The 57671-nt window shown below is 69.6% G+C and carries 53 protein-coding genes (2 of these 53 running past the window's edge); 27 read left to right on the top strand and 26 right to left on the bottom strand.

Annotated features, from left to right (window positions below; translation table 11 throughout):
- Positions 1-1468, bottom strand: partial view of a GAF domain-containing sensor histidine kinase gene (locus IT306_20325; GenBank protein MCC7370779.1) — the 5' portion only. Its footprint begins 947 nt before the window's first position; only the first 1468 of its 2415 coding nucleotides appear in the window; the start codon lies at positions 1466-1468; the stop codon falls past the left edge of the window.
- Between the two features lie 290 nt (positions 1469-1758).
- Complete coding sequence (locus IT306_20320) at positions 1759-2214, bottom strand: MarR family transcriptional regulator (GenBank protein ID MCC7370778.1); 456 nt, start codon at positions 2212-2214, stop codon at positions 1759-1761.
- 415 nt (positions 2215-2629) lie between these two features.
- Here IT306_20320 and IT306_20315 point away from each other — a divergent pair, with 415 nt between their 5' ends.
- Entirely contained in the window at positions 2630-3325 is a 696-nt protein-coding gene (locus IT306_20315; protein MCC7370777.1) for a hypothetical protein, read from the top strand.
- 76 nt (positions 3326-3401) lie between these two features.
- Here IT306_20315 and IT306_20310 read toward each other — a convergent pair whose 3' ends face one another.
- Positions 3402-4913, bottom strand: coding sequence for a GAF domain-containing protein (locus IT306_20310; protein ID MCC7370776.1), 1512 nt, complete (start codon positions 4911-4913; stop codon positions 3402-3404).
- 770 nt (positions 4914-5683) lie between these two features.
- Between IT306_20310 and IT306_20305 the strand changes: the two genes are divergently transcribed.
- A complete protein-coding gene (locus IT306_20305) occupies positions 5684-6553 on the top strand; it encodes a hypothetical protein (protein MCC7370775.1) in 870 nt (289 codons plus the stop codon).
- A 66-nt stretch (positions 6554-6619) separates the two neighbouring features.
- Here the strand turns inward: IT306_20305 and IT306_20300 are convergent, their stop codons facing one another.
- On the bottom strand, positions 6620-7045 hold the full coding sequence (locus tag IT306_20300; protein ID MCC7370774.1) for a TraR/DksA C4-type zinc finger protein: 426 nt from the start codon (positions 7043-7045) through the stop codon (positions 6620-6622).
- Between the two features lie 253 nt (positions 7046-7298).
- Between IT306_20300 and IT306_20295 the strand changes: the two genes are divergently transcribed.
- Positions 7299-7607 (top strand): hypothetical protein, encoded by a 309-nt coding sequence (locus tag IT306_20295; protein ID MCC7370773.1) that lies wholly within the window; start codon positions 7299-7301, stop codon positions 7605-7607.
- A 613-nt stretch (positions 7608-8220) separates the two neighbouring features.
- Here the strand turns inward: IT306_20295 and IT306_20290 are convergent.
- Complete coding sequence (locus tag IT306_20290) at positions 8221-8532, bottom strand: hypothetical protein (protein ID MCC7370772.1); 312 nt, start codon at positions 8530-8532, stop codon at positions 8221-8223.
- Between the two features lie 98 nt (positions 8533-8630).
- On the opposite strand from IT306_20290, the gene IT306_20285 reads away from it, so the two are divergent.
- From IT306_20285 to IT306_20265, 5 genes are all read left to right on the top strand, one after another.
- Entirely contained in the window at positions 8631-10343 is a 1713-nt protein-coding gene (locus IT306_20285; GenBank protein ID MCC7370771.1) for a hypothetical protein, read from the top strand.
- 488 nt (positions 10344-10831) lie between these two features.
- Positions 10832-11392, top strand: coding sequence for a hypothetical protein (locus IT306_20280; GenBank protein MCC7370770.1), 561 nt, complete (start codon positions 10832-10834; stop codon positions 11390-11392).
- Positions 11393-11398: 6 nt separating this feature from the next.
- Positions 11399-11863 (top strand): hypothetical protein, encoded by a 465-nt coding sequence (locus tag IT306_20275; protein ID MCC7370769.1) that lies wholly within the window; start codon positions 11399-11401, stop codon positions 11861-11863.
- A 380-nt stretch (positions 11864-12243) separates the two neighbouring features.
- The gene (locus IT306_20270) at positions 12244-12978 is read left to right on the top strand and encodes a substrate-binding domain-containing protein (protein MCC7370768.1); all 735 of its coding nucleotides are present in this window, start codon (positions 12244-12246) and stop codon (positions 12976-12978) included.
- Positions 12979-12982: 4 nt separating this feature from the next.
- Entirely contained in the window at positions 12983-15391 is a 2409-nt protein-coding gene (locus IT306_20265; protein MCC7370767.1) for an EAL domain-containing protein, read from the top strand.
- A 281-nt stretch (positions 15392-15672) separates the two neighbouring features.
- Here IT306_20265 and IT306_20260 read toward each other — a convergent pair whose 3' ends face one another.
- Positions 15673-16968, bottom strand: a complete 1296-nt coding sequence (locus IT306_20260) for a hypothetical protein (GenBank protein MCC7370766.1) — start codon at positions 16966-16968, stop codon at positions 15673-15675.
- Positions 16969-16987: 19 nt separating this feature from the next.
- On the bottom strand, positions 16988-17257 hold the full coding sequence (locus tag IT306_20255; protein ID MCC7370765.1) for an acyltransferase: 270 nt from the start codon (positions 17255-17257) through the stop codon (positions 16988-16990).
- A 702-nt stretch (positions 17258-17959) separates the two neighbouring features.
- Between IT306_20255 and IT306_20250 the strand changes: the two genes are divergently transcribed.
- Positions 17960-18754, top strand: a complete 795-nt coding sequence (locus tag IT306_20250) for a L,D-transpeptidase (protein ID MCC7370764.1) — start codon at positions 17960-17962, stop codon at positions 18752-18754.
- 182 nt (positions 18755-18936) lie between these two features.
- Positions 18937-19143 carry a hypothetical protein gene (locus IT306_20245; GenBank protein ID MCC7370763.1) on the top strand — a complete coding sequence of 69 codons (207 nt, stop codon included), beginning with the start codon at positions 18937-18939 and terminating at the stop codon, positions 19141-19143.
- 87 nt (positions 19144-19230) lie between these two features.
- On the opposite strand, the gene IT306_20240 is transcribed toward IT306_20245, so the two are convergent.
- Positions 19231-20058, bottom strand: a complete 828-nt coding sequence (locus IT306_20240) for a response regulator transcription factor (protein ID MCC7370762.1) — start codon at positions 20056-20058, stop codon at positions 19231-19233.
- A gap of 196 nt (positions 20059-20254) precedes the next feature.
- Between IT306_20240 and IT306_20235 the strand changes: the two genes are divergently transcribed.
- Complete coding sequence (locus IT306_20235) at positions 20255-20842, top strand: DUF4126 domain-containing protein (GenBank protein MCC7370761.1); 588 nt, start codon at positions 20255-20257, stop codon at positions 20840-20842.
- 78 nt (positions 20843-20920) lie between these two features.
- Here the strand turns inward: IT306_20235 and IT306_20230 are convergent, their stop codons facing one another.
- The gene (locus IT306_20230; GenBank protein ID MCC7370760.1) at positions 20921-21451 is read right to left on the bottom strand and encodes a DUF4870 domain-containing protein; all 531 of its coding nucleotides are present in this window, start codon (positions 21449-21451) and stop codon (positions 20921-20923) included.
- Between the two features lie 218 nt (positions 21452-21669).
- Here IT306_20230 and dinB point away from each other — a divergent pair, with 218 nt between their 5' ends.
- Positions 21670-22773, top strand: a complete 1104-nt coding sequence (dinB, locus tag IT306_20225) for a DNA polymerase IV (protein MCC7370759.1) — start codon at positions 21670-21672, stop codon at positions 22771-22773.
- Positions 22774-22836: 63 nt separating this feature from the next.
- Here dinB and IT306_20220 read toward each other — a convergent pair whose 3' ends face one another.
- The 3 genes from IT306_20220 to IT306_20210 form a co-directional block, all read right to left on the bottom strand.
- On the bottom strand, positions 22837-23829 hold the full coding sequence (locus tag IT306_20220) for a WYL domain-containing protein (GenBank protein ID MCC7370758.1): 993 nt from the start codon (positions 23827-23829) through the stop codon (positions 22837-22839).
- Between the two features lie 566 nt (positions 23830-24395).
- A complete protein-coding gene (locus IT306_20215) occupies positions 24396-26048 on the bottom strand; it encodes an O-antigen ligase family protein (GenBank protein ID MCC7370757.1) in 1653 nt (550 codons plus the stop codon).
- Between the two features lie 127 nt (positions 26049-26175).
- Entirely contained in the window at positions 26176-27435 is a 1260-nt protein-coding gene (locus tag IT306_20210; GenBank protein MCC7370756.1) for a glycosyltransferase family 4 protein, read from the bottom strand.
- A gap of 572 nt (positions 27436-28007) precedes the next feature.
- Between IT306_20210 and IT306_20205 the strand changes: the two genes are divergently transcribed.
- From IT306_20205 to IT306_20190, 4 genes are all read left to right on the top strand, one after another.
- Positions 28008-28610: a fasciclin domain-containing protein gene (locus tag IT306_20205; protein MCC7370755.1), complete on the top strand. Its 603-nt coding sequence runs from the start codon at positions 28008-28010 to the stop codon at positions 28608-28610.
- Between the two features lie 396 nt (positions 28611-29006).
- Complete coding sequence (locus tag IT306_20200; GenBank protein ID MCC7370754.1) at positions 29007-30008, top strand: DUF3500 domain-containing protein; 1002 nt, start codon at positions 29007-29009, stop codon at positions 30006-30008.
- A 294-nt stretch (positions 30009-30302) separates the two neighbouring features.
- Positions 30303-30881: an NUDIX domain-containing protein gene (locus tag IT306_20195; protein MCC7370753.1), complete on the top strand. Its 579-nt coding sequence runs from the start codon at positions 30303-30305 to the stop codon at positions 30879-30881.
- 384 nt (positions 30882-31265) lie between these two features.
- On the top strand, positions 31266-31712 hold the full coding sequence (locus tag IT306_20190; protein MCC7370752.1) for an NUDIX domain-containing protein: 447 nt from the start codon (positions 31266-31268) through the stop codon (positions 31710-31712).
- Between the two features lie 108 nt (positions 31713-31820).
- Here the strand turns inward: IT306_20190 and IT306_20185 are convergent, their stop codons facing one another.
- The 3 genes from IT306_20185 to IT306_20175 form a co-directional block, all read right to left on the bottom strand.
- Positions 31821-32522, bottom strand: a complete 702-nt coding sequence (locus IT306_20185) for a histidine phosphatase family protein (GenBank protein ID MCC7370751.1) — start codon at positions 32520-32522, stop codon at positions 31821-31823.
- A gap of 145 nt (positions 32523-32667) precedes the next feature.
- Positions 32668-32985, bottom strand: coding sequence for a GNAT family N-acetyltransferase (locus IT306_20180; GenBank protein MCC7370750.1), 318 nt, complete (start codon positions 32983-32985; stop codon positions 32668-32670).
- 208 nt (positions 32986-33193) lie between these two features.
- Positions 33194-33967, bottom strand: coding sequence for an SDR family oxidoreductase (locus tag IT306_20175; GenBank protein ID MCC7370749.1), 774 nt, complete (start codon positions 33965-33967; stop codon positions 33194-33196).
- Between the two features lie 91 nt (positions 33968-34058).
- Here IT306_20175 and IT306_20170 point away from each other — a divergent pair, with 91 nt between their 5' ends.
- Positions 34059-35450, top strand: coding sequence for a sulfatase-like hydrolase/transferase (locus IT306_20170; protein ID MCC7370748.1), 1392 nt, complete (start codon positions 34059-34061; stop codon positions 35448-35450).
- A 111-nt stretch (positions 35451-35561) separates the two neighbouring features.
- On the opposite strand, the gene IT306_20165 is transcribed toward IT306_20170, so the two are convergent.
- The 4 genes from IT306_20165 to IT306_20150 form a co-directional block, all read right to left on the bottom strand.
- Positions 35562-36944, bottom strand: a complete 1383-nt coding sequence (locus IT306_20165; protein MCC7370747.1) for an amidase — start codon at positions 36942-36944, stop codon at positions 35562-35564.
- A gap of 88 nt (positions 36945-37032) precedes the next feature.
- Positions 37033-37728 carry a hypothetical protein gene (locus tag IT306_20160; GenBank protein ID MCC7370746.1) on the bottom strand — a complete coding sequence of 232 codons (696 nt, stop codon included), beginning with the start codon at positions 37726-37728 and terminating at the stop codon, positions 37033-37035.
- A 352-nt stretch (positions 37729-38080) separates the two neighbouring features.
- Positions 38081-38953, bottom strand: coding sequence for a ParB/RepB/Spo0J family partition protein (locus IT306_20155; protein ID MCC7370745.1), 873 nt, complete (start codon positions 38951-38953; stop codon positions 38081-38083).
- A 1-nt stretch (position 38954) separates the two neighbouring features.
- On the bottom strand, positions 38955-39890 hold the full coding sequence (locus tag IT306_20150; protein ID MCC7370744.1) for an AAA family ATPase: 936 nt from the start codon (positions 39888-39890) through the stop codon (positions 38955-38957).
- A 227-nt stretch (positions 39891-40117) separates the two neighbouring features.
- Here IT306_20150 and IT306_20145 point away from each other — a divergent pair, with 227 nt between their 5' ends.
- Positions 40118-41674 (top strand): hypothetical protein, encoded by a 1557-nt coding sequence (locus IT306_20145; protein ID MCC7370743.1) that lies wholly within the window; start codon positions 40118-40120, stop codon positions 41672-41674.
- A 376-nt stretch (positions 41675-42050) separates the two neighbouring features.
- Here the strand turns inward: IT306_20145 and IT306_20140 are convergent, their stop codons facing one another.
- A complete protein-coding gene (locus tag IT306_20140) occupies positions 42051-42455 on the bottom strand; it encodes a hypothetical protein (GenBank protein MCC7370742.1) in 405 nt (134 codons plus the stop codon).
- Positions 42456-42729: 274 nt separating this feature from the next.
- Between IT306_20140 and IT306_20135 the strand changes: the two genes are divergently transcribed.
- On the top strand, positions 42730-44343 hold the full coding sequence (locus IT306_20135; GenBank protein MCC7370741.1) for a cellulase family glycosylhydrolase: 1614 nt from the start codon (positions 42730-42732) through the stop codon (positions 44341-44343).
- Between the two features lie 203 nt (positions 44344-44546).
- On the opposite strand, the gene IT306_20130 is transcribed toward IT306_20135, so the two are convergent.
- From IT306_20130 to IT306_20110, 5 genes are all read right to left on the bottom strand, one after another.
- Entirely contained in the window at positions 44547-44864 is a 318-nt protein-coding gene (locus IT306_20130; GenBank protein ID MCC7370740.1) for a hypothetical protein, read from the bottom strand.
- 105 nt (positions 44865-44969) lie between these two features.
- Positions 44970-46187 carry a hypothetical protein gene (locus IT306_20125; GenBank protein MCC7370739.1) on the bottom strand — a complete coding sequence of 406 codons (1218 nt, stop codon included), beginning with the start codon at positions 46185-46187 and terminating at the stop codon, positions 44970-44972.
- A gap of 48 nt (positions 46188-46235) precedes the next feature.
- Positions 46236-46991 carry a transaldolase gene (locus IT306_20120; protein MCC7370738.1) on the bottom strand — a complete coding sequence of 252 codons (756 nt, stop codon included), beginning with the start codon at positions 46989-46991 and terminating at the stop codon, positions 46236-46238.
- A gap of 229 nt (positions 46992-47220) precedes the next feature.
- Complete coding sequence (locus IT306_20115; protein MCC7370737.1) at positions 47221-47520, bottom strand: hypothetical protein; 300 nt, start codon at positions 47518-47520, stop codon at positions 47221-47223.
- A 187-nt stretch (positions 47521-47707) separates the two neighbouring features.
- Positions 47708-48022: a DUF962 domain-containing protein gene (locus IT306_20110; GenBank protein ID MCC7370736.1), complete on the bottom strand. Its 315-nt coding sequence runs from the start codon at positions 48020-48022 to the stop codon at positions 47708-47710.
- 711 nt (positions 48023-48733) lie between these two features.
- On the opposite strand from IT306_20110, the gene IT306_20105 reads away from it, so the two are divergent.
- Positions 48734-49072: a CBS domain-containing protein gene (locus IT306_20105; protein ID MCC7370735.1), complete on the top strand. Its 339-nt coding sequence runs from the start codon at positions 48734-48736 to the stop codon at positions 49070-49072.
- A 356-nt stretch (positions 49073-49428) separates the two neighbouring features.
- Here IT306_20105 and IT306_20100 read toward each other — a convergent pair whose 3' ends face one another.
- A complete protein-coding gene (locus tag IT306_20100; protein ID MCC7370734.1) occupies positions 49429-49770 on the bottom strand; it encodes a hypothetical protein in 342 nt (113 codons plus the stop codon).
- A 265-nt stretch (positions 49771-50035) separates the two neighbouring features.
- On the opposite strand from IT306_20100, the gene IT306_20095 reads away from it, so the two are divergent.
- From IT306_20095 to urtD, 7 genes are all read left to right on the top strand, one after another.
- Positions 50036-51010, top strand: a complete 975-nt coding sequence (locus IT306_20095) for a phosphoglycerate dehydrogenase (GenBank protein ID MCC7370733.1) — start codon at positions 50036-50038, stop codon at positions 51008-51010.
- A gap of 133 nt (positions 51011-51143) precedes the next feature.
- Positions 51144-52229, top strand: coding sequence for a DNA-protecting protein DprA (dprA, locus tag IT306_20090; protein ID MCC7370732.1), 1086 nt, complete (start codon positions 51144-51146; stop codon positions 52227-52229).
- A gap of 367 nt (positions 52230-52596) precedes the next feature.
- Positions 52597-53529, top strand: a complete 933-nt coding sequence (locus IT306_20085; GenBank protein ID MCC7370731.1) for a TIGR03621 family F420-dependent LLM class oxidoreductase — start codon at positions 52597-52599, stop codon at positions 53527-53529.
- A 455-nt stretch (positions 53530-53984) separates the two neighbouring features.
- Positions 53985-55286: an urea ABC transporter substrate-binding protein gene (gene urtA, locus IT306_20080; GenBank protein ID MCC7370730.1), complete on the top strand. Its 1302-nt coding sequence runs from the start codon at positions 53985-53987 to the stop codon at positions 55284-55286.
- A gap of 146 nt (positions 55287-55432) precedes the next feature.
- The gene (urtB, locus tag IT306_20075) at positions 55433-56374 is read left to right on the top strand and encodes an urea ABC transporter permease subunit UrtB (protein MCC7370729.1); all 942 of its coding nucleotides are present in this window, start codon (positions 55433-55435) and stop codon (positions 56372-56374) included.
- Between the two features lie 43 nt (positions 56375-56417).
- Positions 56418-57545 carry an urea ABC transporter permease subunit UrtC gene (gene urtC / locus IT306_20070; GenBank protein MCC7370728.1) on the top strand — a complete coding sequence of 376 codons (1128 nt, stop codon included), beginning with the start codon at positions 56418-56420 and terminating at the stop codon, positions 57543-57545.
- On the top strand, positions 57542-57671 hold the 5' portion of the coding sequence (gene urtD / locus IT306_20065; protein ID MCC7370727.1) for an urea ABC transporter ATP-binding protein UrtD. Its footprint extends 770 nt past the window's final position; only the first 130 of its 900 coding nucleotides appear in the window; it begins with the start codon at positions 57542-57544; its stop codon lies beyond the right edge, outside the window. The genes urtC and urtD overlap by 4 nt, the downstream gene beginning before the upstream one ends.

Below are 57671 nucleotides of genomic sequence, written 5' to 3'. Positions count from 1 at the left end.
TGATCGGCGCGGCGATCGCGGCCTCGATCGAGGTTTGCTCCAGCAGCACTCGGGACCGCTCGCGGGCGGTCGGGTAGTTGTTGACGATGACGCCACGTTGCAGCTCGATGGCGCGTCCGACAGCCCCTTCACCGCTGGCAAAGTGGATGTCGGCAAACCAGTCGTCCAGACCGTGCCACGCCCGTGGGATCAGCCGCTCGGCGTGTGCTTCCCAGAGGAGCACCGTGCCGATGGGCGCATCGACAAGGCCTGCCGTGCGCCGGGTAATCAGCGAGAGCAAGGCCGTCAGATCGAGCTCGCGCGTCAGCTCGGTGGTCACGTCGCGGATCGCTTCGAGCTGCTGGCGACGCTGCTGCTCGCGCCGGAACGAGCTGGCGTGCCCGACGCGGAGCCGGCGCTCGCGCTGCTGGCGGTCCGTTGCCCGCTGCAGGCCGAGCAGCACCCGGAGGAACAGGAGGAGCCACGCGAGCGCTAGGAACAGCACCGGCAGGCCGATGGCGGCCGTCCCACGCTGGAGCGACGCCATCGCCACGACGATGCTCGCCAGCATCACCAGGACCGTTGGGAGGGCCAGTCGCCAGAGCGGCCCCTTCCGAGCGGCGAACGGGCCGGGCGTGCGTACTGACGGCAGGCGCGGCCCGAGGCGGCGTCGGCGCGACGTGTGGCGGATGGCGTCGGAGATGTCACGGCTCTCGCACGAGGCTGCCAGCGCGAACAGTGCCAGCGCGGCGAACCAGACCACGTCTACGGGGTGGCCCGTGACATACGCGCCGCGTACCACCAGGACGGCGTAGAGCAAGTCGCCAGCCGTCAGGACGGCCAGGGCCAACGCCAGCGGGATCGTGGCCGGGCCGCCCTCTGGCTCGCGCAGGATCGCGATGACGAGGCAGCCCAGGATGACAAGGTCGGCGACAGGGTACCCGAAGGTGACGAGTTGGATGCCGCTGCCCAGACTGGCCCACGCCAGCAGCGGGCCGACGACCAGTGCCCAGCAGACGGCCAGGAGGGCGGCAGCGGCAATGCCCATATCCGCCAGCATCGTCCGGCGCGAGAGCAGGCTCGGCTGGAGCGACGGCCGCAGCAAGGTGCCAGCTATCGCGAGGGGCAGGGTCGCGAGATACGCCAGATCCTCCAGGCCCGGGCCGCCCGGCGTCCGGCCGTAGACCAGCTCGGTGACGGCCCAGAGCACGTCGCCGAGGCTCCAGGCGGCGAAGGCCCCCGCGAAACAGAGCCACGAGAGGCGCAAGGTCCGCAACGTCTGTGCGCGAGCGGCACGGAGCGCCAGCCCTGCCGCGACCAGCCCGGCCAGCACACTGCCGAGGTCGTTGGCGACGATACGCACGTGCCGGCTGCCGATGTCGCCGAGCACCACCGACGCGAACAGGACAACAGCGCCCAGGGCGATCAGGATGGCCCAGGTCGGACGCTCGTTGGACTGCGGTGAGGCCGGAAAGACCGCGCGGCTCACACTACCTCTTGGAAAAAGCTGGCCGGGCGCCATTGGCCGGGGGATGTAGCCCACTTTGTGGCGAAATCAGGTGCATCATAGCCCATCTGTGGGGTGTATTTCACAAAGAGATGCAAAAAAGTGGTTGTGAAATAGTTGGACCATGGGCGATTCATACGCAGGCAGTGAACAGCCGAGCATCGCCGCGTGGAACGTGTCGCAACAGTGTACTCTCGCAGACCGAGGAAGCGCGGTCTGCCCGAGGCGTACGGGTGGGGCAGACACGCGCTACGGGCTGTGGCTGGCGGGCCTCAGCGTGAGCCGGCCGTATGACCGGCCAGGCGGGTCAGCAGGTCGCGCAGGGTCTGGATCTCCCCTGCGCTGAAGCTGGCCAGCAGCCGGCTCTCGGCGGCGGCCACCGCGCCCGTCGCGCGGACCAGCCGGCCGCGACCGCGCCCGGTCAGCTCGACGCGGTTGGCACGGCGGTCGTCGGGGTGTGGCTTGCGGGCGACGTAGCCCTGCCGCTCCAGCTCGTCGACGGCGGCCACCATGGTGGTCCGGTCGATGTCGAGGCGTCGCCCCAGGCTGCTCTGTGAGGACGGCCCCTGCTCGGCCAACGTGAGCAGGATGCCGTAGTGGCGGGTGTGCAGCTTGAGGGGGGCCAGCGCCGCGGCCAGGAAGTCGGCGGCGCGCCGCGCGCCCAGGCGCAGCAGCAGGCCCGTCGAGGCATTGGCGGCATCGAGGGTCGGCTCGTCGGCGTCCGCCACCGGGGCAACGACCTCGCCGGGCGCGGCCCGCCGCGCTCGGCGGCGCGGGAGCGGGGTGGAGGCTGGCGCGGACGCGGGTGCGGATGTGGGTGCAGGCACGGGCGTGGGAGGAGGCACGGACGCAGGCACAGGCGTGGACGCAGGCGTGGACACAGGCACGGACGCGAGATTCTCGGGGGCAGCCCCACCGGGCGCTGCGCCTGCCTCGTCAGCTGTCACCGCTCCTGCCTCCGTACCGGTGAGTAGACCCACTGAGCAGACCCACTGCTCTCGCGGCCAGTGTACTCGCTCGGCAGGGGTTATGGGGCATCGGTCGCAGCCCATCGGTCGCAAGCCCACGACCCGCCACCGCCCTACCCGTTACACTCCTCAGCGTCGCGGACGTTGCTTCACTGTTGCAATTGTGGGGTTCGCCATGCGTGTCACGCTTGCTCGCCATGCGTTGTTCGGGGCACGGCTGCCCGTCCGTCGGCTGCTGACGGCCCTGGTGCTGGCCTGCGCGGTCCTGCTCGGCGGCCTGGGTGGCCCGGCCGGGGCGACGCGCGCAGCAGACCTCTTCACTGAGCTGCGGACGTTCCCGGGCGTCGTGCTGCTGCCGCCACCGGAGCTTGAGCCGTTCGCCACGCTGGAGCCGTGGCGCGTGGAGCTGAACCGGCCGCGTCCCGGCTCGACGTCCGTCGTGCGGGGGCGCTATCTCGTGCAGTACCGCGACCGGGCTGGTGGGACCGGCAGCGCGCAGGTGGGCGGAACGATTGGTCGTGACGAGCTGGATCAGACGCTCTCGGCCATGGCCAGTCGGAGCTTCCGGCGGTGCCCGGCGGATGCGCCGTACTGCACGGAGAACGTGGCCGGGCAGGATGGTGCGCCGCTGGCCTCGGAGCTGTTCCGTGGGGTGCAGGTCGGCGACTCCGAGGCCGTCGTCGAGCACGTGGTGTGCTGCGGCGGCCACTACTGGTCGCTGACGTGGTACGACGCCCCCCGTGACTCGACCTACACGCTGGTGCTGGTCGGCCCGGTGGCCGACCTGTACGGCACGAGCATCGCGCAGGAGAACGTGGTGGCGGCTGAGCGCATCGCCGGGATCGCGGCGCGCCTGACGCCGCTGGAGTAGAGCGACGCCTCCAGCGGGGCACAGGGGCGGCGTCTGCGTTCGCCCTGAGCGGCTCGGGGAGCGGCCGCCCCCGGGGTCAGCCTGGCCGGAGCTCCTCAGGCGCGGTCGAGCGGTCCAGATCCAGCGCCGGCCCGACGGGCGTCTCGCGGGTCTGGAAGCGGACGAGCTGCTGGAGCTGCCGAAGCTGCTCGGCGATGCGCCGCAGCCCGACCTCGGCCTCTTCGACCATCTCGTGGAGGTCGGCCGGCAACGACGGCTCGCCGCGCAGCAGGTCGATGGTGCCGACCGCCAGGGCGAGATCGTTGTTCAGGCGGTGCGCCAGCTCGCGCGCAGCAAGCGTCACCGCCTGGAGCTGCGCCCGCTCCAGGGTGCCCAACATCGCAGCGGCCATGCCCGCCAGCAGATCGAGCGCCTCGGCGTCCGCCCGGGTGAACCGCTTGCCTTCGCGCCGGGTACCCACCGAGAGCACGCCGATCAGCCGCCCCTCGTGCAGGAGCGGCGCGGCGATGCTGGCCCGCGCGCCGAACTTGCCGGCCGGGGTGGCCTTCCCGTACTCCTCCTGGTAGGCGTTCGAGATGATGGCATGCTTGGTGCGCGCCGCCGCGCCGCTCAGGCTGTCGTCCAGGCCAACAAGAACGCCGTTTGAGCGGCCGGTGTTGCTGTAGACCTGGATCAGGCGCCCGTGTCCGGCATCCCACAGCGCGATGCCGCCATGGTCCCCCCCGAGCAGGCTCAGCGCTTCCTGGAGCATGACCTCCATGGCACGGTCGCTGCCGGGGTCGCTGTCCGCAAACGCCCTGGTGATGCGGTGCATGGCTGCGCGATGCTCCAGCTCACGCTGAGCTGTGCGCCAGAGGCGCGCGGTGTTCAACGCCTGAGCGGCCCGCCGGGCAAGCGCGGTCGCCACCGAGCATGCATCGGCGGTCCAGCGGCGCGGCGCGGCGAGCGAGAGCGTCAGAACGCCAAGCTCGCGGCCATGCGCGCGCAGCCTGAACTCCCGCACGGCCGGGTCGGCGCCGCCTGGGCCTTCGGCTGTAACAGGGCCGACCGAGCCTGCGTCCACCCCGACGCCGGCCGTTTCCTGGCCCGTGTCGGCCACCCGCGCCTGCTGTCCGTCCTCGTCCACGAGGTCGATCGTGCAGCGATCCGCGAGTTCCGGTACCAGCAGCGCCGTGATCGCCGCGATCGTCTCATCGCGGTCCACGGTCGCCGCCAGCCGGTCGTGCGCGAGGGTCAGCAGCCGTTCCTGGGCCGCATCCGGCGCGCCGTCCGAGCGGTCGTGCACGATCATCTCGATGACCGCCCGGCCGGCCAGCACGACTGGGACGGACGTGACACCCACCGGCAAGAGGCGGCCATCGCTGGTCCGTGCCGTCCACTCGCGCCGGGTGACGGTCCCCGGCGCGACGTGCTCGAGCGCCAGGGCAAAGCGCGCCGCCTCGGCGGCATCCAGCACGTCGACGGGCGAGCGCTCCAGCAGCTCGTCCTGCGCGTACCCAAGCAGGTGCGTGGCCGCCTGATTTGCCAGCACAAAGCGCTTGCCAGCCAGGTCGAACACGAGGACGGGCTCGGGCAGCGCGTCAAGCACCGACCCTGCCAGCCTCTGCCAGTCTTCCCCCACCACGTTCACCCGCTCACCGCATTCGAACCGTTCTGCTGCCTGGCTGCCCCGGTCGGCACACCATGCCACGTCCTGCCGCCGCACGGCACGACCACCGCCTCGCCGGCCATCTTTGTGACAGGGGCGGCGCCGATGAGGGACGACCACACTGTCTTGCAAACCTGAGATCAATGGATGGAACGGCAGGCATTCCTGCGAGGGGATGGATTTTGCGGTGGCTGGTTCGGCGGTGAGAATGCGCCGTCTTGCCAGGGCGCTCGCCGCCCGAAACGGTGGGGAGCTGACGCGCCGCCGACGGCGTCGACGGCTGGCCCGCGCCGCTGCGCGGTCGGCAGCCGAGCCGTCAGGAGGTAGCGCGACTCCTGCGCCAGGATGGCGTGCGCCACCGCGCACGGAAGGTCGCTCGCGGCGAGCGGGCCGCCGCAACATTCGGCCTGAGAGACGGCCTCAGAGGCGGCCTGACAGATGAGTTAACAGACAAGGGGAGGACGCTGGCGGGCGTCCTCCCCCGGCCTGGTGGAGAGGGTGGGGTTGTCGGTGTTGGACGGCCGAGCGGCTCACGACCGCACCGACACCAATATGATCGGGGATCGCCACCCGTATGCACGCTGACACCTGTCCTACTGCGCCCGGGACATCTGTCCCGAAAGTCACCGTTTCCCCTGACTGCTCTGCAACTTTCTGTCTCTCGATATCCCTCCGTCGGTGGCGTGATACTATCCGTACACGAGTAACAGATGTTCGGCTCGACGGCGCCAGACGATCCTGCCCACCTCCAGCCCGGGACCGTGCATGCCCAGGATGGGCTTGCCATGCTGGCCGCCGTGGCGCGCGCCGTGGGGGCGCTGGCGCCGGATGCCCCTGACGAGACGCTGCTGGCCGTGCTCCGGCCGATTCTCGTCCCGGCCGCGAGCGATCTCTGCCTGCTCTACGTCACCGACGCCTCAGAACAGCTGACGCGTATCGGGGGCCTGCCTGGCGCCGGGCCGCTCGCGCAGAAGGTCGCCGCCGCACATCAGGACTTTGCCCCTGAGCTGGGCATCTACGAGCCGCTCCTGGAAGCAGGTCACCCCGTGCTGATGCCGTACCAGCACGCCACGGGCGAGCTTGCCGCCGAGCACTGGAGCTTCGTGCAGGCGGCAGGGCTCGCCTGGGAGCTGGTCGTACCGCTGGCCGGCGGGGCAGACGGCGAGATGGGCGGCGGCGCAGCTGATGCGCTCCTGGTGCTCGACGGCAGCAGCAAGGGCCGCGCGCTCGAGCCAACGACGGTGCTCCAGCTTGCCGAGGTGCTGGGCGGGCTGATTGGCGGCTGGCGAGCGGCGCGGGCGCTGCGCCAGCGAGCTGCCGAGATCGAGGCCGCCCTCGAGGAGACGGCGTTTGCCGGCCGCGAGCTGGCGCACACCCTCAATAACAGCCTGACGATGCCCGTCGGGGTGATCGAGCTGCTGCTGGATGGCGGGGTTGACTCCCCAGAGCTTCGCGAGATGATCGCGGCGGCGGCCTCCGACCTTACGGCGCTGGAGAACCACATCCGGGCCTATCAGAACCTGATGCGCACCCGCACCGGCGGACAGATACGCCCCGGCCAGCACCTGCCCCCGCCGTAGGCGCGCATGCCCAGCCTGCGCGGCGTGCGCGCCGCGCCCGGGTGAGGTAGGCTGGGGCCGGGAGGCTCAGAAGCTTCGCACCTCGCCGTCTGCGACGCGCTGACAGTCGATGCACAGGGTGGCGTGCGGCCTGACGGCCAGGCGGGCAGGGTCGATCTCCTGGCCGCAGCTCTCGCAGAGGCCGTAGCGTCCCTCGGCCTGGCGCTTGAGCGCCGCCTGCACTTGCTGCACCTCGTCGGCGACGATGCCCTTGATGGTGTAGTCCACCTCGCGCTGCATCGTCTGATCGGCGCTGTCGGCCGGGTGCTGATCGACAGCGCTCAGCTCGCCGCTGGCTTCACGCTGATCGCCGGAGAAGGTCGTGCGGTCGATAAACTCGCGAAGGTGCTCGGCCTCGCTCGCCTTCCGCGCGAGCGCTGCCGTGGGGTCGAGGTGGCCGGTGGCCCTGTTTGCCCTGTTTGCCCTGGTGGCCCTGCTTGACCTGTTTGCCATGGTTCTGTCTCCGAGGTGGGATGCGGTGACCGGCGAGCGGTCTGGGTAGCCCGCTGAGATGCACGGGATGTGCCAGCCTGGAGCGGCGCCGGCGTCGGCGTGCCCGGAGCGGTCGGTAACCGGAAGTCTCCCGTTTCTCATGCGGAGGTGCTCGCGACGGATCGGGCCTTGCGGCTACACTTGGGAACAGAGATGCGAGCAGCAGCGTGGCTCTCTCGCCATGATGTAGAAGTCTCGCGGTGCGGAGTCGTCGATGTCCCTGAGCGAGCGGTCCTCAACCTCGTACCCGGATGAGCTGACCCCGGAGACGATGCGCCGGTTCCAGTTGTGGCGCGCGATCTCCGATCTTGCGAAGGCCCAGGAGGACGGGCGGCTCTCGGCGGATCAAGCCCGCCTGCTGGAGTCGCTGGCGGACACCCTGCAGCGGCTGTCGGCCCAGTTGTCGGCCGTCGCGGACCTCGGCCGCCAGTACCTGGACGTGCTCGAGCCGCTCACGCAGCAGCCGCAGCAGCAGCCCGAGACGCGGACGCGCCCGCACGAGCACGACGCCAGCTCGGGCTGACGCCAGCTTGGGCTGACGCCACCCCAGGCTGGCGCCGCCCGGCGCTCGTGCAGAACCAGGAGCGGTGGTCTGGACTGCCCGCTGGGAGCGCGGCCATCGTTTCGCGGTGCTCAGAGCCAGGCTGCGACTTCCCACCCCGTCATCCCGAGCGGAGCGAGCTTGCGAGCGCAGTCGAGGGATCTTTCTCTAGTGGCCCGTCAGTCGTGAACGACCGGGTCGGGTTACTCGACGCTTCCCCTGTCATCCTGAGCAAAGCGACCCATTCGGCAAGCTCAGGGCAAGCATCCGGAGCGAAGTCGAGAGATCTTCCTCACGCCAAGAAGGAGAAGATCCCTCTCCACTCCGCTCGTGCCTCGCCGCGGTCGGGATGACGGACGGGAGGGTGTTCCTCGCCGCGGTCGGGATGGCAAACCCGTTATGTCCAGCATGGCGCAGCACCGGCTCGGCCCTGCCCGTGTGCCGCGCGGCTCCTTCTGTGCTGCTCTTCCGTTACTGTTCTCCGACAAAATCGTTGACGGGACGTCACGGATCGGCGACTCTGGCTTTCAGGGCCGGCCGATGGCTCACCGGTAGGCAGGGACGCGGCATGACGAGGCAGGATCACGACGACCGTCTATTCCCATTCTCCGAGCGTTGGCGGGAGCATCTCGGAGGAGAGCGCACGCCCCGGCCGCAGCTCGCCCAGCAGACGGTCTTCCAGGGCCAGCGCGCTGCAGGCGAGCGCCTCCCCGAGCGCCTGCTCGAACACGTCGAACCAGATCGGCTCATCCTCGCGGTCGTCCTGGACGGCCCAGCCGCCATCGCGCGGCTGGACGAGGACGACGTGCTCCTGGGGCCGCCCCGGCATGTGCACCTGGACGCGCGCACTCCTGCCGACCGGGTCAACCCAGACGGTCAGGCCACGGTGAACGATTGTGGCGAGCATCGGACAGGCCTCCCGCGCGCGTGCTTCCCCTACTATAGAACAAATGTTCCCCTTCGTACAGAGGGCTGTGCTGCCCGTCCCCGTCCTGGTGCGCGCGCTTGCTCGATCCTCCGTCGATGCGCCGCGGGGCCGCGCGTGGCTCGGCAGCTCCGGCTGGCGCGGCCATCGACGCGCTGCCGGCCGGCGGCAGCCCGATGACGCGCCAGGCCGGCCCGGGCGGGTGGGCTGGCCCGGGCACGCCGGCCGGCGTGCTCCTGCGTGCCCGTCGCTGGGCGATGCGGGCGGCCGGCCTGCTCGCCGGCCTGTGCGTGCTGGCGCTGCTGACCTCCTCGCCGGACGGCCCGGCGCTGGCGCAGACCACCAGCTGGATCGAGCTGTTCGACGGCACGCCGGCCAGTCCGCAGCCGTACAACCCCTCGACCTGGGACGTGCTGGTCCACTCACGGGAGGCCGAGACGTGGAAGCAGCTGCAGCCGATGGCCGCCCATCACGGCAGCAACTGTGCTGGCGCGCCGGCCTCGCACCAGATCTCGGCCTACGCCGACGCCGTCTTCCAGTGCAACGGCCACGTCATGACGGCGATCTACGCCGATGCGTACGGGCTGATCGTGCTGACGCCGAACCGGATGGTGGACTTCTCGGGCGGCGAGGCCGTGATCCGCTTCGATATGACGACATTCCGCAGCGCGCCGCGAGACTGGGTGAGCTTCTGGCTCTCCCCGTGGGATGAGCATCTGCCGCTGCCGCTGCAGGAGTGGTACCCGGACGGGTCTGGCGAGCCACGCCGAGGGGTTCACGTCGAAATGTCGAATTTCAACGGCGGGACCACCTTCAACGCCAGTGTGATCCAGAATCACGTCTCGCTGCAGCTGCCGAGCGACTTCGGGCTGTCCTACGAGAGCTTCCTGACGACGAGCGCCGTCCGCCGCGATCCGTTCGAGCTGCGGATCAGCCGGACCTCGCTGAAGTTCGGCATGCCGACCTACGGCCGCTGGTGGGTCAACGCGACGTTCCCGGATCTGGGATGGGATCGGGCGGTGCTCCAACTGGCGCACCACTCGTATACGCCGTTCAAGGACTGCGCCCCTGGGGCCTGCGCGCCGAACACCTGGCACTGGGACAATGTGCAGATCGACAAGGCTGTGCCGTTCGTGATGCTCAAGGGCGACCGGCCGTGGGTGGACAGGACCAGCCGACGATATGTCCAGTTTAATCCGTCTGCGCCGCTCAACAGCTCCCTGCGATTTGTTGGGATTGGCACGAATCTCCAGGTCAGCTTCGACGGCGGGGTGTCCTGGCAGCTGGCGCAGATGAAGCCGGTGGAGAAGAACGTCGAGGAGCTGTTCAAGCCGTACTGGATGCCGGTCCCGCCGGGGACATCGCGGGTCGACTTTCGAGGCGATGGCTGGTGGGGCGGCGACTGGATGGTGAACGATCCGGTCATCTGGAGCCAGACGGTCCCGCTGCCACCGCCGACCTCGACCTGCTCGCCGCGCCCCAGGACCACGGTGCAGACGCAGCCGCTCGGCAGCGGCCGGCTCCAGGTGACGGTGCAGGTGGGGCGGCCGGCCTACGCGGCGAGCAACATCATCCGGAGCGTTCGGGTGGTGGGGGCGCAGAACGCCCAGGTGTCGGTGCTGGGGCAGACGTTCGGGGCCGGCGGCGGAACAGCCGTGCCGACCTCGGCGACGCAGAGTGTGACGCTCACGGTGATCCGGACGGCTGGCGGCTCGGTGACGGTGCCGCTGGCGATTGCCGACGACTGCGGCGAGTGGACGACGTTCGTGGGCGGCGGCCCGAGCGCGTTCTGACGGCAGGCGGCGCGCGGGGGATACCCCCTTCGACAGAATTGACAGTTTGACACAATGCGCTGTCGGGGCTCGGGCGGGATCGGCGGGCCTTGAGGGCGATTGCAGGTTCGTCGGCGTTCCCAGAACGTGGTAAGGCGGGCGGTCGGGAGTGAAAACCCCCGCCTACAGTCATTCGGTCGCTGCGCGACGGAGGCCGGGAACAGCCGTCGTCCGGTGAGACTGGCGCGTCGCGAAGCGACTGCAGGATGGTAGGCGGGGCTTTCAAGCCCCGACGAGGCTGCACGGCGCGCCCAACGTGCAATCGCCCTGGGCGCGCCTTCAGGAAGTTGTCAGGATTCTTCCCCGCCGCATTGATCCCAGATTTATCCGGGCGCGTCATGATGGTGACGGCACGGCGATTGCCGACCCTCTGCTGATTGCCCACGGGCTGGGCCGGCAGGAGCGCAGGCCGGCCGGACCGTGTGGAGTTCTGGGAGAAGACGACCACCATGACGCAGAACCTCTTGATTCGCGGGGGGCGGCGAGCCCTCCTGGTGCGCGGGCTGGCCCTGGCCGGGGCCACGGTGCTGATGGCCGCGTGCGGCGGCTCGGCCTCGGCGCCGGCGGCAACCACCACCACGGCGACGAGCGCGCCAAAGCCGACGACGGCTCCAGCATCCTCGCCGACGACTGGCGCGGCGGCGTCGCCAGTGTCGTCGCCAGCCACGTCGGCCTCACCGTCAACGTCGGCGTCGCCGGCGGCCTCAGCGGCGTCGCCGGCCGTGAGCACGTCGGCGTCGCCGGCCACGTCGACTGGCTCGCCGTCGGCGTCTGCCTCGCCAGTTGCTGCCATGCAGAAGGTGAACGCCAACACGGCCAGCGTGGCCGAGTTGCAGCGCACCTTCGAGTCGGCGGGCATCTCGAACGCGGCCCGCTGGGCGCGGGAGGTCGAGGAGTACCGGCCGTACCCCACGGATGACCCGACGTTCGCCAAGCTGCGCCGGGAGCTGGCGAAGTACAACCCGGCCCCGGGCGTCGTCGATCAGATCGTTGCCACGCTCTCGCTGTAAGCCGTGATGCGGGCGGAGGAGGGTGCGTCGCCCCTGCTGCGACGCGGGTTTCTGGGCCTGGGAACGGTCACCACGCTGGCTCTGGCGATCGAGCTGGCGGCCGAACGCCACTGGACCCAGCCGGTGCAGTGGATCGCCTGGGCGGCGCTCGGGCTGGCGCTCGCTGCTCTCGGACTGCTGCTGGGGCGCGCCTCCTCTGGGCGCGTCCTGGCCGCACGCGTCCTCGCGGCGGTGGTCGTCGTGAGCGCGCTCCTGGGCGTCTGGGAGCACGTTGCATCGAACTACGATGCCGGCGAGCTGGACCAGGTGTATGGGCCGCGGTGGGAGACCCTACCGGCCTCGTCTCGCTGGTGGCTGGCGATGAGCAAATCCGTGGGGCCATCACCACCGTTGGCAGCGGGCGCACTGGCCCAGGTTGGGGCGTGCGTGCTGCTGGCGACCCTCCGTCACCCGGCCCGCCGTTCCAGGTGAGAACAGGCGGGTCCGGTCCATCACGTTTCGTCGTGCTCCCGCGTTCTCTTCCTGTTGAGGGGGAGAGATCGATACGGTGGGAGCGCTTCCATGTGGACGATATCGCGGGGCTGGCCGCAAGCGCGAGTTGCCAGAATGCTCCTGCGCTCCCTCACTCCGGTCGATTATCTCAGTGAACCTGTGCGTCGTTGTTGCTATGTGGGGCGCCCTGAGGATGTGCTGACAGCCGTTGGGGTGCGCGCGAAAGCGAGTGCTTCTTAATGGTGAATCGAAGAACATTCCTCATGCTGTTGTCCGCGACCGGTGTCGCGACGGCGTGCACGGGGCCAGCGGTCTCCGCCCCACCGACCACGGCGCCGAGGCCGGCAGCCAGTCTCGCGTTGCGGCTCTCTGGCTCTGGCTCAGCGGTCCCGGCCGCCCAGAAGGCCAGCGAAGGGTATGAGTCCCAGGCGCCGGGCGTCAAGCTGGACTTCAAGGAAGGCTCGAACTCCGGCGGGGCGATCCGTGGCGTCATCGACGGCACGCTGGATATCGGGGTCGTCAACCGGCCACTGACGGAGGCCGAGGCCCGCGAGGGCCTGGTCTACCAGCCGTTCGCCAAAGACGCGGTCGTGTTCGCGGTCCACCAGACGACGCCGGTACGGGGACTGCGGACGGCTCAGCTGCGCGACGTCTACAACGGCACGACGACGAGCTGGCGGGCGCTCTCAGATACGGACGCCCCGATCATCGTGCTGGACCGCGACGAGGACGAGGCGCAGCGCAAGCTCGTGCTGCTCCCGCTGATGGCAGGGCGCGCGGTGAAGCACGACGTGGTCACGCTGACGTCCGCGGGCGACATGATGAGCGCCCTCGATTCGACGCCGTACGCCATCGGATATACGTCGCTGGGGCTGCTGAAGCAGCGCGCCCCGAAGAACGTGGCGATCCTCGACCTGGACGAGGTCAGGCCATCCGCGACGACCGTCGCCTCGGGAGCGTACCCCTGGAGCCTGACGTTCGGCTTCGTGACGCGCGCCAACGCCTCGGCGGAGGCCCGCGAGTACATCGCACACGTGCAGCGGGTGGCCCCAAGCCTTTTGCCGGCGCTTGAGTACGCGCCGCTCGCAGGATAGCCCCGTGCGCTCGCAGGACGGGGGACGTCGCATCGGTTTGCGCGCGGTGCTGACCGTTCCCGTTATCGTGCTCGTCGTCAGCGTCGTGCTGGCCCTGTTCATTGCCGAAGAGTGGGCTGCTCGCGAGCAGACCCGCTCGCTGCTCGACCGCCGTGCCGAGACCGTGATCTCAGGGATATCGGCCCGGCTCGACGAGCGCCGCCGCAACAAGATCCTGATGGCGACGCTCCTGGCGCGCGAGCCAGACCTGCCAATCCTGATCGAGCGGCGCGACGTGGTGGGGCTGGCCCGCCTGCTGGTGCCGCTGCGGGCGACGCTCGACCTGGACTTCGTGCGCGTCGTCGATGCACAGGGGCAGGCGTTGCTCACCGTCGGCGAGGGCGAGGGCGGCGTCCTGATGTCCCTGGTCCCGAAGGCGCTGGCCGGGCTGACTGAGTCCAGCGTCGCGGTCGAGGGCCACGGGCTGCAGATCGCGGCGGCGATGCCCGTGAAGGGGCGCGGTGGAATCATCGGCGTGCTGACGGTCGCCTCCTGCCTGCAGAGTGAGGAATTGCAATCGCTGCGTGAGTCGGACGATCTTGACCTCGTCGTACTGAAAGGTCCGGATGTCGTTGCGTCAACGCTCAGAGACGCGAGCTTGCAACAGATCATCGTGCAGCTTGGCGGCCAGGGGGTTGCGTCGGCAAGGCTCAACGAGTCGATTGCCGCTCCGGGATACATCGCGGCCATCCGCGAGGCCATGAACGGCTCGATGGTGGTATTGATCGCGACGCACGACATCCTCGACGCGACACGCCAGCGGACACTGACCATGATGCTCGGCCTGCTCGGCATCGTGAGCGCCGTCGGGCTGATCGGCATGATCTACGCACGCCAGCTGACGCGGGCGCTGGGCAACATGACGCGGGTGGCCGCGAGCATCTCTGAAGGACGGTACGACGAGCGGATTCCGGAGAGCCACATCCGGGAGTTCAACATTGTGGGGCGGTCCATCAACCGCCTGGCGAGCCAGGTAGACGAGCAACTGAAGGAGCTGACGCGGCGGGCGTTCTACGACCGGCTGACGGACCTGCCGAACCGGGCGCTGCTGAAGGACCGCCTGCGGCTGGCGATGATGCGCTCGAAGCGGCGTCAGGGGCACGTCGCCGTGATGTTCCTGGACCTGGACAATTTCAAGATCGTGAACGACAGCCTCGGGCACGATGTTGGCGATGCGCTGCTGGTGGCGTTGGCGGATCGGCTGCGGCTGAGCGTCCGGCCGGAGGACACCGTCGCGCGGCTGGGCGGCGACGAGTTCGTGGTGCTGGTGGAAGAGGTGGCCGACGCGGACGAAGCGAGGGTCATCGCAGATCGGCTCCTGGAGCAGCTCACGCAGCCGTATCAGCTGGACGGCCACACCCTGTTCGCGGCGGGGAGCATCGGGATCGCGCTGAGCAGCCTCGAGGCGACGACGGCGGACGACCTGATGCGGAACGCGGACGTGGCGATGTACCACGCCAAGAGTGCCGGCAAGGGGCGCTGCGCGGTCTTCGCCCCAGAGATGAACGAGTACGCGATGCAGCGGCTGGCGCTGGAGACGGATCTGCGCGGCGCGCACGAGCGCGGCGAGATGCGGGTGGTCTATCAGCCCATCGTGCGGCTGGAGACGGGCCAGGTCATCGAGGTGGAGGCCCTGCTGCGGTGGGACCATCCGACGCGCGGGGAGATCTCGCCGACCCAGTTCATCAGCATCGCCGAAGAGGCGGGGTTGATCGTGCCGCTGGGTGCGTGGGTGCTGCGCGAGGCGGCGCGGTGCGGCAAGGCCTGGCAGGACGCCTGCCCCGATAGCCCCATCGTCCTGGGGGTGAACCTCTCAGCTCGGCAGTTCCAGCAGCCGTCCCTGGTGGACGATATCGCGAGGATCATCGCGGAGACCGGCCTCGATCCGCACCTGCTGAAGCTGGAGATCACCGAGAGCGTCATGATGCACGACGTGGACGCAGCCGTGCAGGTGCTGAACCAGTTGAAGGCGTTGGGCATCCAACTGGCGATCGACGATTTTGGGACGGGCTACTCGTCGCTGGCGCAGCTGCGGCGGCTGCCGGTAGACATCTTGAAGATCGACCGCGAGTTTGTGAGCCGGCTGGAGAAGGATCCCGAGGACGAAGCGATTGTGCGCTCGATCATCAGCCTGGCGGGCAGCCTGAACCTGCAGGTGACGGGTGAGGGGATCGAGACGGCAGCGCAGGCAGGCCACTTGCGGGAGCTGGGCTGCGCGCAGGGGCAGGGGTACTTCTACGCTCGCCCGATGCGGGCCGAGGAGTTCAGGCGGATACTGGCGGCGCGGACGCCGGTGCTGCCGCCGTCGGCTGGGGCGGCCAATGGGGCGGCCACGCCGACGAAGCGCTCGCGGCCGGCCCGCAAGGCGAGCTAGACGAAGTCCAAGCTGAGAACCTCAGGCTACCATCGCCCGAATACCCTCACCCCCGGCCCGCTGCGCGGCGCGGAGAGGGGAGACGGTTTCAACGGCGTGCCCGAGGCGGATTCTCGGGAATGCGTATCAGCCCCCATGTCAGGCTGACATGGGGGTTCAGGATGACGTGGGGGCTGATACGCGTTGCTCTCACCAGACCGTCTGCTGCTGTTGAGCAACTGTCCTCCCCCAGACCTGTGCGTCGGCCGGTGAGGGCGCCTGGCGAGGGATCGGGCGCGCCGTCAGTCGGTGGGGCCGTCCTCGCCGGGCGAGGCTGGTGCTGGATCGGCAGGCGCCTCCAGGGACCAGATCGAGAAGTCGCGGGCGGCCCACAGGCCGCCGCGCCAGCTGCCGCCCTGAAGCTGCACGCTGCTGACACCAGACGGGATCGGTGTCCAGTACGAGAGGAACGCGCCGGCCGGGTCTTTGCCCTCCCGCACGGGGCGAGGCTGGGCCGCCTGCCAGGACGCGCCGCCGTCGAAGCTCACGGTGATGCCGCTCCCGATGGCTGCGAAACGGAGATGGCTGTCGGCCGGGGCCGGCGCGGGAAACGTGACAGTCGTGCCGCGCGCGTCGCTGGCCCAGCGCTGCTGGCCCGAGATGATGGTGAACGGCACGGCCGGGTTGATCCCAACGGTGTCCCAGTGCCAGGTGTTCGGCCCGCAGGCGGCGCAGTCCTTGGCGGGCGTGTACGAATGGTGGCCGAACTGGACGACCGCCCGATCCCACCCGAGATCGGCAAAGCGCTCGTCGAGCCACCAGAGGTTGTAGGTGGGCATCCCGACCTTCAGGGAGGTCCGGCTGATCCGCAGCTCGAACGGGTCGCGGCGGACGGCGCTCGGCGTCAGGACGCTTTCGTAGCCCGTCCACCACTGGCCCTTCAGCTCCTCGACGACGCCGCCTCGGAAGACGCTGGCCGAGAAGTGGGACTGGCCGTTGGAGCTGCCGAGGCGCAGGTGCACCGAGCGGCGCGGCTCGCCGAGGAGGTCCGGCAGGAAGCTGTCGAGGGGCAGTTGCAGATGATCGTCGTAGGGGGTCAGCCAGAGATCGACCCAGTCCCGTGAGGACGAGCGGAGGGTCGAGAGGTCGAACGTGACGACGGCCTCGCCGGTGGAGAAGTCGATCTGCTGGTTGGGGGTGAGGTAGACGACGCCGTAGCCGCCGGCGTTGATGGCCGTCATCAGGTGGTTGTTGCAGAGGTAGACGGCGTCCTCGTAGGAGGTGGTCAGGTGGGTGTTCGGGGGCGCGGAGCAGTCGCCGCCGTGGTGGGCGGCAATCGGCTCAAGCTCCTGCCAGGTCTCGCGGTCACGCGAGTGGACGGTGACATCCCAGCCAGCGCCGTGCCAGGGCTCGGGGGCGGCTGGCCGGCCGTCGAAGGTGGCGAGGAAGGCGTGCGGCGCGGGCTGAGCGCGAGCGGCCAGGGCAGCGGTGGCCAGCGCGGCCCTGGCCGGAGCCGCGAGGGCCGGGGCGGACAGCCAGGACGCGACGGCCAGCACCAGCGTGAGGACGAGCAGCGGTGCACGTCGAGAACGGTGCATCGTGCGGAGGCTCCTTTTCCTACCCGGGGCGCGCGGCGTCACCGGGCGGCTCCATCTGGCGAATCGGCCGGGCGGCCGGCCCGGCGACGACGGTGTAGGGCGGCACGCTTCGGGTGACGATGGCCCCGGCGGCAATGATGCTGTCGTGGCCGATGGTGACGCCCTTGAGGATGATGGCCCGCGCGCCAACCCACACGCGGTCTTCGAGGACGACGGGCGCGATCTGCAGCGGGCGGTCCGGCAGCGGGTGCTGATCGGTGTCCATGATGAGGACGTCCCGGGCGATCATGCAGTCTCGCCCGATGCGGACCGAGCGCCCGGCCACCACCTCGGTGTTGCGGTTGAGGTAGGTGCCGTTGCCGATGGCGAGGACGGCGTCTTTCCAGACTTCGAGGCGGACGCCGCTGAAGAGGGCGCAGTTGCCGATCTCGATGCGACCGCCCTGGTTCTCGATGGACGGCAGGGTCCAGCCGCCGTGCACGGTGATGATGCCGGCCCGCTGGAACTTGCCGCGTATGAGCAGCCCGAGGACGTGGCTCCAGATGCCGTGCGTCTGGAAGCGCCGCCGAAGCCGGTCACGCAGGCTGTCTCGTGGGTGCTGACTCACGGCGGGAAGGATCGGACAGGGGCCGAGGGCGGTGCAAGGGATGCGTGATGGCCGGGGAAGGGACGATGCGGCGACGGGGTCGAAAGATCCGGAGATGGCCGGGTCTTCGTCGATCGTCTGGACCGCCAAGGCTGGTCCGCCGGGCTGGCTCGCCTCGTGCAGGCTGGCGTGCGCGCTGGCACGCACATTGGGGGCTGGACGTGCGGAACCTGAACGATCCGGCGTTCGTTCTGGTTGGCGAGGGGGCCTCTTCTGTCTCGTTACGGAATCGCGATGCAGGGCTTGCTGACAGGGCCCCTCGCGAGCGAGCATACTAGCATTGGGCGGTTCGTGGTCTGGTCCGTGTGGGCCTGCTGGTCTGTGTTGGTCTGAAGGAAGGCGACGATGGCGATCACTCGACGTGCGTTCTTGCACACTGTTGGGCGCACGATAGCTGCCACTGGGGCAGCCCTGGCGCTGCCGCTGGTCCCCGCGACGATCTCCCCGGCCCTGGCGGCCTGTGAGACCGAGGCTGAGGGCGCGGCGGAGTGCAAGCCGGAGGGCGCGGTCCCGCGGCCGGCCGGCCCGCCCGGGTTTGAGCCGTGGTGGGTTTCGACCTTCCTCTCCACGAAGCTCTGGTCGGACGCGGATGCCCTGAAGGATCCTGTCGAGGCGGTCGAGCCGGGCCGGCTGTTCCGCGTGGACGGCCCGCAGGAGGGCTACCGGGTTCCCGTCTGGGACGCTCGCGAGAACCGCACGGTCTACGTCGGCACGGAGGCTATCGGGCCGGTGGGTGCGCCGGTCTGGGCGGACTACAGCGAGGATGGCCGCTGGGTGGACGTGCACCTCTCGATCCAGCAGCACCTGATCGCGATGCAGGGCGATCTGCCCGTCTTCAAGGATCTGGTGACGGCCGGCGTGGACCGACGCACGAAGCCGGGCTTCTACCGGATCCTGCGGCGCGTGGCCAACGAGACGATGGACAGCCGGACGGTGCCGGATGCCACGCGGACGTACCTGCTGAAGGACGTGCTGTACACGCAGTACTTCCACGGGGACGGCTCCGCGATCCACTACAACTGGTGGGCGAGCTCCTGGGGTTACCCTGGCTCACAGGGGTGCCTGGGTATGCGGATGGGCGGGGCCAAGTTCATGTGGGACTGGGCCGGCGTCGGGACGCCGCTGGCGATCCACTACTAGCCCAGAGCGGCTCGCGGGTCCGGGCCGAAGCGGCATCGCGGGTCCGGGCCGATTGAGCGTGGCCGGGCGTTCCTCTGGTACACTACTGCTACGGGCGCGGTCCCACGGGCCGCGCTTTCCGCGCGCCCACGGGCGTGCTCACACCGAGCCATGCCTTTGTGGGTTGGCTCCAGGGAGGCGAGATGGCCGAGAAGAATAAGAACCAGACAGCGCAAGAGCGTGCTCGCCTTCGCGAGCTGATCGGCGCGCAGGCGTCGAACCGCTTCTGCGCGGCGGACACCTGCCCGACGAAGGATCAGCCGATCCTCAAGAAGGATCTGTACCCGATCGTCATGGCGTATCCGCGCAAGACGGTCTACTACCACCGGAACTGCACGACGACGTTTTAGGTCGAGTCGTCAGTTTTCAGTTGTCAGTTTTCAGGACGGGGCGTCGCTTCTTCTGATAACTGACGACTGAGAACTGAACACTCGCTCTCATGCGCCCACGGATTCGACGTCGTCTCCGAGCTTGTAGCCGAAGCCGCGCACCGTGATGATCGGCGGCGCGCTCTCGCCGAACGGCTCAAGCTTCGCCCGCAGGCGGCGGATGTGGACGTCCACCGCCCGGCTCTCGCCGAGCGTGTCGTAGCCCCAGAGGGCCGTTGCCAGCTCGTCGCGGCTGAACACGCGCTCCGGGTCCGAGGCCAGCGCCGTCAGCAGCCGGTTCTCGGTTGGCGTGAGGTGGACCGGCTCGCCGTTGACGCTGACGGTCCGTCGGCGCGCGTCGATGGTCAGCGCGCCGACATGGAGGGCCTCGCCTCCGTGGTGGGCCGTGCGCTGGTCCGCGCGGCCGGGCCACGGGGGGGCCACCGCGCTGAGCCCCTGCGCGGCGCGGGCGGCTCCCGAGCGCGGTGCGCGGCGCAGAACCGCCTGCACCCGAGCCACCAGCTCGAGGGTGTCGAACGGCTTGGCGATGAAGTCGTCAGCGCCGAGCCGCAGGCTGAGGATGCGGTCGCTCTCACGGACGGAGCCGCTCAGCATGATGATCGGGGCGGGCCAGCGTGCGAGGAGGCGAGCGCAGAGCATCAAGCCATCGGCGTCTGGCAGCATAATGTCGAGGATGACAAGGTCCGGCTTGATCTGGTCGACGCCGGACTCAGCTTCCGCACCGGTGGCAACGGCGGTGACGCTGTACCCTTCCTGTTCCAGGATCTCGCCGACCAGACTCGCGATCTCCTGGTCGTCATCCACCAGCAGGATGGTCTGCCGGGCCATGAGCGCCACGTCGTCGTTGCGAGCAGGTGTCAGGTCTGGGTAGGTCATCAAGGCGTCCGTTTCCCCGCGGTGGGTGATCTGTAACCGCACGCTTCGGAGATCGCAAGTCTTGTGCCACGATGGGGCAGGCGGTGCGCCCGGATGTCATGCATCAGCGGCGGGAACACCGGCCGAGGCTGGCGCGTCCTCTGCTGAGGGACTCACACTGCGCGAGGCAGCAGCTTCCTGGTGGAGGGACGATCTGATGGACCCGATCCTGCTCGGGACGGCCAGTGCGTTCGGGCTGGCGGCGGCGGCCGGTTTGAACACCTCGCTGCCGTTGCTGCTGCTGGGGTTGGCGGCCCGCTTCGGGCTGCTGACGCTGGTGACGCCCTACGACGCGCTGGGGTCCGACATAGCGTTGGGCGGCCTGGCCGTCCTGGCGTTCGGCGAGTTCGCGGCGGACAAGATCCCCGGGGCAGACAGCGTGGTGCAGGTGCTCCAAGGACCGCTCACGCTCGGCGCTGGGGCCATCCTCTTTGCCAGCCAGAACTCGCTGATCCAGGACGTTTCGCCAGGGCTGGCGATCCTCGTCGGGCTGCTGACGGCCGGCGGCGTTCACTCGGTCCGCGCGCTGGTGCGCCCGGTGGTCAACCTCGGGACGTTCGGGCTGGGCGGCCCGGTGGCATCGGTGACCGAGGACATCGGGGCCGTGGTGATGACGGTGCTGGCGATTGTCGCGCCGTTGCTGGCGATCCTGGCGCTCGGTGTGGCCGTGGTGGGGCTGGCCGTCATCGCGCCGACCGCCGCCCGGCGGCTGCTGGCCCGCCGACGAGGTCCGCAGCCGGCCTGATCGTCCACACGATCCTCAGGACGAGCCAGACCCGTCCGGGCAGACCCGTCGCGCGGTCGCACGCCAGGGCGAGGACGGCTACTTGCCCTGGGCCACCCGCTTGCGCGCCCACGGCCCGAAGATCGGGTAGGAGAAGTCGCGCCCGGCCGCCACCACCAGCCCGCCGTACAGTCCGTAGGCGATGGTCCCGAAGAACCAGAGCGCGAACAGCGGCACGAGGGCGCACCAGAGGCCCATCAGGAGCTGCCGCATCGACATCTCGCCCGCGCCAAGCTCCGAGCCGCCCATCAGGAGGACGGTCACGCCGATCCAGACGGCGGCGGTCAGGATGTTGACGATCAGCACGGCCAGCTGATAGGCCCCGGCCTGCTCGGCGTGGAACGCGACGACCGGCGAGCGCTTGCTGCGCAGCCAGATGATCAGGTTGATGGCGATCCCGACCAGGAACCCGACCCCGATGACGATGCCGAAGCCGATGCTCAGGTGGCTGACGGCGGCGATGCGCTGATCGACGTGCTCGGTGGCCTTGCGGCGGATGTGCGCGCCAAGGCTGGGCGCCCGGGCCGGCTCCGGCGCGCGGACTGGGTAGGGCGGGCGAGCATCGTGCATCGAGCAGCCGACTCCTCTGTCTGGCGCGGCGTGGCCACCGGCGACCGTGCCGGGCCGGGCCGTGTCCGAAGTGTAGGGGCGGCCGGCCGTGCCAGGAAACGATTCTGTCTGGCGCGGGATGGGCGGCCGCGCCAGAGGGCTGCTGGTGCGTGTCCGCCCACGCGCTCAGCCGTTCTCTTCTTGTAGAGGCGCGCTTGCGCCACGAGGCATCACGCACGTTGCAGGCCAGCCGCGCCCCGACTGACACCCTCACCGCCCGCTGCATCGCACATTGCGACGCGGACCGCTTCTACTACGCGGTGGAAGCGCTGGAGCGGCCAGAGCTGGCGCAGGCCGAGCGGCCGGTCATCGTCGGGCACGATCCGCGCACGTCGCCCCGCTCGATTGTGAGCACGGCCAACGATGCCGCGCGACGGCTCGGGATCAACAGCGGCATGAGCGCCGCCATCGCGCTGCGGATCGCCCCGGACGCCCTGTTCGTGCAGCCGCGCTACGAGCTGTACCGGGCGTACTCCGAGCGCCTGATGGCCGAGCTGCGCGCCGCCAGCCCGGTGGTGCAGCCGCTCTCGATTGACGAGGCGTGGCTCGACTGGTCCGCGCACGGCTTCGACGTGGCGGCGGCGCTGGCCCTGCGTGAGCGGGTGCGGCTGGCGACGGGCCTCTCGATCTCGATGGGTGTGGCGACCTCGAAGCTGGTGGCGAAGATGGCGACGGAGATCGCCAAGCCCGGCGGCGTGCGCGTCGTGCGGCCCGGCGAGGAGGCCGGGTTTCTCGCGCCGCAGCCGGTGCGGGCGCTGTTCGGGGTGGGACCGCGCACGGCTGAACGGCTGACCGAGAGCGGCATCGAGACCATCGGGCAGATCGCCGGCTGGCCGCGCGAGCGGCTGATCGAGCTGTTCGGGCCGAGCCACGGCGGCGGGCTGTGGGACCGCGCGCACGGCGTCGACGAGTCGCTGCTGGAGCCGGACCGGGCGGCCCGCTCCTACTCTGCCGAGCACACCTTCCCCTACGACACGCTGGACCGTCGGCAGTTGTGGGCTGAGCTGCGCTCGCAGGCCGCCGAGGTGGCCGCCCGCTTGCAGGCCGAGGGGCTGCACGCTGGCGAGGTGGCGATCAAGCTGCGGTACGCCAGCTTCGAGACGCTGACGCGGCAGACTCGCCTGACGCTGCCGACGGCCGCCCCCGACGAGATCGCGCAGGCGGCAGCGCTGCTGATGCGGCGACACTGGGACCGTGCCCGGGCCGTGCGGCTGATCGGGGTGCGGGCGGCGCGGCTGCTGCCGTCGAGCCGGCCGGTCCAGCTGCCGCTGCCGTTCGGATAGCCGCGGCGTGGGACGAGTCCGCTCGTGACCGGGTCGCTTTCACCACGGACGGGGGTGAGGGCGTCACTCGGCGTAGGACCGTACGATCTCGTGGGCGGCCTCGATCACCGCCGCCCGCAGCTCCGGCGGCCCCACTACCGCCATCTGCGCCCCGAACCCAAGCACGTAGCGACAGGCGTTCTCTGGCGTCTGTAGCTCCAGTTGGAGGGTGCGCCAGCCGTCGGCGTCCGGCTCGCTCTGCGAGACGACCTGCACGAACGAGCCGGGCATCCAGACCCACGGCAAGGCGTCTGGCGCGACGCGCACCGTGGCGTGGTAGCGTGGTAGCGCCGCCACGAACGCTGCCGATGAGTCGGCCCAGGCGGCGGCGAGGTCGAAGTCGGCCGGCCGGACGGCCGACTCGGCCAGGATCTCGACGGCCTGGATGCGCGAGACGCGGTAGGTGCGCCGGTCATCGCCCACGCCAGCCACGAGGTACCAGGTGCGCCCCTTCGCCACCAGCCCGAGGGGGTCCAGCTCGCGCTCGACGGTCGGGCGCTCACCGGCCGGGCCGGCGGTATGGCCGGGTGCGCGCTCGTAGGTGATGCGGACGCGCTGCTCCAGCCAGAGGGCCTCCTGCAAGGCTGCCAGGGCCGGCGCCGGCGCGTGGGTGGCGGCGTCGTGCCAGCCGGCGCCGTCGACGTGGATGCGCTGGCGCACGAACTCGGCATCCCGGCGCGCCACGGGCGAGAGCGAGGCCAGCATCTTGACCTGGGCGCCGTCCGCTGCCCGCGCCAGCCCGAGGTCGGCCAGCAGTCGGGTGGGAACCGGCAGGAACAACGCCTGCACCTCGGCGTCGGTGAGGCCAATCACCTCGGTCCGGAACGACGCTGGCAGCACCCAGCCGCCACCGCCGCCACGCTCGGCGTAGATGGGTACGCCGGCCATGCTGAGGGCTTCCATGTCGCGGTGGATGGTGCGCGGCGAGACCTCCAGCCGACGCGCCAGGTGGGCGGCCGTCAGCTTGCGGTTGACCTGGAGGAGCAACAGGATGGAGAGCAGACGGTCGGCGCGCACCGGAGACTCCGTCGTGGGTCGTGGGTCGTGGGTCGTGGGTCGTGGGTCGTGGGTCGTGGGTCGTGGGTCGTGGGTCGTGGGTCGTGGGTCGTGGGAGTGATGGGGTGAAAGCGTGCAAGTTTCAGTTGTCGTCCTGAGCGTAGCGAAGGACCTCACCCGCTGACGCGGGGTTGACGGTCAGCGGGTGAGGTCCTTCATTGCGCTCGCAGGCTCGCTGCATTCAGGATGACACGGCAACGGTCGGTGACGGTCAGCGGGTGAGCAGGGCGATTGCATGTTCGTTGGTGTCCCCGAAGCATCATGGAACGGGCGGTCGGGGACTGAAGTCCCCGCCTACAGTCATTCAGTCGCTGCGCGACGGCCGTCGGGAACGGCAGGTACTGGTGCGACTGGAGCGTTGCGCAGCGACTGCAGGATCGTAGGCGGGGCTTTCAAGCCCCGACGCCGCCGCACGACGCGCTCAACATACGATTGCACTGGTAGCAGCATCAGGGCGATTGCATGTTCACTGGTGTACCCGAAGCATCATGGAACGGGCGGTCGGGGACTGAAGTCCCCGCCTACAGTCATTCAGTCGCTGCGCGACGGCCGTCGGGAACGGCAGGCACTGGTGCGACTGGAGCGTCGCGCAGCGACTGCAGGATCGTAGGCGGGGCTTTCAAGCCCCGACGATGCTGCACGACGCGCTCAACATGCAATCGCCCTGAGCGGGTGAGGTTCTTCGCTGCGCCCGCAGGCTCGCTGCATTCAGGATGACATATTACTCCTGACTCCTGGCTCGGCTGCATTGCTCGCCGGGTGGCGGCTGCCAGCAGCCCGACGTAGAGCCAGAAGAGGGCCACCATGTGCGGGAACCGCGGGTTCATGAAGTAGTGATCCAGGTTGCCGACCAGCGCGCCGGCCAGCACCGGCGCCAGGAGCGTCGCGGCGAGCGCCCGGTCCTCGCGGTCAGGGGCCAGCAGCGCCGCTCGCAGGCCCTGTACCATCACCACCGCCAGGATCAGCAGGAAGATCCCCAGGCCGATCAGCCCGGTGTTCTCGCCGACCAGCAGGTAGATGCTGGAGACGCCGACGAAGGTGCCAAGCTCAGGTGCGCCGCCGAAGCCGACCCCCAGCACCGGGTAGTCGGCAATGATCTTGAGGGCCTGCCGGTACTCGTCCACCCGCAGCGCCGCCGCCCGATCTTGCGCCGCGAACCCCGAGGCCAGCCGCGAGACCATCCGTTGCCCGACCGGCAGGGCCAGCAGCGCCCCAACGGCCGGCAGCCCGAGCAGCCAGAGACGACGGTCGCGGATGGTGGCGAGCAGCGCGCCGGCCGCCGCAAGCCCGAGCCACGAGGCCCGCGACTCCGAGAAGACCATCGCCGTGGCCGTCAGGCCGAGGCCCGGCAGCAGCAGCCAGCGCGGCAGCACCGGCCGGGCTGCGAACAACTGGCCCAGCATCAGCGTGGCCGAGAGCATCAGCATCCCGCCGAACACGTTCGGATCGATGGACGTGCCGACGGCTCGCAACGTGTCGGAGTAGGTGTTGTTCGGCCCGGGCAGGAAGCGGAGGACGCCCGGGCCAGACGGGTAGCCCAGCACACTCAGCGACGAGAGCACCTCGACGATCTGCTCTCGCGGCAGGCTGTGGATCGCCAGTCCGAGCGCCGCCGCCGCTATCCCTCCGAGGATCAGGGCCTGCACCAGCCGCTGGATCGTGGCGCGCTCGCGGACGACGTCCACCACGACGATGAACAGGCAGATGGCGACCTCGTACTTGAGGAAGCTACGCAGGGCGGCCCCGGACGGCATCGCGTAGGCGGCCCCGAGCACCAGGGCCAGGACAGCGGTCACCAGATACGCGACCAGCAGCCTGCCGGCCAGCGTCAACTGCAGTCGTCTGGCCGTCAGCACGTGGCGCAGCAGCCAGTTGAGGAAGATCGCGGCGAGCAGGGCATCCACGAACGTCAGGGCCACGCCGACGCGAACGGGGATGACCGCATACGGCAGGAGCGTCGCAACGGCCACGAGCCCGAGCAGCCCGGCCTGCACACCACGTGTCACGCACCACGCGGCGATCAGCCCGAGGGCCACCGCCGCCACCCCAACCGGCGACCCGGCTGCCACCGCCACGCCGAGGCCGCCGCCGACCAGCAGCGCCAGCAGCACCACCACCAGCGGCGACCCCCACGAGAGGTGGTCGACGACCCAGTCCGGCCGGCGCGTCGGCACGATCACGGTGTCGCGCTCCTGGACAGTGGCGAGGCTGCACGAAAGCCTGTCACTTCCCACCGGACGCCCCACACCGGCCGAGGGGAACCGCGCACCCGGGTGCGCGGTTCCCCGAACGACCTGGCCATTCCCATCAGTCGCCCGTCCCTGCGAACGTCGCGGCGTAGATCCGGGCCGTCTCCCGCGCGATGGCCGCCCACGAGATCTGCTCCCCAACCACCAGCGCGCCGGCCGCCAGGTGCTCGCGCAGGGCGACATCGTCGCGGAGCCGGGTGAGCGCCGCTGCCAGGGCCGTGGCATCGCCCGGCGGCGTCAGCAGGGCCGCGTCGCCATCGCGGATGACCGCCGCGCCCGGGCCGCTCCCGAGCCAGACGGCCACCGGGCCGGTCAGCATGGCGCGCGGTCTGGGCAGCGTGCTGACGATGGGCCGGCCGTGCGCGAGCGCCGCCATCAGGGTGCCGCGCCGTGCCGATGCGCCGTCCACGAAGGGCAGGGCGATGGCGTCGCAGGCGAGCAGGTGCGACGACAGCTCGGGTGGGGCGAGATAGCCGGTCTTCGCCACCCGATCCGTCAGGTTGGCGCGCTCCACAGCGTCGTGGACGGCCCGGGCCTGGGCCAGATCGGTCGGGTTGGACACCCCGAACTCCGCGCCGAGCAGCGCCAGCCGAACCGGGCGGTCTGGCGACTCGGCGGCCAGCCGCCCGACCGCTTCGAGGAGGGTCGGAACGCCCTTGCTCGGGTTCAGAAAGCCGAAGTAGCCGATCAGGAACGTGGCGTCGTCTGCGCCCAGCCGGCGACGCACCTCGTCTCGTGGGAGATCGGCGGCAGGCTGGCAATCGACGTTGCTGCCGATGGGCAGGACCGTGCCGTGCACGCCAGGGCCGGCCGCTTCGAGATCCGACAGTTCGGCGAAGACGGCAGCATGGCTCGAACGGGCCAACAGGCGATTGGCCGCGAGGCGGACCGCGCCAGCTTTCGGGAAGAGGTACGGCGGCAGGAAGTCGTGGAAGGTGGTGACGACGCGGGCGCCGGGCAGCGTCGCGCGGATCAGGCCCGGCAGCAGGTGAACCGAGCCGCCCAGCTCGTAGGCGCCGGCCTGAAACTGGATGTGGAGCAGCGGTCGCGGTCCGAGCCGAGTCAGGACTCGCCGGACCAGCGGCCAGAGACGCGCGTCCCAGGCGGGGACCGCGCCGTAGACGGGGACACGGCGCTCGCCCAGCGTGCGCCGGCCGGGCAGGCTGGGGCGGCGCGCCGTCAGCAGCCCGATCCTGACGCCCTGCGCCGCCAGCGCATCGGCAAGTCGGACGGTGTAATCCCCGACACCGCCCCGGTCCGGCGGCAGCTCGCCGGAGAGCATGCAGACGCCCGAAGGCAGCAGAGAGGAAGCAGTCACGCCGAGATGATACGCGGAGACCGGCCACGACTCCGCGAGATTCCCGCTCGGACGCAGGGCGATCGCATGTTGATGTCGTCGTGCGGCGGCGTCGGGGCTTGAAAGCCCCGCCTACGATCCTGCAGTCGCTGCGCGACGCTCCAGTCGCACCAGTGCCTGCCGCCGTTCCCGACGGCCGTCGCGCAGCGACGGCGTGACGGTAGGCGGGGACTTCAGTCCCCGACCGCCCGTTCCCTGATGCTTCGGGGACACCAATGAACATGCAATCGCCCTGCGCTCGGACGCCGGAGGGCCAGCCGCAAAGCAGAGATCTGCATGCAAGGAACATGATATGAACATAGTATTGATATAGTATGGACAGACTCCGTACCATTCGCCTTGCCATCGCGATCTTGGTGGTGGATTCGTGATCTGGTGATCTGGTCAGATGCGGAGGGAGCGAAGACGGTGGTCATCGCTCAGGCAGCGCCAGTCACCAGCATTCCTGGGAGGACTCTGTGCGGAACGTCCCCGCTTCCATCGCGCGCCGGGCGACTCGCTGGCTCGCCCTCTCCTTCGCGGCGGCTCTCGCCGTGACTATCTTTGCCCTGCCGTCTGCGGCGAGCGCGCAGGCGCAGCAACGGGACATCGTCGATACCGCCGTCGGGGCCGGTCAGTTCACCACGCTGGCGAAGGCCGTGCAGGCGGCCGGGCTGGTCGATACGCTGAAGGGCCCGGGGCCGTTTACCGTCTTTGCCCCAACGGACGCGGCGTTCGCCAAGCTGCCGCCCGGCACGGTAGATAGCCTGCTGGCAAATCCGGCCCAGCTGCGCGCCGTGCTGACCTACCACGTCGTGCCGGGGCGGGTCATGGCGAATCAGGTGACCAACGGCCTCAGCGCGAACTCGGTGCAGGGCGCACCGCTGACGTTCCAGGTAGGCGGCGGCTCGGTCAAGGTCAACAACAGCGCCACCGTGACCCAGGCGGACGTGATGGCCTCGAACGGCGTCATCCACGTCATCGACACCGTCCTGCTGCCGCCGGCCTCCCAGGGTGCGCCGTCCCAGCTGCCGCGCGCTGGCGAGGCCGACGTGCTCAACCCGCTCCCGATGGCGCTCGCGGGCCTGGCACTTCTGCTGATCGGCGGCATGGCGATGCTGTACAGCCCGCTGCTGGCTCGCTCGCGGCGCGGCTAACGCCCGCCACCTGCTTTTCACCTGCGACCTTCGCGCACGCCGACAGGCTACGGTTCCGTCACCCCACGGGATCGCAGCCATCTCTCCTGCCCCCGGCTCCTGCCCCCCAGGACAGGAGCCGGGGGTTTTGCACGTTGAGGGCGAGGCAGCCCGCCCTCTCACAGTGGCAGACATGCTCTTCCGGTAACGTATGCGCCTCCCAGTGTCGTCCTGAGCGTGCTCAGGACGACACGGGGAGGCGTGTATGCGTTGCATGAGATGACGGTCCGTTTCGCTGCGCTCAGGGGGTGAAGCTGTCCAGGCAGTTGCAGCCCGCAACTGTCAGGTTGGACTTGGTCTACACTACCCGGTACGACGTGGTGGCGCTGTTGCCACGCCCCTGGAGGGAGGACTCCGATGGCCGTCGATCTCGCACTGTCGTACCGCGCGCCGGCAACGGCCCGTGCCATGGCGGATGCTGCCGCCAACTTCCTCGACGCGCTCAACGTGGCCCAGCGCGCTGCTGCATCGTTCCCATTCACCGGGGACGAACGGTACGAGTGGAACTATCGTCCGACGCCGCGCAACGGTCTGCGCCTGATGAACATGACCCGCGAGCAGCAGGGGCTGGCGTTGGCCCTGGTCGACGCGGGCATGAGCGCTCGCGGTGCCGAGCAGACGCGCTGGATCATGACCCTGGACGACATCCTGCGCGAGCACGAGCGTCAGGATGGGCGGGTCTTCCTCGGCTGGCGTGACGCCGAGTACTACTGGTTCAGCGTCTTCGGGGATCCGCGCGGAGATGCACCCTGGGGCTGGCGCGTCGGCGGCCACCACGTCGGGCTGCACTTCACCATCGTGGACCGTGAGACGGTCGCCCCGACGCCCTGCTTTCTCGGCGCAAACCCGTCCCAGGTGCGCTACGGCGAGCACACGGGCACGCGGGCGCTCCCGGAAGAGGAAGACCTGCCGCGCGCACTGGTGCAGAGCCTCTCGGGGGCGGCCCGCGAGCAGGCGATCTTCAGCGAGAACGCTCCGCAAGACATCATGACGGACGCCTACCGCTCGCTGGACCGCTTCCTGCTGCCGCGCGGCGTGGCCTACCGCACCCTTGACGGCGAGCAGCGGACCCAGCTGGTCGGCATCGTGAAGCACTACATCGGGCGCGTGGCGAACGAGGTCGCCGGGCAGGAGTGGGAGAAGATCGAGCAGGCGGGGCTTGACGGCGTCACGTTCGCGTGGGGCGGCGCGACGGAAAAGGGGACGGGCCACTACTACGCGATCCAGGGGCCGACGTTCATCGTGGAGTACGACAACACCCAGAACGATGCGAACCACATCCACTCGGTGTGGCGGACGTTCGCCGGCGACTGGGGCGAGGACATCCTGGCGCAGCACTACGCGAGCGCGCACCGGTAGAGCGGACGGGGCCGCCGCCTGTGCTACGCGCGCAACATCTACTGTCAGCCTGAGCGGAGCGAGGCACGGGCCCCACCCCGTCATCCCGACCGTAGTGAGCTTGCGAACGAAGTGGAGGGATCTTCCCCTTCTCGGCGTGTGAGGAAGATCCCTCCGCTCCGCTCGTTCCTCGCTTCGGTCGGGATGACGGTAGAAGCCTAGTGGTCTATGTTGGACGATCGCTGCACGAGCAGCCCCTGGCCGGCGACCTGGGAGCCTGGGTGTGACCCCCATGCTGCCATCAGGACGGCCGGCGTGTACATGATGCTGGACGGCCGATTCCTGTTCATGGTCGGCCCAACGCCGGCTGGCGATCGGCTGGCCGTCATTCGGCTGGGCGGACATCGCGAGGGCAACGAGTCGGCGTGGGATTGCGCCGCCCGCGAGGTGCTCGAAGAGTCAGGCTTGACGATCTCGCCGCGTGTCCCGCCCTGCACCTACTGGCTTCAATTGGGCCGGCACGATCCCGGCCTGACCGTGCCGCCCCGCTGTGACTGGAGGCCGTCGGGCTCGGATGCGTCGCACGTGGACGCGCCGACGCCGTTCCTCATCGTGCAAGGCAGCGGCGCTGAGGTGGGCCAGCTCTCCGCCATGTACCTGGTGGATGCGGAGGGCACGCCCGCGCCGACGCATGAAGCACCGGGCCTGTTGCTGCTCCGTCCGCCCGAGATCCTCAAGCTGGTCGAGCAGCCGATGACGCTCGGCGCGTACCTGAGTGATGGTGGACAGGCGATCTTCCAGGAGCCGCTGCCCGAGTTGCTTCCGCTGGAGCCGTTCCTCCAGCTCCGAGTGCTGGCGACGCTCCTGCCGCATCACCCGCAGATCCTTCGCTGACCGTTACCGCGCCCGCCGAGGAGGGCGGCGGGGCGACGACGCTTGTTGATGGTTGCACCGTATCAACGCAGCCTCCGAGACAGCTGAAGGGCGGCATGAGCGCATTGAGTGCTCGGTTCTGTTGGCGTATGGCCAGCCATCGTGTCCATCGAGCGGAACAAACCTGGATTGGCCCCTGCCACGAGCGGGTCGGCGCCCCGGACACGGACGAGGCGAAGCTGGAAGGCACGGCGGTAGACGTCGGCTGCGAGCCGGCTCCCGACCCAGTTAAGTGTTGCCTATACTGCGCGATCAGTGCGCGACGAGGGCTGGCCGGCTAGCATCGCATGGTGCGATCGGACGGCTCGTGCCACGACGACTGCGAGGTTTCGGAAGGAGGTCGCCGTGCGCTCCATCCCCACCAAGCTGCTGGGTTCGGCAGCCGTCATTTTCGACGAGCAGGGCCGCGTCCTGCTCGTCAAGCACAGTTATGGTCGCCTCAACAGGGAACTGCCCGGCGGCCGTGGCGAAGAGAGTGAATCGATCGCCGCGACCGCCGTACAGGAGGTCCGAGAGGAGACTGGGCTCGAGGTGCGTGCCGAGGCCCTGACCGGCATCTACTACCAGCCGTGGCAGGACATGCACCACTTCGTCTTCCGGTGCGTCCGCGAGAATCCGGCCGCCACGCCGCGGCCGGATGCCCACGAGATCACCGACTGCGGCTACTGGCCGCCCGAGGACCTGCCACGCCCCATCAGCGACTTCACCGTCCGGCGCATCGGGGATGCGCTCTCCGGTGCCAGCAGCTCCATCCTGCCTGTCGCTGTCACTCCGCCTCAATGGTTGGAGTGACAGTCAATGAGAGGCACCCTCACAGGCTGGCGAGGCATGTACCCAGTGATCCTCGAATGGCCCACGCGATCACGCAGAGGAAAACTGTACGCGAGCGTCTCCGAGTTGTTACGGAAGCCGCTCTGATCGATGGTAGGTGATCTCCTGCGTCAGGTGGCCCCGGTCGTTCAGGCGCATGAGTGTCCAGCGCGGCCGGGGCCACGCGGCCGGATTGCCCTCGGTCGCCCATTCGGTGATCGACGTGGGGGCTATGCTGAGGTCAAAGCCGATCGCCAGCGGCAGACCGCCAAACACGATGAGGGAACTGGGAATTGTCTCGGCGTGGGCAACGACGACTACGGTCTCTCGCCAGTGCCGCGCCGCGATCTGCTCCAATGCTCGTCCTGTGCGTCCGACCATCTCGCTCCACGATTCGTTGCCCCGCTCGAAGGGGCGGAAGACGCCTCCTCCGGGCAGGCTGTGCTCCCGGCGATACTCGGTCCACGGCCTGCCGTCAGCATCTGGCGGCGTGTGCCAGGTGCAGAGGCCGCAATCCTGGATGATTCTCACGGGAACCAGTACTTCGCCAAGGATCTCGGCCGTCTCGATGGCGCGCGGCAGCACTGAGCAGTAGATGACACTCGGGCCGTGTTGGAGCTCGCCGAGGAGCCGTCGGGCCAGCCGTGCGGCCTGGTCACGCCCCGCTTCGGTGAGGCCACGACAGCCGCGCGGCCCGCCGACGATACCATCCTCTTTGTGGTGAGACGCGCCGTGGCGGACGAGAATCAGTCGCGTCGGTGTCTCGTGAGACCCGTCATGCGACTCAGGCATGCTGACATCCCTTTCAGCCGGTCGTTGGCTCCAAGATCAGCAAGAATGCCGAAGGGCGCGTTTTGTCTCCCGGAGCGGGAGACGTACACCGGAGCTTGCCAGACAGGGTGTCACCTCTTCCGATGGGCTGACCAGGGATGCACTGTCAGGATCGTGCTTCGGAGGGAGATACCTGCCACTCGTCGAGGAGGACGGCGTACTCCAGGCAAGCCGCCAACTGACCGCTTTTCGGCTCGACATCTTGATACAGACGAACAAACCGCAGGCCCGCCTTGGCGAGCACGCGAGCGGAGGCTCGGTTCGCTTCATAGCACCAGGAGGAGATTCGGTGGGCACCCAGCTCGCGGAAGGCGAATTTCACGATCTCGACGGCCGCCTCCGTGGCGTAGCCGCGCGCCCAGTACGATTGATTCAGCGCGTACCCGAAGCCACACTCGCCTGGTTCGGGATACCACCCCGGCAGGCGCGCTCGTCGATCGGCCCAACTGCTTCAGACTCTCCTGCTCGCCGGCCGTCAGGGCGCGCAGCGAATCCTTCCGTCGTCGGCTCATCTCATGCCTCCCAGACCACGGTCTACGCCAACTTGACCGGAATGGCCACTACCACGTCAAGTGGCCCGCTAGCGTCGGACGCCCCCGCGTGCGGGCAAGCGTCTGACTGGCGCAGGCCCCTTACACGCCCGGGCGGTAGACCTGCGCTTCCTTGACCGACACGCCGGCCGGCAGGTTCGCGATGTTCACGATGGCCGTTGCCACGTCTTCGCCGCGCAGCATCCGCGAGGGGTTCCATTCACCGCTCAGCAGGCGCGGGTCTGTCTCCCAGAACGTCGTGTCCATGCCGCCTGGGAAGACAGTCGTCACGCGGATGCCCTCCGGGCCAAGCTCGGCGGTCAGGCACTGGCCGAGGCCGCGCACCGCCCACTTCGACGACGAGTAGACCGACTCCCCGACGATGCCGCGCTCGGCCGCGATGGACGCCACGTTGATCAGGTGGCCGCTCTTCGCCCGCAGCATCGCCCGTGCCGCCTCGCGGCAGACGATGTAGAGGCCGCGCACGTTGACGTTGTAGACGCGGTCGAAGTCGGCCATCGGGGTCGTGGTGATCGGGCCAAAGTAGTAGACGCCGGCGCTGTTGACCACGGTGTCCAACTGGCCCCACTTCGCCATGACGGCCGCCACGGCCTCGGCCACCTCGCTCTCGTCGTTGACGTTCGTCTGGAGGGCCAGGCAGTCGCCGGCGATGCGGGCCACGTCCGCCCGCGTGGCTTCGAGGCGCGCCGTGTGCGTGTCCATGATGACGACCTTCGCCCCGAGCGCCGCCGACTGGAGGGCCACCTCGCGCCCGAGGCCGCTGCCGCCGCCGGTAATCAGGATCACACGCCCCTGGAGCCAGCTCATATCGTCCACCACCTCGTTGGAGCTTGCCGATTGTCTGACGATCTGCACGGCATAGTAGCACGGTCGTCCAGGAAGGGCGCGCTCCCCTATAACCTCTCCCCTATCCCCTCTCCCCTGGACTCTCTGGCTGGAGGCCTCGATGTCGCGGCTCCGTCCCGACCGCCCGAACGTCATCGTCTTCTTCACCGACCAGCAGCGCTGGGACTCCATCGGCCTGCACGGCAATCCGCTCGACCTGACGCCGAATGTTGACCGGCTGGCCCGGCGGGGCACTCACGTCCCGAACGCCTTCACGCCGCAGCCGGTCTGCGCCCCGACGCGCGCCTGCATGCAGACCGGCCTCTACCCGACGACGTCTGGCCTCTACCGGAACCATCTGCCGCTGCCGACGACCACCCCGACCATCGCGCGGCACTTCGCGGCGGCGGGCTACCGGACGGGGTACATCGGCAAGTGGCACCTCGGCAGCCGCGATCCGGTGCCGGCCGAGGAGCGGGCCGGCTACCAGTCGTGGCTGGCTGCGAACCTGCTGGAGTTTTGCTCGGACGCCTACGACACTGTCCTGTTTGACGAAGAGGAGCGCGAGGTCAAGCTGCCCGGCTACCGCGCAGATGCCCTCGGGGACGCGGCCATCCGCTACGTGGACGCCAACAAGGCCGAGCCGTTCTTCCTCTTCCTGTCGTTTCTGGAGCCGCACCACCAGAACCACCGCGACGACTACCCGGCCCCGGACGGCTACGCCGAACGGTACGCCGGCCGCTGGACCCCGCCTGACCTGGCGGCGCTCGGAGGGTCGTCGGCGAGCCACCTGGGCGGCTACTGGGGGATGGTCAAGCGGCTGGACGAGGTGCTCGGGCGGCTGCTGGACGCCCTCAAGAGCCTGGACCTGCTCGACGACACCATCGTGCTGTTCACGACCGACCACGGCTGCCATTTCAAAACCAGAAACAGCGAGTACAAGCGCTCCTGCCATGACGCCTCCGTGCGGGTGCCATTGGCGATCCAGGGGCCGGGCTTCGACGGCGGCGGACGCCTGCGCGAGATGGTCAGCCTGATCGACGTGCCGCCCACGCTCCTTGACGCGGCCGGCATCCCGGTCCCACCGGAGATGCAGGGGCAGTCGTTCCTACCGCTGACGCGCGGCGAGCGCGAGGGCTGGCCTGAGGAGGTCTTCATCCAGATCAGCGAGGCCCAGGTGGGCCGCGCGATTCGCACCGAGCGCTGGAAGTACAGCGTCTCGGCCCCAGACAAGGACGCCTGGAACGACAGCGGCAGCGACCGCTACGTTGAAGAGTTCCTGTACGACCTTGAGGCCGACCCGCACGAGCTGGTCAACCTGGCTGGCCTGGAGGCGTTCGCCGAGTTGGCCGCCGAGCTGCGCGAGCGGCTGATTCGGCGGATGGTGGCGGCTGGCGAGGCCGCGCCGACCATCGAGCCGGCCCCGCACCAGCCGGGCCGCGAGCGAGGCCTCAACCCTGGTGACTACCTCAAGCGGAGCGGGGTGATCGGGAAGTCGCCGCACCTACCGTAACGTCGGATCCTGGCACAGAGCCTGCGTCCGCGGCAGTGCGTTCGCTGTGCAGATTTCATCGTATCGTTGTTTGGAGACCCGATCAAGTAGCCGCCAACGTGAGATGGGCTCTTACAGGGGGGGTGGGAGCCAGCCGCCCGTGCCCGCTTCGACGGCGGACGCCAGGGCCAGCGCCACATCCTCGCGCCAGGGCCGCGCCACGATCTGCACACCGATCGGCAGGCCCGTGGCGGACGCGCCCGCCCGCACCACGGCGGCCGGCCAGCCTGTCAGGTTGTAGGGGTAGGCGTAGCTGTTGCCTCGGACCGGGCCATGTGGGCGCGCGGCCTCCGTGTCGACCGGGCAGAGGATCGCATCGTAGTCGGTCAGGAACGCGAGCATCGCCGCGCGGTAGCGGTCCAGGTCGGCGAGCAGCGCCGTCAGATCGCCCACGCTGCCAGTGGACCGTTCCACGGCGTCGAGCAATCCTGACATCGCCGGGTGCATGTCCGTCGCCGTCGTGCCCAGGGCCGCGATCTCGGCGCGCAGCCGCGTGCCGGCGTCGGCGTTGAACAGGCGGTGGAACAGCCCGGGCGCGTCGGCCAGCGCGGCCGGGCGCTCCTCCACCACCTGAACGCCGACGTCTCGCAGGGCGTCCGCCGCCCGGCCGATGGCGGCGACCGTCTCGGGCGAGGGACTGGCGATGCCGTTGTCGGCGTGTACTGCGATCCGCGGCGCGCGCAGATCGACGGCTGTAGGGTCGCCCTGCGGGGCAGGCACCGCGCCCGGATCACGCCCGTCCGGCCCAGCCATGACGGCCAGCCCCAGCGCGAGATCCTCGACGCGACGCGCCATTGGGCCGTTGTGCCAGAGCGGCTTGAGCAGGCCCACGATGGGCGAGAAGTAGCCGGTCAGCGGCACCCGCCCTGAGGTCGGCTTGAGGCCGGCGATCCCGCAGAAGTGGGCCGGCAGGCGGATGCTGCCGGCCAGATCGTTGCCGACGCCGAGCGGCGATCCGCCAGCCGCGATGATCGCCGCCTCGCCGCCGCTCGATCCGCCGGGCGTACGGGCGAGGTCGTACGGGTTGTTGGTCCGTCCGTGGACGAGGTTGTCCGTCACGAACGCCAGCGCCATCTCGGGCAGGTTGGTCTTGCCCAGGATGACCGCGCCGGCCGCCCGCAGCCGCGCCACGACGGTCGCATCCTGGCCCGGCACACAGCCAGCCCGGCCGCGCGTCCCACCCGTGCAGGGTAGGCCAGCCACGTCGAGGTTGTCCTTGACGGTGACCGGTACGCCGTGCAAAGGTCCGGCTGGGGCGCCATCGGCAAGTCTGGCGTCGGCGGTGCGTGCAGCAGCGAGCGCGCCAGCGGCGTCCAGGTGGATGATCGCGTTCAGCGACGGGTTCACGGCGTCGATGCGGCGAAGATGGGCTTCGACCAGCTCGACCGACGACACCTCGCGATTTCGGACGGCCCGCGCCATCGACGCTGCCGAACGAGAGACCAGCTCGTCCATTGCTGCACTCCTGAGCGCACCCGGGGCCTGCTGGCAGGGCAGCAGCATCATAGCTGGCCGTCATCTGCCTGGGGTCAGGCGTCTCAGATCACGTGCCCGGGCCGACGGCCTCTGACAGCAGCGTGTAGCTCTCCACCAGCAGCCGCGCGATCTCCGCCAGCAGCGGGCTGTCCGGGTCTTTGCCCTCGCGGTTCCACCGGTCGGACAGGTCCATCGCGGCGGCGCGGGCATCGGCGGCCGGCAGCAGCTCGGCGGCGGGCCGCTGGTAGACCTCGGCGTAGGTCTCAGCCAGGGCCTGTGCCAGCGCCGAGCGGTCCGGGTACTGCTCGCGGTTGCGATGGACGGCCCACCAGTTGACCTCCAGACGCGCCGCCCGCTCCACGTCGTAGCGCCCGCCGATGGGCTCGCGGACGTAGGCGTAGAAGTCGCGCATCAGGGCCTCGGCCAGCCCGTCCTGCGCCCCCTGGCGCGACCAGACCACCTGGGCCTGGGTGTTGACGTAGCCAGCGTAGACGGCCTGCGAGAGCGAGAGGCCGAACGCGCTCCGGAGCATCCGGATCATCGAGTCGAGCAGGCCCGGCCACTGCTGCAGGTAGTACTGCACCCAGGCCCGTTGCTCCAGCCGCCCGACCGTCCGCGGATCGAAGCCCGCCAGCGCCGAGCGCCCCGGCACACTCGGCGGCGTGGTCGCGATGGCGTAGGCCAGGATGGCCGCCGCCAGCAGCCCGCCGCCGCCGCCGAACGCCAGCCCGAGCCGCTTCGCGCGCTCCCGCGCGAGTCCCATCGTTCGCCCCCCTGTGCACCGCCGACGCCGCCGGCTTACCCGGGTGGTACGCCCTCCGGTGGCAGCCGGATCATCGGCCACCAGGTTCCAACGAGCACAGCACCTCGCTTAGCCTGAGTGAATGTCATCGCGACCAGAGCGAGGCAGGAGCGTCCACCTCGTCATCCCGACCAGAGCGAGGCAGGAGCGCCCACCTCGTCATCCCGACCAGAGCGAGGTACGAGCGGCGTGGAGGGATCTCCCCCGGCTCACCTACACCGGCGCGAGGACGATCCCTCTATTTCGCTCGTACCTCGCTACAGTCGGGATGATGACGGGGACCTGCGCACCGACGCGATCGATGCCTGACGAGTCACTTGCGTTCACTGTGCGCTGGCGACGCCTGGGCGGCCTCGACCTCGGCCAGGAGCTGGGCGACGCGGGCCTGGATGCGCCGCAGGTGGGCCTCCCCGACCTCGGTCACCGCTCGGACCATCGCCAGCTTGCGGTCCACGTCGGCGAGGCGGCCGTCGTCGATGCAGTAGGTGTTTTGCTGCAAAACACTCTGAACCGCCGCGTTGAGGTCGGCGCGCGGCGTCGCAGCCGCCGTGTCGAGCAGGCGGGCGAGGTCGGCGTCGTCGCGGATCGGGGCGAGCGTCATGGCGCGGGCGATGTCGAGCCGCTCCTCCTCCAGCGCCCGTGCCAGCAGCGGCCGGTCGGCGATCCGCAGCCAGCGCGAGATGGTGCCCGGCGAGATGCCGGTCCCCCGGCTGATCTCGCGGACGCCGAGGCCAGAGGCCGCCAGCAGCTGGATCGCCTCGATGCGCTCCTTGCCCGTCAGATCGACCCGCTGGACGTTCTCCACGAGGTTCATGAAGAATTCGCGGTGGGCGTCGACCTGGGTCTTGATCAGGGCCGGGATCGATTCCAGCCCGGCCCGGACGGTCGCCCGCAGGCGGCGGTTCCCGGCGATCACCCGGTAGCCGTCGCCGTCCGGCGTGACCAGGATCGGCTGCAACACGCCGTGCTCGCGGATCGAGGCGGCCAGCTCGTTCAGCTTCTCCTCGTCGTAGCCGCGCCGGCTGTTGCGCGACTCCGGCGTCTCGGCGATGCGCTCGACGGGCAGGTTCGCGACGGTGACGGGCCGCAGGGCACGCTCGGCCTCGGCGGCCAGCGTACGTTGCTCCTGGGCATCAATGGGGCGGTCGGCCACGACGCCGATCTTGAGCGTTCGGGTGCGCGCCATCTCAGCCCTCCACCTGCCGCGTTCGGGCGGCGCCCGTCGCGACGGCGCGGGTCGTCGGCCCGTACCGCTCCAGGTCAGCCAGGATGGCCTCGGCGACCGGCCGCCAGAGCCGCCCGCGCAGGGAGTAGGTCAGCACGGCGCGGCTCTCGGGGATGGCCGGCAGGACCGGGTGTCCGAATCGCTCCCCGAGCAGCGCGATCTGCTGCAGGAACGCCGTGTGCTCGCTCCAGCGGGCCTTGACCCGGACCGGCAGGAGGCCCAGCACCCGTGTGAACGGGTGCTCGTGGCGGGTCTGCTGGAGCACCAGCAGCATCCGCTCCAGCGCCCTGACCGCCTGGTGCTCGGGCATGGCCGGCACGATGACGGCGTCGGCGCGGGCCACGCCGGGCAGGCTGTCGTCCAGGGCAGGCGGCGTGTCGATCAATTCGACGTGGGGCGTGAACGGCAGCGGCTCGCCGTCCTGCACCAGCGCGATAGCCTTCGAGTAGCGGCCGTCCTCGCAACCGTGGTCGCGCAGGATATCGCGCAGCCCCTGCTGCGGATCGAGGTCGCGCAAAATGACGCGCTTGCCGGCCCGGGCCAGCTCCCGCGCGAGGTACCAGGTGGTGGTGGACTTGGCGACGCCGCCCTTCCGGTGGGCGACACAAACGGTGTACCAGACCTTCTCGACGATGGGCGGCAGGCTCGGGCGGTCGTCTGCGGCTCCTGGGCTGGCGCCGATCTCGACAAGGGCCGGCAGCGCCGCGCACGGATCCTCGCCGCGCTCGATCCGCAGGATCTCGTCCACGGGGTAGCGGACGCCGCCGCGCAGCTTGACCCGGCGGATGCGGCCATCGCGCGCCATCCGCTCGAGGGTGCGCGGGTTGCAACGCCAGCGCTCGCACAGCTCGGCAGTGGTCAGCACGGTCGGCAGCTCAGGCATCGCTACATGGACCATCGGCTGCGCCTCCTGTCGTTCCCTGTCGTCTTGACAGAGGATACGGGAGGGTCTCAGGCCGCGCCTCCGACCCGCGTCACAGGTGGATCACATTCTGCGCCGGCCTGGAGCCGCATGCGACGCCGCCGGGCATTCCCTCGTTCTCTCCTCGGGATGTGGTACACCCATCTGGTGCTCAGCGGGGAGACTCGTCTGCTCGTACGCGGTGCAGCAGACGCGGAGGGCGTGTGAGCGTGCTTCCTGGTGAGGAACAGGCCGGTCCGCCGACAGCAGGCGGGTCTCAGACGCCGCCGACTGGGCCGCCAGGAGTTGAGCCGTCTGCATCCTCGGCGGCCGACGCGGTAGCGGCGCTGCGTCGTGAGGCGGCCGAGCGGGCAGCGCGGCTTCGCCCGAGCCGCGAGGCGCGAGAGCGGCTCCGCAACCAGCAGGCGATCGCCATGTATCGGCGGCCGATGCGCGCCTGGACGACGACGACGGTGCTCGCGGCGGCGGTTGCCGTCGTCGCCGTGCTGATCGGGTTGGCCGGTGTGGGCGGGCTGCTGCTGCGCCTGGGCGCGCCCCTGGCCCTGCCCGCCGCTGCGCCCGTCGCCGAGCGCCCGGTCCCCACCGAGATCCCGACGGTCGAGCCGGCCCCCCGCCCGACACCGGAGATCCTGGACGGGCCTGAGATCAGCGTCGGGATGGTCGAGGCGAACGGCCCGGTCGCAACGTGTGCCCTGCACGAGCGCTTCAACGATCTCGGCTCGCGGATCGGGCTGGCGATGGTGGGGCACTGCGTCGAGGATCCGAAGCCGGCTCCGACAGGTGACGTCCGGCAGCGGACGGTGCATGGCGAGCTGTTCTGGTTCGCCGTGGACAGCCGCGCGGCGTTCACGGACGGCGCGCACGTCTGGACGACGGGGCCGGACGGCATCGTGCGGCGGCGCATCGAGGAGCGGTTCGCCTGGGAGCGCGACGCCGACGCCGGTCCCCGCCCCACCAGCAACACGCACGTCCTGCCGCCGGCCCTGCCGGGGGCGGTGTTGCCCGCGAAACGGATCGTCTCGTACTACGGCAACCCGCTATCGAGCGGTATGGGCATCCTGGGGGAGCTGCCGCCGGAGAAGCTGTTCCCACGGCTGAAGCAGCAGGCGGACGGCTACCGCTCGGCGGACCGCAGCCGGCAGGTCGTGCCGGCCCTGGAGCTGGTGGCCGTGGTGGCGCAGGCCGAGCCGGGCGCGGATGGCCTGCACCGCCTCCGCATGGACACGGAGCTGATCGAGAAGGTCTCAGCCTGGGCCGAGGAGCAGGGCTTCCTGCTGATCCTGGATGTGCAGATCGGCTGGGGCAAGGTAGACGACGAGGTCGCGTGGCTGCTGCCCTTCCTCAAGCGTCCGCACGTCCACCTGGCGCTCGATCCCGAGTTCGCGATGCCGCGCAGCCAGAAGCCCGGCGAGCGGATCGGCACGATGGACGCCGCGGCCATCAACGGCGCAATGAGGACGCTGTCGAAGCTGGTGGAGCAGGAGAACCTGCCGCCGAAGCTGCTCATCGTCCACCGCTTCACCGAGGAGATGGTGACGAACTACAAGCGGATTCAGACCGACCCGCGCGTACAGGTGGTGATGGTGATGGACGGCTTCGGCGGGCCGCACATCAAGACCCGCCAGTACGACGAGCTGATCGTGGAGCAGCGCGTCCAGTACACGGGGTTCAAGCTGTTCTACAGGCACGACGAGCCGCTGATGACCCCCGACCAGGTGCTGCTGCTGGACCCTGCGCCGGACGTGGTCATCTACCAGTAGGTCGTGGGCCGTGGGCCGTGGGCCGTGGGCCGTGGGCCGTGGGCCGTGGGCCGTGGGCCGTGGGCCGTGGGCCGTGGGCCGTGGGCCGTGGACGATTGTGAAAACGTGCAAGTACCCATGTCATCCTGAGCGCAGCGAAGGACCTCACCCGCTGACCGTCAGGTGTCGCGTCACCCTGCGACGTTAGCTTGTGCTTCACGCTCCGAGCGTCAACGCTCCCGTTACCCGCTGACCGTCAGGCGTCGCGTCAGCGGGTGAGGTCCTTCGCTGCGCTCAGGATGACATGGGTACTTGCACGTCTTACACACGAGTTGCGTTCGGCTCCGTGCGAGGCTGTCCGCCTGCGAACGCGCAGGAGCGGCGGTGAGCCGGCCGATCAGTAGGTGGCCGGCTCGCCGAGCGGGCGGGACTGGCCCTCGAGCGTCGTCGCCGACGGGCGCGTCGTCAGGAACGCCACGAAGATCAGCCCCAGGATCAGCCCGCCGAGCGTCGCGCTCGCGCCGGCCAGCAGCGCGACCAGCAGATAGCCCGCGTGCCGCAGCAGGCCCTTCGCCCGCAGCACCACCAGCGAGAGCAGCGTGCTGCCGACCACCGCCAGGACCGCCCCGAACGTCAGCCCCTGCTCGAAGCCGTAGACGCCGCCGGCCGCCATCACGACCAGCCCCGCCACAGCCGACAGCATGGCGATCCCCAGGATGCCGGCGATCAGGTAGACGAGGTAGAAGCCGAACGCCTGCCAGAAGGTGCGCTGATGACCGAAGGCGTTGAGGTGCTGGAACATGTGGATGACTCCTTCCGCATGACCGCGGTACGTTCTGTTCTCAGCGTACGCCCGTCCCGGACGGCAGACGTTCGCACCGGCGTCATCTGGGCTGTTCGCTCGCTGACTCCTGGCGGCACCGGAAGCGCTGCACCCGGAAGAGTCGCACCCGGAAGAGTTGCACCCCGACCGTGCCAGAGAATCACCCCGTGCGGGTCATGATCGACTGGCCGTCCCCGCCACGTTGTCCGGAAGGAGAGCGCCAACGCAGCGCGCTCGTCTCGGACAGGCACGCATGGATCTCCAGACGCTCGCACGCTCGCTGTCAGACCGCTCACGAACCGCCCTCTCCCGACCGGCCGCTGCGCGCTGCTCCGCCGCTGCGCGGCATGCCCATGGGCGCTACGCGCTCTGGCTCGTCCTGATCGTGGCCGTCGCCCTGGCGCAGATCCTCCCGATGCAGAGCCGCGCCGTGCAGGCCAGCAGCCCCGGCTCGCGCATCTCCTGGCAGGGCAGCTCGTGGTACCTCCACGGCGCGAACGTCCCCTGGTACGGCTGGGCCTGTGACTTCGGCTGCGGCCCCAACAGCGGCGGCGTCAGCGCCTCCTGGACCCGCGACATCCTCAGCCAGCGCTTCGCCCAGGCCCGCGCCAGCGGCATCCGTGTCCTGCGCTGGTGGACCCTCCCTGGCAACGCCTGGCAGATCAACCGCGACGCCAACGACCATCCCACCAGCCTGAATCCGGCCGTCTACGCCGACTTCGACGCTGCCCTCCAGCTCGCCGAGCAGCACGACCTCTACTACAACTTCGTGCTGTTCTCCGGCGCGAGCGGCATCCCGGCCGGCTGGCTCAGCGATCCCACCCAGCGCGCCAAGCTCGCCGCGGCCCTGACGCCCCTCTTCGCGCGGTACAACGGCAACCCGCGCGTCCTGAGCTGGGAGGTCTTCAACGAGCCAGACTTCGACGTCTGGAACGACCGCGTCACCGAGGCGAACCTGAAGGCGACCGTCCAGGCCGTCGCGAACGCCGTCCACGCCAATTCGTCCGCGATGGTGACGGTCGGCATGGGCTTCGCCGATGGCTTGCCGATGGTCAAGGGGGCCGGCCTGGACTACTACCAGGCCCACTGGTACGACTACATGGGCGGCGGCACCTACTGCATGCGCTGCAACTCGTACAGCTGGTACCAGAGCGGGATGGGCCTCGACGCGCCGCTGGTGGTCGGGGAGAGCTACGCCAGCGCCAGCACAGACGCCCTGCAGCGCTTCGAGGATTTCTACAGCAAGGGCTACGCCGGCTACTGGGCATGGTCGCTCTTCCCCGAGCGCACCTACGACCAGATGTCCGTCGACCTGAGCGCCTCCGCGACGTTCGCCGGCCGCCATGCCGACCTGGGACCGCGCGGCGGCTCCGGCCCGCTGCCAACCTCGACGCCGGCCGCCCCAACCGCTACCCCGTCCGCGACGCCCCCGCCAGCCACCCCAACCGCTACCGCCACGGCAACCGCCAGCGCCACCCCAACCGCCACCAGCACGCCGGCTGGCCCCACTCGGACCCCGACCGTCGCGCCAACCCGCCGGCCCGGCCGAGGCGTCAAAGTGCGGACCTCCGTGCTCGCGCCGGCGACAGCGGGCGGCCAGTCCAGGCTGCAGGTGACCGTGTCGGCAAGCTCGGTGGACGGCCCGGCCAACGCGCTTCACGAATTGCGCTTCGGCCAGCCCCAGAATGCCACGGTGGATGTCGGGGCGCTGCGTGGGCAGCGCGGACCGCTGAACTACAGCGTGAGCCAGAGCACCGCCGAGCTGACGTTCACCGTGAACCGCCTCGCCGACGGTGCGTACTTCGTGCCGTTCACCGTTGTGGACGAAGACGGCCTCTGGACGACGTTCGTCGGGGCCGGCCGCTGATCGGCATCCTCTGGCGCGGGGGAGGTCACCGCGCGCACGCTGTCCGGCACGGCGCAGGTTGCCGTCCGCGCCGCCCGGCAGCACGATACCGCGCAGCTCCGGCCCGGAGAGTCTGCCTCCGTACCATCACTATGCATCGCCCGTCGTGGACGGCCGTTGCACCGATCTGACCGCCACACGACCGACGCCGGGGACACCCCACGCTACCCGGGGAGTGCATCGAGAATCGTGCGTTCCTGTGCACTCAGGTGAGTACGCAGTTCGGGTGCCTCTTCCAGGATTGCCTGTGCGTCTGCGAGATCCTGAAGCCGTTTGGAGCGGCGGCGAGCCGGATCCGTACCTGCCCGCAACTTCTCGTGCAGCAGATCCAGACGCCCGATCACGCGTGGTGGCAGGCCGGCGGCGTCCAGGATCTGAGCAAGCGCCATCAGGGCTGGTCGTTTCGTCCGATCCATCTCGCCTCGAAGGAGATGCCACCGGGCATCAAGCAGGAAACCGACCTCAAGTCCGTTGCGCGCCATACCCTCATCATACGCTGACGCTCGGCGACGAGGCGGTGTCCGGCGCGGCAGCCGTGCCATCGCAGCAGGACACGACGCGCTCCGGCGACGGTCCATCGGCGTCGTTCAGCGGATGGACGGCATCCAGTGGGTCGCCGCGCGGTGGTACCGTTCGAACATCGTGTGCATCCAGCGGCGCGCACGGTACTCCGGCCGCCGGCGCAAGAACGACGCGCCCGCCACGGTCAGGATGACACCGCGCGGCAGCTCGTCCTCGCCGTGCGGGATCAGCTTCAGCAGCTCCGTGGCGACCATCGCGAGCTTCGCCGCCGCACGGCGCGTCTCTCGCGAGATGAACCACGTCGGCGGATGCCACGTCGCCTTGTCGTACAGGTATTCTGCCAGCAAGCCGCCACAGAGGATCTCCGTCCGGCCATCGCCAGGGTAGCCGGCCGGTGCGTCCGGCTGCTCGACGGTGAACACCGGCCCGAGCGTCGGCCCCGGCCGGGTGGCCGTACCAGCCCCTGTCTCGTAGGGCCGCCATGCGCTGTCCATGCTGGAATGGGCCTGCACGGCGCCCGGGGGCGCATCGCCAGACGCCGGCGCCAGCTCGCGGTCACGCCAGGGGAACTGCGTGATCTCCATCCAGAGCTCGATCTCGGCGCGGGTGCGGGCGGGCAACGGAGCTGCCCCGATCCGCCGGTCCACGCCGGCCGCCAGCCCGCGCAGGATGCCCGGCCCCAGGTAGACGGCCTCGCGAGCGTAGTCGCCGGCCGGTCCGAGCCACACGGCGACCCCGTCTGCCGCCTCCTCGGCGGCCAGCAGCGGGAACAGGGTCCGCCCGTCGAGAACTTCTGCCGGTGGCCCGTCGTCGTAGGGGCCGGCTGGGTGCGTGCAGATCCTGATGAGATGGTCGAAGCCCCAGGTGACCGTCTCGAAGCGTCGCTCCTCGCGCCGCTGGACGTACCAGCGCGCGTCGAGCAGCGCCGCAAGCTGTCCCGGGGCCGGCTGCTCCAGCAGCGCTTCGAGCGCCTGAACCTCCGCGAGCGTCCGCGCGTCGAGCGCCGGCGGCCCCGCTTGTGTTGTGCCGGCCGCGCCGGCGGTGAAGAGCGCCATGATGGCGGGGTTCAGGAGCGGCGTCTCCGGGGAGCCTGAGGGGATCGGCTGCGACGGGACCACCGTGGACGGCTCGAACAGCGAGCCGAGGGCCTGCCCGGCAGCCTCGCCGGCCGCCTCGGACCAGCTCCAGCCACCGCCGCTCTCGCCCGACGACGAGGACGCGTCACCACCGCTGCTGGTGCTGCCGCCGTCGCCGACGCCTGACCAGGAGTCTTCGTCGCGCATGGGGACGCCCGCCCTCCAGACAGTCAGCGGGAGACGGCCTGCCCGACGCTACAGCGTGAACCCCGCTGCCACCGCGTCCGACCGGAACATCTTCACGGTGTCCAGCGAGTACTCGTCCAGATCCTTGCCCACCAGCGACAGCTTCTTCAGCACGTCCGGCGTCACCGTGATGATGTGGCAGCCGATGCTGTCCGCCTGGAACACGTTCAGCAGCTCGCGCGGGCTGGCCCAGATCAGCTCGCAGTCGGCGTACGGTCGCAGGATCTCGACCGCCTCTGCCATCAGCGGCACCGGATCGACGCCCGTATCGGCGATGCGCCCCGCGAAGACCGAGACGTAGCTCGGCGCGCCGCCCGCCAGGTTGCTGACCACGTCCTCAACCTGCGCCAGCGTCATCAGCGCCGTCACGTTGACCTTCACGCCAGCATGGCTCAGCGTCCGAATCAGCGGCCCCGTCGAGACGCCCTGCGTGTTCGAGACCGGGATCTTCACGTAGACGTGCTCGCCCCAGGACGCGATCTCGCGGGCCTGCCGCTCCATCTCGTCAAGGTCGTCCGAGAAGACCTCGAACGAGATCGACCGGTCGGGGATCGCCGCCAGCACCTCGCGAGCGAACGCCCGGTAGTCGGTGATCCCGGCGTTCCGCATCAACGTCGGGTTCGTGGTGAATCCCGAGATGCGCTGGTCCGCGTACAGGGCCAGCATGCTCGGCAGATTCGCCCCATCGGCAAAGATCTTCACACGCAGCCGCTCGACGCTCGGCGTCGATGCGCGAGCGACCGGTTCGCGGGCTGTCGTCGTCATCGCACTGCACCTCGTGTGCTCATCGACTTGGCACGGGCAGGCGACACGCGCGAGCGATCTGCCCGAATGGAGACGCACCACCAGCACCGGCCAGAGTCGGCAGCAGGCGTGGGGGTCGGATTGTACAACGCTCGCCGAGAGCAACGCTCACAGCGCGCACACGACCTGAAACGGGCAGTGCAGCGAAACAGGGACGCCGCCACGTCCCGACTGTGGGGATCAGATGCCGCTACGCCGGGTCCACCAGCGTGCGCGGCAGCTCCGCCCCCTCGCGCGCCGGGGTCGTCAGATAGTCGTCCTGCGGCTCGCCGTCGTAGGAGACCGTTACCGTATCCGTCGCGCCGTCCTGAACGACCTGGGTCACCTCGCCGGTCCGATTGGTGATCTTGGCGCGGACCCGGTCCCCGACGGCAAACTGGCGCTCCTGCGACGACGGCTGCTCGTGCTGTGGCTCCTGGTGCTGTGGCTCCTGGTGCTGTGGCTCCTGGTGGCGTGGTTCCTGGCGCTGACTGCGCTGCTGTCGTGGCATCGTGAGACAGGCCTCCTTCTCAGATATGGGCTCAGGCATGGACTCAGGTATGGGTCCAGGCGCACTGCTGCGCCACGCCCAGGAGACCTCAGTCGCACGGAGCGGACCACCCGCCGCCCACGGCCCACGCCCTACGGCCCACGCCCTACGGCCCACGCTCTACGGCCCACGCTCTACGGCCCACGCCCTACGATGCTGCTCCCACCCGCTTGAGCATCTTCGTGGCCCACCACCGCACCCCGACGAACAGAAACCGTGGATCGCTGAAGAACTCCGGCGGCTTTCCCTCAAAGGCGTGCCCCACAAACTGGAATCCCCACCCGATGCTGAACAGCGCCAGCGGCACACGCCAGAACCGGCCCAGCACCAGCGACACCAGAAACAGCGGGACCGACGCCGCGATCATCGGGATGCCGAACGCGTGGCACACCTGATTCACGGGGTGCGTGTGACCCTTTGCGTACTCCGTGACCCACTCGGCGCTCGTGCGCCCCCTGGTGATCCAGCTCAGCATTGGCCGTCCTCCCGCCTGCCGGGCGGGCGACCTGCCTGCCCGTCCCGATCTCTCGCCGTCAGCTTCCAGCACGCGGCCCCGACACAGCCTTGCCCGCGCCGCTCGGACTCGCCTCACCAGTATCGCGCGAGCCGGCCGGCCCGCAGAAGCATTCCCCGCCAGGAAGCGCCCACGATGTCAGCAAGCCAACAGCAGCCCGCCCTCCGCCGACGCCGCATCGACTCCCCAGGCCGATTTCACCCTGCGGTCGCCGTGCGTCTGACCCGCTGGGGCTTGACCGTTTTCCTGCCTGCCCAGCATCATGCCTGGAGCGTGGCGAGCGCCTCACTGCCCGGACCGATCACTGCTGCGACGGGAGAGCCTCCGATGAAACGCCAGACCATCGCCGATGCGGCTGGGCGGGTCACCGCGCCCGGCTTCGCTGACCTGCCCTCAGATGCCGGCCAGGAGGCCGTCTCGCTGGTCGTCCGGGGCGGCGAGTTGATCGCCGTCGTGCCGCCGGGCGTCCCCGATGAGGAGGTCGAGCAGAACGCCATTGTCCTGCGCGGCGTCCTCCGTCTCGAGGATGAGCGCGTGCTCACCTTCCAGGTGTCCGTGCAGGCCGGCAGCACCAACTTCCAGGATCTGCACGCCAGCCTGCACCCGGACACGGTCGCGGCCTCGGCCGGCAGCCAGGCGGGCCTGACCGCCCGCGACATCATGGCCCGCGAGATCGTCACCGTCGGCTCGGACATGCTGGTGGAGGATGCAGCCAAGCTGCTGGCCTACCATAACATCAGCGGCATGCCCGTCGAGGATCCAGACGGCAAGATCGTCGGCATCGTCAGCGAGGCCGACGTCATCGGCCACATCGGCGCGACGGTCTCCGAGGTGATGACCGGGCAGGTCATCAGCGTCACCGAGAGCGCGACGGTCGAAGAGATCGCCACGCTGCTGGCCGAGCACCACATCAAGCGCGTGCCCGTGATGACTGGCGGCGCGATTCGCGGCATGGTCAGCCGGTCAGACCTGGTGCGAGCTATCGCCGCGCGCCGCTGACCGCGCCTGACGCCTCCTCAGCGCCTCGCCAACGAAGACAACGCGGCCGGCTATGTGGTGGGCTGATGCATGGCCGGCCGCGCCTGCCCCATCGCCCGGGAGCGGCGAGGGCCGCTCCGGCGCCGCCGCCTCCCCAGGCCCATCGCCTCGGTCCGGCCCCTCCAACTCCGCCACCTCACCAGGGCTTCACCGTCGACCCGGTCACGGTGTCACGCGCGGCAATCGCCGACGGGCTACCCGCCGTCCACGCCTGTGACCTCCACGCCAGTGACCTCCACGCCAGTGACCACTGCGATGACGGACGTCAGGCGGTCCTGCCAGCGCCGCCCGCGGCCGTCAGCCACACGGGCTGCGGACTAGAACTGGCGCTTCGCGTCAGCCAGCGCCTCGGAGCCGGGCTTGCGGTCCATCCAGTAGGTGCCCCGCGGCCGGTGCTTGATGTGCAGCGGATCCTTCAGAATCCCGAACACCACGCCGAACGGCACCATGACCGTGAAGTAGAAGACGGTCAGCAGAATCCGCGCTTGCGTGTCCGCTGCCTTCTGGGAGAGCGCACGCCAGCGGCTCCAGCCGTGGCTCGCCCGGCCGCGCATGCCGCCCTCGGCGTTGCGCCCGGTGATGAACACGAATGTCGGGATGACGATGACGATCGCAATCAGCACGATCGCCCAGATCGGAATCGGCAGGTCGTGGAACATCGGGATCCTTTCCGAAGGCTGCCGGCGGCAGCGGGAAGTCGCCCGAGTAACCCAGGCGGCCCAGACGGCCAGGGTGGCAGACAGCGACGGCGGATTCTGTCAGCGGGAGCGGCACGACGTCAAGAGAAGGCCGTCACAGCGGGGATGGTTCGCTGCCCGGCGAATCGACCTCTGGGGTAGCATTCTGCCATCCACATCGAGGCGCGTGTGACGCGGGGCGCCCGGCGATCTTCCCGGGAGAAGCCCGCGGGAACGAGGACGGATCATGGCGAGAGTGCTCCTGACGACGATGCAGGTTTCGAGTGCCACCGACGATCTGCTGCGTCCCCTGATCGAGGCCGGCCACGAGCTGGTGCTGCTGCCGAACGCCCAGGCGCATCAGGAGGACATCCTCGCCGAGGCGGCGACCACCAGCGCGGCGGCCATCACGGGCGTCGAGCCGTGGACCCGCCGCGTGATCGAGTCTGCACCGGACCTGAAGATCATCTCACGGACGGGCGTCGGGTACGACGCCATCGACATCGACGCTGCCAACGACAACCGCGTCCTGGTCGCCACGACGCCGGGCGCGAACCACCACTCGGTGGCAGAGGCGGCCATCGGACTGATCCTGGCGGCGCTGCGCCGCTTCGCGCACGCCGATCACCAGATGCGGACGACAGGCTGGAATCCGCGCCCCTACGGCGTGGAGCTGCGGAACAAGACGGTAGGGGTGATCGGGACGGGGCTGATCGGCAAGGAGGTCGTGAAGCGGCTCCAGGGCTGGGAGGTCACCATCCTGGTCTCGGACGTGGTGCGCGACACCGAGTTCGCTGAGCGGTACGGCGTGCAGTACGTCGAGCTGCCGGAGCTGTTCGCGGCGGCGGACGTGATCACGGTGCATGCGCCGCTGCTGCCCTCCACCCACCATCTGGTGAGCGAGACGGTGCTCCGGGCGATGAAGCCGACGGCCTACCTGGTGAACACGTCGCGTGGGCCGCTGGTGGACGAGGCCGCGCTGGCCATCGCCCTCAAGGAAGGGTGGATCGCCGGCGCGGCGCTGGACGTGTTCGAGACGGAGCCGCTGGCCGCGAACAGCCCGCTGCTGGGCCTCCGCAACATCACGCTGACGCAGCACATCGCCGGGGTGACCTGGGAGTCGATGCAGGCGATGACGGCGATGGCGGTCGAGAGCGTGGCGGCGGTCCTGCGCGGCGAGGTGCCGCGCACCATCGTCAACCCGCGGGCGGCGCGCAGCTAGACGAGTGAGTGGGTCGGGGCTGAGCCGTCTCCGACCCGCCGTCCCCTGGGCCTGCTAGAATCGGCGCGACTCCCGGCGCCCTCGGTTTCTGGGCTGGACGGCGGGGCAGGCAGGGGGCGTCGTGGCGGCGGGCATGGACGAGCGAATCTACTGGGTGCTGCTGACCCAGGTCAGCCAGATCGGGCCGAGCCGCTTCAGGCGGCTGCTGGACCATTTCGGCAGCGCTGAGGCGGCGTGGCGCGCCCCGCTGCTCGATCTGGCAGCCGCCGGCCTCGACCGGCGCTGCATCGAGTCGCTGGCGACGCTGCGCCAGAAAACCGGGCCGGAGGCTGAGGCGCGGCGGCTGGAACGGGCCGGCGTCTCCGCGCTGATCCTGGACGACCCGGCCTACCCTGACGCCCTCCGCGAGATCGCGGATCCGCCGCCGGTCCTCTACGTGTCGGGGCAGATCACCCCCGCCGATGACTGGGCCATTGCCGTCGTCGGGACGCGCCGCTCCACGACCTACGGTCGGCAGGCGACCGAGAAGATCGTGGGTGAGGTGGCGCGGTCTGGGGTCACCATCGTGTCGGGGCTGGCGCGCGGGATCGACACCTGCGCGCACCACGCCGCGCTGGCGGCCGGTGGCCGGACGATTGCCGTGCTCGGGAGCGGGCTGGACAAGGTCTATCCGACCGCCAACCAGGCGCTGGCCCGGCAGATCGCCGAGCAGGGCCGGGGGGCCGTCATCTCGGAGTACCCGCTCGGTGTGCCGCCGGACGCCCAACACTTCCCGCGTCGGAATCGGATCGTGTCAGGCTTGTCGAAGGCGATCCTGGTGGTCGAGGCGGACTACAAGAGCGGCGCGATGATCACCGCCACGCAGGCCGCCGAGCAGGGCCGGGACGTGTTCGCCGTGCCGGGCAGCATCTTCAGCCCGATGTCGGCCGGGCCGCACCAGCTGATCCGCGAGGGCGCCAGGGTGGTCACCGACGCGTCGGACATCCTGGAAGAGCTGCACCTGACGGCCGTGGTCGAGCAGCGGGCCACGCGCGAGGCGTTGCCGGCCGACCCGACCGAGGCCGCCGTCCTCCGCCTGCTGTCCGACGAGCCGACCCACGTGGACGACCTGACGCGGGCGGCCGGACTGCCGTCCTCAGTCGTCACCTCGACGCTGACTATCCTGGAGTTGAAGGGGATGGCCCGGCAGCTCGGGCAGATGCAGTACGTCCGCGCGTAGGGCAGCCGACGGCCGGTTTCGGCTCCGGCCTCGGCCGGCCAGCGCACGGCCATCACGTGGCGCGTCGGACGGCTCCCCGAGCGCGACGATCTCCCCGAACCCCATCGGACGTCCCCGCCAGACAGGAGCCCGACGCCTGAAAGCTTGATAGAAGCGGGACGAGCGCCACCATCGAGCCGCGGATGCCGCCGGCAACGGGCCAGTCCAGCCCACAACTGCACCGCCAGCGTCGGCGACCCAGACCCCTGAGACGAATCGAGTCCGGCTCGCCGACGCTGGCGGCGCGGATGGTCTCTGCCGTCGCCATGCGTGACTGACAAACGCGTTGTGATGGCGCACTGATCCGCCGAACGGGCACGATTGGCTCATGAGACCATTCAGATTCGGCGTCAACGTCAGGACCGCTGCCTCCCGAAGCGCCTGGGCCGACAAGGCCCGAAAGGTTGAGTCGCTGGGTTTCAGCACGCTGCTGATCCCCGATCACCTTACCGACCTGATGCCGCCGCTCCTCTCGCTGGTGAGCGCCGCCGAAGCCACCAGCACGCTGCGGCTCGGGACGTTCGTCCTGAACAACGACTTTCGGCATCCGGTCCTGGTGGCGCGTGAGGCCGCGGCGCTGGACCTGCTCTCCGATGGTCGGCTGGAGCTTGGGCTGGGAGCGGGCCACATGCAGGCCGAGTGCTACCAGGTGGGCATCCCGTTCGACCGGGCCCCGGTCCGCATCGCGCGGCTGGCCGAAGCGGTCCAGGTCATCAAGACGCTGCTGGCCGGCGGCACGGCCTCGCTCGGCGGGCGCCACTACACGATCCGCGAGCACCAGGGGTTCCCGCCTCCCGTGCAACGCCCCCGGCCGCCCATCCTGATCGGCGGGAACGGCCCGAAGCTGCTCTCGGTGGCCGCGCGCGAGGCCGATGTCGTCGGGTTGACCGGGCTGGGCTTCCCACGCGGCGGCAGCGCCGTGGACGTGGCCGGCTTCAAGGCCGCCAGTGTTGACGAGCGAGTGGCCTGGGTGCGTGCTGAAGCCGGCCCGCGCTTCGCCGAGCTGGAGCTGAACGCGCTGATCCAGCGGGTGATCCCTACCGACGACGCCCGTGGAACGGCCGCCGAACTGGCCACGCACTTTCCCGCCCTGACGGTGGATGATGTGCTGGAATCCCCGTACCTGCTGATCGGCACGGTGGACGAGATGGTCGCAGCGCTCCAGGCGCGCCGTGTGCGCTGGGGAATCTCGTACTGGGTCACCCACGAGCCGTTTCTGGATCAATTCGCGCCGGTGGTGGCACGCCTCAACGGTCTATGACGGGCGGTGCGTGCGCACGCTCTTGCCACCCCCAACACAAGGCACTGGGCATACTGCCTAGATCGTCGTTTGGGCACATACGACATGCAACTCGCCGTCAACTGTCGACAAGGAGGCGAAGTCTGAAACGTCTTCGCTTGCGAGTAGGTAGTTGGCCGCTGTGAACAGACTGGATTGTGCAAACTGCCACAGTCGAGGTTTGGATTTCGGTGCGAGCCGTCTATAGCGGCTCTGTCCGAACGGCCCTACGCTCTTCCTCACCGGGAACTGCCCGGGCAGGCTCCGCAACGCCGAATCGATCTATCGCCAGCCGAGGGGGGCTGGCGAGCGTCATGGGCGACAGGCGCGTCGGCGGGCGGACATGTGCGAGGAGGGGTTAACTCGTGATCGATCGGGAGCCCACGACTGAGGGTACGCGGCGGATGCCGCGACGTCGCTTCCTCCAGGGAGCGCTGATGTTGACGGCTGGGAGCGCGCTCCTGGCAGCCTGTGCCCCCGCCGCCGCGCCGGCGTCCAAGCCCGCCGAGACCAAGCCGGCGGCGGCCGCGCCGACCGCCGCACCCGCCAAGCCCGCCGAGAGCAAGCCGGCCGAGTCCAAGCCGGCCGCTGCCGCGCCGGCCGCTGCGACCTCTGGCGGCTCGATCAAGGTCGGCATCCTCCACTCGCTGAGTGGCACGATGGCCATCTCCGAGACCTCCGTCCGCGACGCGACGCTCCTCGCCATCGAGGAGATCAACGCGGCCGGCGGCGTCATGAAGATGAAGATCGAGACGGTCGTGGAGGACGGCGCGTCGGACTGGCCGACCTTCGCCGAGAAGTCCAAGAAGCTGATCTCGAACGACAAGGTCGCGGTCGTGTTCGGCTGCTGGACCTCTGCCAGCCGCAAGGCCGTCCTCCCGGTCTTCGAGCAGTTGAAGGGCCTCCTCTTCTACCCGGTCCAGTACGAGGGCCTGGAGATGTCCCCCAACATCTTCTACACGGGCGCCACGACCAACCAGCAGATCGTCCCTGCCGTCGATTACCTGATCGAGAAGGGGATGAAGAAGCAGTTCCTGCTCGGCTCGGACTACGTCTTCCCGCGCACGGCCAACGACATCATCAAGGCGCAGCTCAAGGCGAAGGGCGGCGAACTGGCGGGCGAGGAGTACACGCCGCTCGGCCACACCGACTACGCCACAGTCATCACCAAGCTGAAGGCCGCCAACCCGCAGGTCGTGTTCAGCACCCTGAACGGCGACAGCAACGTGGCGTTCTTCAAGCAGCTCAAGGACGCCGGGATCACCAGCGACAAGATGCAGACCCTCTCCGTCTCCGTGGCCGAGGAAGAGGTGCGCGGCATCGGCGCTGAGAACATGCTCAACCACCTGACGGCCTGGAACTATTTCCAGACCACCGACACCCCGGCCAACAAGAAGTTCGTCGAGGCGTACAAGAAGAAGTTCGGCGCAGACCGCGTGACGGACGATCCGATTGAGGCCGGCTACTTCGGCGTCTACCTCTGGTCGAAGGCGGTCGAGAAGGCCGGCTCCATCGAGGTTGACAAGGTGCGCGAGGCTGCCAAGAACCTCGAGTTCGACGCGCCGGGCGGCAAGGTCAAGGTCGACGAGAAGAACCAGCACGTCTGGAAGACGGTCCGGATCGGCAAGGTCCGCGCCGACGGCCAGTTTGACGAGGTCTGGAACTCGGGCGGTCCGGTCAAGCCCGATCCGTACCTGGACGGCTACGACTGGGCGAAGGACCTGAAGAAGGGTCGCTAGTCGCAGAGATAGCCCTCACCCCCCGACCCCCTCTCCCTGTGCGCGGGAGAGGGGGAGACACACGAGACAGTGATTTCTCCCCCTCTCCCGCGCACAGGGAGAGGGGGTCGGGGGGTGAGGGCCCATCGGGGGCCTCCTGGCGGCATATGGAGGGCCTTCCTGGCAGCACCCCGCGTCGCACAGGAGGGAACGTGCTCGACGTCTATCTCTTGCAGGCGTTCAACGGCCTGAGCGTCGGCTCCATCTTGCTGCTGGTGGCGCTCGGTCTGGCGTTCTCCTTCGGCCTGATGGGCGTCATCAACATGGCCCACGGCGAGTTCATCATGATCGGCGCGTACGCTCCGTACGTGCTGCAGCAGGCTGTCGGCGGCGCGAACAACGACCCGTACGGCCTGACGTTCCTGGCGGCGATCCCGCTGGCGTTTCTGGTGACCGCCATGATGGGCATCGGGATGGAGTGGGCGCTGATCCGCTTCATGTACGGCCGGCCGCTCGACACGCTCCTGGCGACCTGGGGCGTCGGGCTGATGCTCCAGCAACTGGCGCGCAGCGTCTTCGGCGCGCCGAACGTCCAGGTGGTCAGCCCAAGCTGGCTGAACGGCGGTCTTGAGGTCACGCAGGGGCTGTCGCTGCCGTACAAGCGACTGTTCATCATGCTGCTGGTCGTCGCCTGCGTCGCGGCGATCTGGGCCTACCTGACCCGCTCGTCGGCGGGCCGCAGGATGCGCGCCGTGATGCAGAACCGGGACATCGCCAGCACCCTTGGCGTGCCGACGCGGCAGGTGGACGCTTCGACGTTCGGCCTCGGGGCCGGGCTGGCCGGGGTGGCTGGCTGCGCGCTGACGCTGCTCGGACCAATCGGCCCGGCGCTCGGGACGTACTACATCGTGGACGCCTTCATGGTCGTCGTGCTGGGCGGGGTGGGGCAGTTGCTGGGGACCATCGCCGCCGCCGTGCTGATCGGCCTGGCGAACACCTCGTTCGAGCTGTGGAGCTCGGCGACGGTCGGGAAGGCCATCGTCCTGGTCGGGATCATCTTCTTTCTGCGCTGGAAGCCGGCCGGCCTCGTGGCGCTCCGCTCGCGATGAGCGGCGACAGAGGCGCCAGAGGCGACACATGGGAGTCTCTCTGATGGAGCAACGGCGGAGCCTCACCGGGGCGGCCGTGCGCGAGAGCGCGGTGGTCGCGGCCATCTGCCTGCTGATGATCGTCGTGCTGCCTCTGGTGCTCTCCGAGTTCCGGCTGGCCCTGCTGGCGAAGTTCCTGACCTTCGCCATCGTGGCGCTGGCCATCGATCTGGCCTGGGGCTACACCGGCATGCTGAGCCTCGGGCACGGCGTCTTCTTCGGGCTGGGCGCGTACGCGCTGGCGATGCACATGAAGCTCGAAGCGGCGAAGGACGGCCTGCCCGACTTCATGGGCTGGAGCGGCCTGCGCGAGCTGCCGGGCTTCTGGGCGCCGTTCGACAACGGCCTCTTTGCGCTGGCGATGGTCGTGGTGCTGCCGGCCCTGCTGGCGGCTGGCCTGGGTATCCTGATCTTTCGAGGGCGGGTCCAGGGTGTCTACTTCTCGATCATCACCCAGGCGCTGGCGTTGATCGCCACCCTCGTGTTCGTCGGGCAGCAGCCGTACACCGGCGGCACCAACGGCATGACCAACTTCAGCACGCTGTTCGGGCTGCCGCTGATCGAGACCTCGACGCAGATCGGCTTGTATGCCGTGACGGTCATCGTGCTCGGACTGACCTACCTGGCGCTGCGGTTCCTGACCGGCTCGCGGGCCGGCGCGATCTTGGTGGCGATCCGCGACTCGGAGAGCCGTCTGCGCTTCTTCGGCTACGACCCGGCGCTGGTCAAGGTGGCGGTTTTCACGCTCTCGGCGGCCATCGCCGGGATCGCGGGGGCGCTGTTCGTGCCGCAGGTGGGGATCATCACGCCGGCCAACATGGGCATCGTCCCGTCCATCGAGATGGTCATCTGGGTGGCCGTCGGCGGGCGCGGCACCCTCTACGGCCCGATCCTGGGGGCGATTGTCGTCAACGGGGCCAAGAGCGGCCTGAGCGAGTCGTTCCCCGACTTCTGGCAGTACTTCCTCGGGGCGATGTTCGTCGGCTCGGTGGTGCTGTTCCCGGACGGGATCGTCGGGGCGGTTGCGCGTGGCGTCAAGAAGCTGAAGGGCGCACGCTCCGCCTCCCTGACGGCCGGTGCGACGGCGCATGACCTGCCCTCGGCGGGCCGTCCCCTGGAGGCCAAGTCATGAGCGTGAACGCTCCGACGCCTGAGCGAAGGGTCACGGCTGAAGAGGCCTGGGGCATCCGCCACGGCCTGACGCTTCCCGCGCGGGCGCGCGAGCTGCCGGCGGTGGACGTCAGCTCGGATGGGCGGG

The organism is Chloroflexota bacterium (assembly GCA_020850535.1).
Lineage (GTDB): Bacteria > Chloroflexota > UBA6077 > UBA6077 > JACCZL01 > JADZEM01.
This window is presented reverse-complemented; position numbering and strand designations above follow the sequence as displayed.

Excerpts from the sequence above, each read along its gene's own strand:
- IT306_20280 (MCC7370770.1), top strand. The coding sequence starts at position 10,832 with ATGACGCAGAACCTCTTGATTCGCGGGGGGCGGCGAGCCCTCCTGGTG.
- IT306_20235 (MCC7370761.1), top strand. The coding sequence starts at position 20,255 with ATGGACCCGATCCTGCTCGGGACGGCCAGTGCGTTCGGGCTGGCGGCG.
- IT306_20300 (MCC7370774.1), bottom strand. The coding sequence starts at position 7,045 with ATGGCAAACAGGTCAAGCAGGGCCACCAGGGCAAACAGGGCAAACAGG.
- IT306_20230 (MCC7370760.1), bottom strand. The coding sequence starts at position 21,451 with ATGCACGATGCTCGCCCGCCCTACCCAGTCCGCGCGCCGGAGCCGGCC.
- IT306_20085 (MCC7370731.1), top strand. The coding sequence starts at position 52,597 with ATGAGACCATTCAGATTCGGCGTCAACGTCAGGACCGCTGCCTCCCGA.
- dprA (MCC7370732.1), top strand. The coding sequence starts at position 51,144 with ATGGACGAGCGAATCTACTGGGTGCTGCTGACCCAGGTCAGCCAGATC.
- IT306_20125 (MCC7370739.1), bottom strand. The coding sequence starts at position 46,187 with ATGCGCGACGAAGACTCCTGGTCAGGCGTCGGCGACGGCGGCAGCACC.
- IT306_20240 (MCC7370762.1), bottom strand. The coding sequence starts at position 20,058 with ATGACCTACCCAGACCTGACACCTGCTCGCAACGACGACGTGGCGCTC.
- IT306_20185 (MCC7370751.1), bottom strand. The coding sequence starts at position 32,522 with ATGCCTGAGTCGCATGACGGGTCTCACGAGACACCGACGCGACTGATT.
- IT306_20290 (MCC7370772.1), bottom strand. The coding sequence starts at position 8,532 with ATGCTCGCCACAATCGTTCACCGTGGCCTGACCGTCTGGGTTGACCCG.
- urtA (MCC7370730.1), top strand. The coding sequence starts at position 53,985 with ATGTTGACGGCTGGGAGCGCGCTCCTGGCAGCCTGTGCCCCCGCCGCC.
- IT306_20105 (MCC7370735.1), top strand. The coding sequence starts at position 48,734 with ATGGCCCGCGAGATCGTCACCGTCGGCTCGGACATGCTGGTGGAGGAT.
- IT306_20140 (MCC7370742.1), bottom strand. The coding sequence starts at position 42,455 with ATGTTCCAGCACCTCAACGCCTTCGGTCATCAGCGCACCTTCTGGCAG.
- IT306_20170 (MCC7370748.1), top strand. The coding sequence starts at position 34,059 with ATGTCGCGGCTCCGTCCCGACCGCCCGAACGTCATCGTCTTCTTCACC.
- IT306_20200 (MCC7370754.1), top strand. The coding sequence starts at position 29,007 with ATGGCCGTCGATCTCGCACTGTCGTACCGCGCGCCGGCAACGGCCCGT.
- IT306_20100 (MCC7370734.1), bottom strand. The coding sequence starts at position 49,770 with ATGTTCCACGACCTGCCGATTCCGATCTGGGCGATCGTGCTGATTGCG.
- IT306_20150 (MCC7370744.1), bottom strand. The coding sequence starts at position 39,890 with ATGGTCCATGTAGCGATGCCTGAGCTGCCGACCGTGCTGACCACTGCC.
- IT306_20260 (MCC7370766.1), bottom strand. The coding sequence starts at position 16,968 with ATGCACCGTTCTCGACGTGCACCGCTGCTCGTCCTCACGCTGGTGCTG.
- IT306_20255 (MCC7370765.1), bottom strand. The coding sequence starts at position 17,257 with ATGATCGCCCGGGACGTCCTCATCATGGACACCGATCAGCACCCGCTG.
- IT306_20315 (MCC7370777.1), top strand. The coding sequence starts at position 2,630 with ATGCGTGTCACGCTTGCTCGCCATGCGTTGTTCGGGGCACGGCTGCCC.
- IT306_20245 (MCC7370763.1), top strand. The coding sequence starts at position 18,937 with ATGGCCGAGAAGAATAAGAACCAGACAGCGCAAGAGCGTGCTCGCCTT.
- IT306_20305 (MCC7370775.1), top strand. The coding sequence starts at position 5,684 with ATGTTCGGCTCGACGGCGCCAGACGATCCTGCCCACCTCCAGCCCGGG.
- urtC (MCC7370728.1), top strand. The coding sequence starts at position 56,418 with ATGGAGCAACGGCGGAGCCTCACCGGGGCGGCCGTGCGCGAGAGCGCG.
- IT306_20160 (MCC7370746.1), bottom strand. The coding sequence starts at position 37,728 with ATGGGACTCGCGCGGGAGCGCGCGAAGCGGCTCGGGCTGGCGTTCGGC.
- IT306_20295 (MCC7370773.1), top strand. The coding sequence starts at position 7,299 with ATGTCCCTGAGCGAGCGGTCCTCAACCTCGTACCCGGATGAGCTGACC.
- urtB (MCC7370729.1), top strand. The coding sequence starts at position 55,433 with ATGGAGGGCCTTCCTGGCAGCACCCCGCGTCGCACAGGAGGGAACGTG.
- IT306_20115 (MCC7370737.1), bottom strand. The coding sequence starts at position 47,520 with ATGCCACGACAGCAGCGCAGTCAGCGCCAGGAACCACGCCACCAGGAG.
- IT306_20120 (MCC7370738.1), bottom strand. The coding sequence starts at position 46,991 with ATGACGACGACAGCCCGCGAACCGGTCGCTCGCGCATCGACGCCGAGC.
- IT306_20250 (MCC7370764.1), top strand. The coding sequence starts at position 17,960 with ATGGCGATCACTCGACGTGCGTTCTTGCACACTGTTGGGCGCACGATA.
- IT306_20095 (MCC7370733.1), top strand. The coding sequence starts at position 50,036 with ATGGCGAGAGTGCTCCTGACGACGATGCAGGTTTCGAGTGCCACCGAC.
- IT306_20275 (MCC7370769.1), top strand. The coding sequence starts at position 11,399 with ATGCGGGCGGAGGAGGGTGCGTCGCCCCTGCTGCGACGCGGGTTTCTG.
- IT306_20135 (MCC7370741.1), top strand. The coding sequence starts at position 42,730 with ATGGATCTCCAGACGCTCGCACGCTCGCTGTCAGACCGCTCACGAACC.
- IT306_20165 (MCC7370747.1), bottom strand. The coding sequence starts at position 36,944 with ATGGACGAGCTGGTCTCTCGTTCGGCAGCGTCGATGGCGCGGGCCGTC.
- IT306_20155 (MCC7370745.1), bottom strand. The coding sequence starts at position 38,953 with ATGGCGCGCACCCGAACGCTCAAGATCGGCGTCGTGGCCGACCGCCCC.
- IT306_20130 (MCC7370740.1), bottom strand. The coding sequence starts at position 44,864 with ATGGCGCGCAACGGACTTGAGGTCGGTTTCCTGCTTGATGCCCGGTGG.